Source organism: Paraburkholderia steynii (genome assembly GCF_900100565.1).
GTDB classification, from domain to species: Bacteria; Pseudomonadota; Gammaproteobacteria; order Burkholderiales; family Burkholderiaceae; genus Paraburkholderia; species Paraburkholderia terrae.
The window spans coordinates 129,372-178,738 of the sequence record NZ_FNDI01000021.1 but is presented as its reverse complement, the minus strand read 5'-3'; the positions used below and the strand labels follow the sequence as shown (position 1 = coordinate 178,738).

The 49,367-nt window shown below is 61.7% G+C and carries 51 protein-coding genes (1 of these 51 only partly in view); 25 read left to right on the top strand and 26 right to left on the bottom strand.

Going from position 1 to position 49,367, the window contains the following annotated elements:
* A partial coding sequence (locus tag BLT65_RS31535; protein WP_167306584.1) for a TolC family protein occupies positions 1-540 on the top strand: 540 nt, incomplete at its 5' end.
* Between the two features lie 52 nt (positions 541-592).
* Positions 593-2,194, top strand: a complete 1,602-nt coding sequence (locus BLT65_RS31530) for a PqiB family protein (RefSeq protein ID WP_091785314.1) — start codon at positions 593-595, stop codon at positions 2,192-2,194.
* Positions 2,195-2,259: 65 nt separating this feature from the next.
* Here BLT65_RS31530 and ppk2 read toward each other — a convergent pair whose 3' ends face one another.
* The 4 genes from ppk2 to BLT65_RS31510 form a co-directional block, all read right to left on the bottom strand.
* Positions 2,260-3,111: a polyphosphate kinase 2 gene (ppk2, locus tag BLT65_RS31525; protein WP_042309376.1), complete on the bottom strand. Its 852-nt coding sequence runs from the start codon at positions 3,109-3,111 to the stop codon at positions 2,260-2,262.
* 68 nt (positions 3,112-3,179) lie between these two features.
* Complete coding sequence (locus tag BLT65_RS31520) at positions 3,180-3,437, bottom strand: RNA-binding protein (RefSeq protein ID WP_042309390.1); 258 nt, start codon at positions 3,435-3,437, stop codon at positions 3,180-3,182.
* 213 nt (positions 3,438-3,650) lie between these two features.
* Complete coding sequence (locus BLT65_RS31515; RefSeq protein WP_244186778.1) at positions 3,651-3,872, bottom strand: hypothetical protein; 222 nt, start codon at positions 3,870-3,872, stop codon at positions 3,651-3,653.
* Positions 3,873-3,928: 56 nt separating this feature from the next.
* Positions 3,929-4,942 (bottom strand): hypothetical protein, encoded by a 1,014-nt coding sequence (locus BLT65_RS31510; RefSeq protein WP_091785309.1) that lies wholly within the window; start codon positions 4,940-4,942, stop codon positions 3,929-3,931.
* Between the two features lie 408 nt (positions 4,943-5,350).
* Here BLT65_RS31510 and pstS point away from each other — a divergent pair, with 408 nt between their 5' ends.
* From pstS to BLT65_RS31495, 3 genes are all read left to right on the top strand, one after another.
* Positions 5,351-6,382, top strand: a complete 1,032-nt coding sequence (pstS, locus tag BLT65_RS31505; RefSeq protein WP_042309386.1) for a phosphate ABC transporter substrate-binding protein PstS — start codon at positions 5,351-5,353, stop codon at positions 6,380-6,382.
* Between the two features lie 266 nt (positions 6,383-6,648).
* Positions 6,649-7,704 carry an extracellular catalytic domain type 2 short-chain-length polyhydroxyalkanoate depolymerase gene (locus BLT65_RS31500; RefSeq protein WP_091785306.1) on the top strand — a complete coding sequence of 352 codons (1,056 nt, stop codon included), beginning with the start codon at positions 6,649-6,651 and terminating at the stop codon, positions 7,702-7,704.
* A 27-nt stretch (positions 7,705-7,731) separates the two neighbouring features.
* Positions 7,732-8,292 carry a hypothetical protein gene (locus BLT65_RS31495; protein ID WP_091785303.1) on the top strand — a complete coding sequence of 187 codons (561 nt, stop codon included), beginning with the start codon at positions 7,732-7,734 and terminating at the stop codon, positions 8,290-8,292.
* On the opposite strand, the gene BLT65_RS31490 is transcribed toward BLT65_RS31495, so the two are convergent.
* A complete protein-coding gene (locus BLT65_RS31490) occupies positions 8,223-9,074 on the bottom strand; it encodes an NAD(P)H-binding protein (RefSeq protein ID WP_091785300.1) in 852 nt (283 codons plus the stop codon). The genes BLT65_RS31495 and BLT65_RS31490 overlap by 70 nt on opposite strands.
* 150 nt (positions 9,075-9,224) lie before the next feature.
* Here BLT65_RS31490 and BLT65_RS31485 point away from each other — a divergent pair, with 150 nt between their 5' ends.
* On the top strand, positions 9,225-10,205 hold the full coding sequence (locus BLT65_RS31485; RefSeq protein ID WP_091785297.1) for an AraC family transcriptional regulator: 981 nt from the start codon (positions 9,225-9,227) through the stop codon (positions 10,203-10,205).
* A gap of 5 nt (positions 10,206-10,210) precedes the next feature.
* On the opposite strand, the gene yjfF is transcribed toward BLT65_RS31485, so the two are convergent.
* The 6 genes from yjfF to BLT65_RS31455 form a co-directional block, all read right to left on the bottom strand.
* Complete coding sequence (gene yjfF, locus BLT65_RS31480; protein ID WP_079501318.1) at positions 10,211-11,308, bottom strand: galactofuranose ABC transporter, permease protein YjfF; 1,098 nt, start codon at positions 11,306-11,308, stop codon at positions 10,211-10,213.
* On the bottom strand, positions 11,305-12,342 hold the full coding sequence (locus BLT65_RS31475; protein WP_091785294.1) for an ABC transporter permease: 1,038 nt from the start codon (positions 12,340-12,342) through the stop codon (positions 11,305-11,307). Before BLT65_RS31475 ends, yjfF begins: the two co-directional genes overlap by 4 nt.
* The gene (locus BLT65_RS31470) at positions 12,339-13,853 is read right to left on the bottom strand and encodes a sugar ABC transporter ATP-binding protein (protein ID WP_042309368.1); all 1,515 of its coding nucleotides are present in this window, start codon (positions 13,851-13,853) and stop codon (positions 12,339-12,341) included. Before BLT65_RS31470 ends, BLT65_RS31475 begins: the two co-directional genes overlap by 4 nt.
* Before the next feature lie 93 nt (positions 13,854-13,946).
* The gene (locus BLT65_RS31465; protein WP_042309367.1) at positions 13,947-14,912 is read right to left on the bottom strand and encodes an ABC transporter substrate-binding protein; all 966 of its coding nucleotides are present in this window, start codon (positions 14,910-14,912) and stop codon (positions 13,947-13,949) included.
* Positions 14,913-15,470: 558 nt separating this feature from the next.
* Positions 15,471-15,791 carry a TFIIB-type zinc ribbon-containing protein gene (locus tag BLT65_RS31460; protein WP_091785291.1) on the bottom strand — a complete coding sequence of 107 codons (321 nt, stop codon included), beginning with the start codon at positions 15,789-15,791 and terminating at the stop codon, positions 15,471-15,473.
* Between the two features lie 149 nt (positions 15,792-15,940).
* Positions 15,941-16,723 (bottom strand): TerC family protein, encoded by a 783-nt coding sequence (locus BLT65_RS31455; protein WP_091785288.1) that lies wholly within the window; start codon positions 16,721-16,723, stop codon positions 15,941-15,943.
* A gap of 143 nt (positions 16,724-16,866) precedes the next feature.
* Here BLT65_RS31455 and BLT65_RS31450 point away from each other — a divergent pair, with 143 nt between their 5' ends.
* Both BLT65_RS31450 and BLT65_RS31445 read left to right on the top strand, forming a co-directional pair.
* Positions 16,867-17,751 carry a LysR family transcriptional regulator gene (locus tag BLT65_RS31450; protein WP_042309364.1) on the top strand — a complete coding sequence of 295 codons (885 nt, stop codon included), beginning with the start codon at positions 16,867-16,869 and terminating at the stop codon, positions 17,749-17,751.
* Between the two features lie 120 nt (positions 17,752-17,871).
* A complete protein-coding gene (locus tag BLT65_RS31445) occupies positions 17,872-18,228 on the top strand; it encodes a hypothetical protein (RefSeq protein ID WP_091785285.1) in 357 nt (118 codons plus the stop codon).
* 52 nt (positions 18,229-18,280) lie between these two features.
* Here BLT65_RS31445 and BLT65_RS31440 read toward each other — a convergent pair whose 3' ends face one another.
* Entirely contained in the window at positions 18,281-19,102 is an 822-nt protein-coding gene (locus BLT65_RS31440; protein WP_091785282.1) for an SIR2 family NAD-dependent protein deacylase, read from the bottom strand.
* 146 nt (positions 19,103-19,248) lie between these two features.
* Here BLT65_RS31440 and BLT65_RS31435 point away from each other — a divergent pair, with 146 nt between their 5' ends.
* Positions 19,249-20,016 carry a bestrophin-like domain gene (locus BLT65_RS31435; RefSeq protein ID WP_091785279.1) on the top strand — a complete coding sequence of 256 codons (768 nt, stop codon included), beginning with the start codon at positions 19,249-19,251 and terminating at the stop codon, positions 20,014-20,016.
* A 116-nt stretch (positions 20,017-20,132) separates the two neighbouring features.
* Positions 20,133-20,771, top strand: a complete 639-nt coding sequence (locus BLT65_RS31430; protein ID WP_091785276.1) for a LysE family translocator — start codon at positions 20,133-20,135, stop codon at positions 20,769-20,771.
* A 104-nt stretch (positions 20,772-20,875) separates the two neighbouring features.
* Here the strand turns inward: BLT65_RS31430 and BLT65_RS48500 are convergent, their stop codons facing one another.
* Positions 20,876-21,004: a hypothetical protein gene (locus BLT65_RS48500; protein ID WP_007749609.1), complete on the bottom strand. Its 129-nt coding sequence runs from the start codon at positions 21,002-21,004 to the stop codon at positions 20,876-20,878.
* Between the two features lie 476 nt (positions 21,005-21,480).
* On the opposite strand from BLT65_RS48500, the gene BLT65_RS31425 reads away from it, so the two are divergent.
* From BLT65_RS31425 to BLT65_RS31415, 3 genes are read left to right on the top strand one after another with little or no spacing between them, the layout of a single operon-like run.
* Complete coding sequence (locus BLT65_RS31425; RefSeq protein ID WP_091785273.1) at positions 21,481-22,290, top strand: acetoacetate decarboxylase; 810 nt, start codon at positions 21,481-21,483, stop codon at positions 22,288-22,290.
* 30 nt (positions 22,291-22,320) lie between these two features.
* Entirely contained in the window at positions 22,321-23,103 is a 783-nt protein-coding gene (locus BLT65_RS31420; RefSeq protein ID WP_007589814.1) for a 3-hydroxybutyrate dehydrogenase, read from the top strand.
* Positions 23,104-23,112: 9 nt separating this feature from the next.
* Entirely contained in the window at positions 23,113-24,366 is a 1,254-nt protein-coding gene (locus BLT65_RS31415; protein WP_042309357.1) for a DUF3734 domain-containing protein, read from the top strand.
* Positions 24,367-24,465: 99 nt separating this feature from the next.
* Here BLT65_RS31415 and BLT65_RS31410 read toward each other — a convergent pair whose 3' ends face one another.
* Positions 24,466-25,947, bottom strand: coding sequence for an alkaline phosphatase family protein (locus tag BLT65_RS31410; protein ID WP_042309356.1), 1,482 nt, complete (start codon positions 25,945-25,947; stop codon positions 24,466-24,468).
* 382 nt (positions 25,948-26,329) lie between these two features.
* Between BLT65_RS31410 and BLT65_RS31405 the strand changes: the two genes are divergently transcribed.
* Positions 26,330-26,815, top strand: coding sequence for a helix-turn-helix domain-containing protein (locus BLT65_RS31405; protein ID WP_042309355.1), 486 nt, complete (start codon positions 26,330-26,332; stop codon positions 26,813-26,815).
* 2 nt (positions 26,816-26,817) lie between these two features.
* Positions 26,818-28,149 (top strand): type II toxin-antitoxin system HipA family toxin, encoded by a 1,332-nt coding sequence (locus tag BLT65_RS31400; protein WP_091785270.1) that lies wholly within the window; start codon positions 26,818-26,820, stop codon positions 28,147-28,149.
* Positions 28,150-28,202: 53 nt separating this feature from the next.
* Here the strand turns inward: BLT65_RS31400 and BLT65_RS31395 are convergent, their stop codons facing one another.
* Entirely contained in the window at positions 28,203-30,452 is a 2,250-nt protein-coding gene (locus BLT65_RS31395; RefSeq protein WP_091785345.1) for a phospholipase C/P1 nuclease family protein, read from the bottom strand.
* A gap of 299 nt (positions 30,453-30,751) precedes the next feature.
* Here BLT65_RS31395 and BLT65_RS31390 point away from each other — a divergent pair, with 299 nt between their 5' ends.
* On the top strand, positions 30,752-31,225 hold the full coding sequence (locus BLT65_RS31390; protein ID WP_091785267.1) for an NUDIX hydrolase: 474 nt from the start codon (positions 30,752-30,754) through the stop codon (positions 31,223-31,225).
* Positions 31,226-31,345: 120 nt separating this feature from the next.
* Here BLT65_RS31390 and BLT65_RS31385 read toward each other — a convergent pair whose 3' ends face one another.
* Together BLT65_RS31385 and BLT65_RS31380 are read right to left on the bottom strand one after the other, a co-directional pair.
* Positions 31,346-31,654: a superinfection immunity protein gene (locus BLT65_RS31385; RefSeq protein WP_007589796.1), complete on the bottom strand. Its 309-nt coding sequence runs from the start codon at positions 31,652-31,654 to the stop codon at positions 31,346-31,348.
* Between the two features lie 56 nt (positions 31,655-31,710).
* On the bottom strand, positions 31,711-31,989 hold the full coding sequence (locus BLT65_RS31380) for a hypothetical protein (RefSeq protein ID WP_042309352.1): 279 nt from the start codon (positions 31,987-31,989) through the stop codon (positions 31,711-31,713).
* 479 nt (positions 31,990-32,468) lie between these two features.
* On the opposite strand from BLT65_RS31380, the gene BLT65_RS31375 reads away from it, so the two are divergent.
* A complete protein-coding gene (locus BLT65_RS31375; protein ID WP_042309351.1) occupies positions 32,469-33,023 on the top strand; it encodes a fasciclin domain-containing protein in 555 nt (184 codons plus the stop codon).
* Between the two features lie 125 nt (positions 33,024-33,148).
* Here BLT65_RS31375 and BLT65_RS31370 read toward each other — a convergent pair whose 3' ends face one another.
* The 4 genes from BLT65_RS31370 to BLT65_RS31355 form a co-directional block, all read right to left on the bottom strand.
* Positions 33,149-33,865: a helix-turn-helix transcriptional regulator gene (locus tag BLT65_RS31370; protein WP_208545832.1), complete on the bottom strand. Its 717-nt coding sequence runs from the start codon at positions 33,863-33,865 to the stop codon at positions 33,149-33,151.
* A gap of 146 nt (positions 33,866-34,011) precedes the next feature.
* Positions 34,012-34,830: an MBL fold metallo-hydrolase gene (locus BLT65_RS31365; RefSeq protein WP_244186777.1), complete on the bottom strand. Its 819-nt coding sequence runs from the start codon at positions 34,828-34,830 to the stop codon at positions 34,012-34,014.
* 350 nt (positions 34,831-35,180) lie between these two features.
* Positions 35,181-36,170, bottom strand: a complete 990-nt coding sequence (locus BLT65_RS31360) for a zinc-dependent alcohol dehydrogenase family protein (RefSeq protein ID WP_091785258.1) — start codon at positions 36,168-36,170, stop codon at positions 35,181-35,183.
* A gap of 189 nt (positions 36,171-36,359) precedes the next feature.
* Positions 36,360-37,274, bottom strand: coding sequence for a LysR family transcriptional regulator (locus BLT65_RS31355; RefSeq protein ID WP_091785255.1), 915 nt, complete (start codon positions 37,272-37,274; stop codon positions 36,360-36,362).
* Positions 37,275-37,716: 442 nt separating this feature from the next.
* On the opposite strand from BLT65_RS31355, the gene BLT65_RS31350 reads away from it, so the two are divergent.
* Positions 37,717-38,238 (top strand): hypothetical protein, encoded by a 522-nt coding sequence (locus BLT65_RS31350; RefSeq protein WP_091785252.1) that lies wholly within the window; start codon positions 37,717-37,719, stop codon positions 38,236-38,238.
* Between the two features lie 245 nt (positions 38,239-38,483).
* Here BLT65_RS31350 and BLT65_RS31345 read toward each other — a convergent pair whose 3' ends face one another.
* On the bottom strand, positions 38,484-38,900 hold the full coding sequence (locus tag BLT65_RS31345) for a MarR family winged helix-turn-helix transcriptional regulator (RefSeq protein ID WP_229515391.1): 417 nt from the start codon (positions 38,898-38,900) through the stop codon (positions 38,484-38,486).
* Positions 38,901-39,047: 147 nt separating this feature from the next.
* Between BLT65_RS31345 and BLT65_RS31340 the strand changes: the two genes are divergently transcribed.
* Together BLT65_RS31340 and BLT65_RS31335 are read left to right on the top strand one after the other, a co-directional pair.
* A complete protein-coding gene (locus BLT65_RS31340) occupies positions 39,048-39,413 on the top strand; it encodes an antibiotic biosynthesis monooxygenase family protein (protein WP_091785247.1) in 366 nt (121 codons plus the stop codon).
* A 389-nt stretch (positions 39,414-39,802) separates the two neighbouring features.
* Positions 39,803-41,110 carry a tryptophan leader peptide gene (locus tag BLT65_RS31335; protein ID WP_091785244.1) on the top strand — a complete coding sequence of 436 codons (1,308 nt, stop codon included), beginning with the start codon at positions 39,803-39,805 and terminating at the stop codon, positions 41,108-41,110.
* Between the two features lie 75 nt (positions 41,111-41,185).
* On the opposite strand, the gene BLT65_RS46695 is transcribed toward BLT65_RS31335, so the two are convergent.
* The gene (locus BLT65_RS46695) at positions 41,186-41,410 is read right to left on the bottom strand and encodes a GntR family transcriptional regulator (RefSeq protein ID WP_208545831.1); all 225 of its coding nucleotides are present in this window, start codon (positions 41,408-41,410) and stop codon (positions 41,186-41,188) included.
* Between the two features lie 163 nt (positions 41,411-41,573).
* On the opposite strand from BLT65_RS46695, the gene BLT65_RS31325 reads away from it, so the two are divergent.
* The gene (locus tag BLT65_RS31325) at positions 41,574-42,866 is read left to right on the top strand and encodes a D-amino acid dehydrogenase (RefSeq protein WP_091785239.1); all 1,293 of its coding nucleotides are present in this window, start codon (positions 41,574-41,576) and stop codon (positions 42,864-42,866) included.
* A gap of 99 nt (positions 42,867-42,965) precedes the next feature.
* Positions 42,966-44,033: an alanine racemase gene (gene alr / locus BLT65_RS31320; protein WP_091785343.1), complete on the top strand. Its 1,068-nt coding sequence runs from the start codon at positions 42,966-42,968 to the stop codon at positions 44,031-44,033.
* Positions 44,034-44,223: 190 nt separating this feature from the next.
* Here the strand turns inward: alr and BLT65_RS31315 are convergent, their stop codons facing one another.
* Positions 44,224-44,538, bottom strand: a complete 315-nt coding sequence (locus BLT65_RS31315) for a virulence RhuM family protein (RefSeq protein WP_091785236.1) — start codon at positions 44,536-44,538, stop codon at positions 44,224-44,226.
* A 543-nt stretch (positions 44,539-45,081) separates the two neighbouring features.
* On the opposite strand from BLT65_RS31315, the gene BLT65_RS31310 reads away from it, so the two are divergent.
* A complete protein-coding gene (locus BLT65_RS31310) occupies positions 45,082-46,023 on the top strand; it encodes an LLM class oxidoreductase (RefSeq protein WP_091785233.1) in 942 nt (313 codons plus the stop codon).
* A gap of 28 nt (positions 46,024-46,051) precedes the next feature.
* Here BLT65_RS31310 and xth read toward each other — a convergent pair whose 3' ends face one another.
* A complete protein-coding gene (gene xth, locus BLT65_RS31305; RefSeq protein WP_091785231.1) occupies positions 46,052-46,930 on the bottom strand; it encodes an exodeoxyribonuclease III in 879 nt (292 codons plus the stop codon).
* Between the two features lie 68 nt (positions 46,931-46,998).
* Entirely contained in the window at positions 46,999-47,391 is a 393-nt protein-coding gene (locus BLT65_RS31300; RefSeq protein WP_091785228.1) for a DUF3597 domain-containing protein, read from the bottom strand.
* A gap of 408 nt (positions 47,392-47,799) precedes the next feature.
* On the opposite strand from BLT65_RS31300, the gene BLT65_RS31295 reads away from it, so the two are divergent.
* Positions 47,800-48,378, top strand: coding sequence for a DUF2760 domain-containing protein (locus tag BLT65_RS31295; protein WP_091785225.1), 579 nt, complete (start codon positions 47,800-47,802; stop codon positions 48,376-48,378).
* A protein-coding gene (locus BLT65_RS31290) for an Hsp70 family protein (protein WP_091785222.1) crosses the window boundary here: on the top strand, positions 48,375-49,367 show its 5' portion. Its footprint extends 867 nt past the window's final position; 993 of the gene's 1,860 nt are visible here — the first part of the coding sequence; its start codon is at positions 48,375-48,377; the stop codon falls past the right edge of the window. Before BLT65_RS31295 ends, BLT65_RS31290 begins: the two co-directional genes overlap by 4 nt.

The window sequence follows — 49,367 nt, the reverse complement described above, 5'->3', positions numbered from 1 at the left end:
TATTTCCCGCAGATTTCGCTGACGGGGCTGCTGGGCACGCAAAGCGGGCAGTTCTCGAAGCTCTTTACGGGGCCGGCGCGCGTGTGGTCGTTTGCCGGTTCGATCGCGCAGCCGATCTTCGAAGGCGGCGCGATCGTCGGTCAGGTCAAGCAGGCCGAGGCGGTGCAGCAGCAGGCGCTGTACTCATACCGCAAGGCAATCCAGGTCGCGTTCCAGGAAGTCGACGATGCACTGATCTCGTCGCAGAAGGTGCGCGAACAGTTCGACGTGCAGGTACGGCAGGTCGAGGCGCTGGCGACCTATGCGCATCTTGCACGGCTGCGGTACGAAGGCGGCTACACGAGCTATATCGAGGTGCTCGATGCCGAGCGAAGTCTCTTCAACGCGCAGCTGAACCAGACGCAGACCCAGGCGGGCGTGCTGGTGTCGTATGTGAACCTGTACAAGGCGATGGGCGGCGGCTGGGTCATCACGGCCGAAGGGCTGACGACCCAGGCAGCGCAGCACAGCGGCGATGCGGCCGCGCAGAGCGCGAAATGAGCGACTTCGCCCTCCCCTGTAAACCGCTCACCCGCAACACGAGGCGACCGTCATGAGCCGCCCGCCCGAGCAACCTGAAGCCGTCACCGTGCCGCGCAAGCGCTGGCGGATCCAGTGGATCTGGCTCGTGCCCATCGTGGCCGTGCTGGTCGGCATCTGGCTTGCGGTGCAGGCGGTGATGTCGCAGGGTCCGACGATCACGATCAGCTTCAGAACGGGCGAAGGACTCGAAGCGGGCAAGACCAAGATCAAGTTCAAGGACGTCGATATCGGCGTCGTGAAGAAAGTCGCGCTGTCGAAAGACTATAAAAACGTCATCGCGACCGCCGAACTCACGCGCGACGCCACCGACATGCTCGTCGACGACACCCGCTTCTGGGTTGTGAGGCCGCGCATCGCCGGCGGCACCGTGTCGGGCATCAGTACGCTGCTGTCGGGCGCGTTCATCGGCATGGATATCGGCCACGCGAAGCAGGAGCGGCGCGACTACTCAGGGCTCGAGATTCCGCCCGTATTCGCGAGCGACGTGCCGGGGCGCGAGTTCGTGCTGAAAGCAGCCGACCTCGGCTCGGTCGATGTCGGCACGCCCATCTATTTCAGGCGCCTGCAGGTCGGACAGGTGACGTCGTTCGATCTCGACAAGGACGGCGGCGGCGTCACGCTGCACGTGTTCATCAACGCGCCGTACGACCGCTATGTGAACAGCGATTCACGCTTCTGGCAGGCAGGCGGCATCGACGTGACGCTCGGCACGGAAGGCGTGCAGGTCAATACGCAGTCGGTGGTGTCGATCCTCGTCGGCGGCCTCGCGTTCGAGACGCCGACCGCCTCGCTTGATCGCCCCGAAGCGGACGCGAAAGCGCTGTTCCCGCTCTTCGCCACGCGCGCCGATGCGATGAAGCAGCACGACCGGATCGTCGAGACCTACGTGTTCAATTTCCAGGGTTCGGTGCGCGGCCTCGTGGTCGGCGCGCCCGTCGATTTTCGCGGCATCACGGTCGGCGAAGTGTCGGCGATCTACACGCGCTTCGATCCCGCCACGAGGCAGATCAGCATTCCCGTCGAGGTCAAGCTCTATCCTGAGCGCTTCACGTCGCGTTATGTGTCGGAGCCGAGAGGCGGCCGTCTCGGGGACAACCCAAGAGCGCTGGCCGATTTCCTCGTCGAACGCGGCTTGCGCGGGCAACTCAAGACGGGCAGCCTGATCACAGGCCAGTTGTATATCGCGCTCGACTTCTTCCCGAGCGCGCCGAAAGCCTCTATCGACTGGAACCGCACGCCACCCGAACTGCCGACCACGCCGAGCGGCCTGCAATCGCTGCAGGAGTCGCTCAACCGGATCGTGGCGCGTCTCGACAGCCTGCCGCTCGAACAGATCGGCAAGAACGCGCAACAGACGCTCGCCAACACCGCGCAGCTGATGCGCAACCTCAACACGCAAGTGGTGCCGCAAGCGAAGAGCGCGCTGACGGCAGCGCAGGCGACGCTCGATACCGCGAACACCGCGCTGCAGCCCGATTCGGCATTGCAACAGGACACGAGCGACGCGGTTCGCGAGCTTGCGCGCACGGCCGCGTCCTTCCGCGCGCTGTCGGACTATTTGCAGCGACACCCCGAAGCGCTGCTGCGCGGCAAAGCCGAGGACGCCAAATGAAATCGCGCGAGAGCCGATTGCTCTCGCGCGACGAATGGGTGCGCTACGCGATGCGCCGATAGCCTTTAGAACTTCTCCCGCACATAACGGATTGGCCGGTCGCTCGGGCGATATCCCTCCGCCTTTTTCCGCTTCGGCAGCTTGATCTTCGGGCGCGGCATCGTCTCGTACGGAATGCTGTCGAGCAGATGCGTGATCAGGTTCAGACGCGCGCGTTTCTTGTCGTCGGAGCGCACCACGTGCCACGGCGTCTGGTCGGAATCGGTCGCCGCGAACATATCGTCCCGCGCGCGCGAGTAGTCGTACCAGCGGCTATACGACAGCAGATCCATCGGCGACAGTTTCCAGATCTTCCGCTCGTCGGTAATGCGCGCTTCGAGACGGCGAGTCTGCTCTTCCTCGCTGACTTCGAGCCAGTACTTCAGCAGAATGATGCCCGACTGAATGATGGCGTGCTCGATCAGCGGGACGGCCTTGAAAAAATTCTGCACCTGCTCTTCCGTACAGAATCCCATCACCCGTTCGACGCCCGCGCGGTTATACCAGCTTCTGTCGAACAGAATGATCTCGCCCGCGGCAGGCAGATGCGGAAGATAGCGCTGGATGTACATCTGCGATTTCTCGCGGTCCGTCGGCGCCGGCAGCGCGACGACCCGAAAAATGCGTGGGCTGACGCGTTCCGTGATCGCCTTGATCGTGCCGCCCTTGCCTGCGCCATCGCGTCCTTCGAAGATCACGCAGACCTTCGCGCCCGTTTGCACGACCCATTCCTGCAGTTTCACCAGTTCGATATGAAGCGACTTGAGTTCTTTTTCATACTCCTTGTTCTTCAATTGTCCCGGCGCTTTAGTACGCTCACGCGCGCCATTCGACTGTCCGCCGCGTACGCTGTTCTTTTCGTTCTTCAATTCAGGCATCGCTCGTCTCCTGTGACCGTCGTGTCGGTTCGGCTAGCGGCCCATGCCGAGCATGGACCGCACCGGCTTCAGGACTCGTCCCGCGTGGGCACGACCTGGACCGTCAGCGTGCGGCTTTTCCAGAACATGTTGTGAACGCGCGGCTGCAGACTCTGCAACACGTGCGCGCCGACGTCATTGAACTCGAGCACGACAGCGGGACGTTCGCCCGTTCCTTCGACGCGCCGGATCGAATCGAACGGCGGAAACCCGTAGTGGCACAGGAAGGTTTTGATTTCCTCGTCGGTCGTGTTGTCTTCGATATTGGCAACCCAAAGCTCAGCCATAACGACGTTCTCCTCATCGAAAGTCAGTCCATCGTACAAAGCACACAAGGTTGAAAAAGCCGGTGACAACTTCTGCGGGTCCCTCAACAGCAGTTCGGTGTATGCGAACAGTTTATGACTTTCCACGCGCGATGTCGGGTTTCCGCAAGCGTCGCAACGATGCGAATTGCACAACGCTGAACGTGACCACCGCAAAAACTGAAACGGCGCCCATCAAGGTGATGATGCCGGCTTCGCGCCTTCCTGCTTTTGCGCTTCGTCAGGGGCTTGAGCCCGCTCGTCCTCCTTCTTTGCCTCGCGCGCCTTTTGCTCGGCCTTGCGTTGCGCGTCCTGCATCGGCTTCAAGGCCGACGGTTGCGCGACAGCCTGTTGCAACGGCGCCAGAGAAACGGCAACGCATGCGGCTGCGGCCAATGAAACCAGATAGCCCTTCATTATTGGATTCCTCCGCTTCGCTGAAGACCGCTAAAGACCGCGACATCCTGTCGATCTTAAAGCGCGCGCATGGCGGCGTCGATATGCAATCCCCCAGGCGGCAATTCGGAGCGCCGAAAGCGAACCAGCGCAAACGCGCGCATCTGCGGCGTGACGCCGGGAACACGAACGAAGTGAAACTCGATATCGCTGCCCCCTTTCGTCTCGCCTTCCTGAACCACGTTCATCATATCGATGCGGATGTGCCGGCTCTTGATGTAGACGTAATCCGCCGGCTTGCCGAACACCTCGCAAATGCCTTCGAGTTCGTGTTCGATGACATCGGTCGGCACTCTGAGCGCGGCGAGGCTCTCGGCGTTCTGCGCGATCTGCGTCTGCACATGCGCGAGTTCGCTCGCTTCGACAGCGGCGCCGCCGCCCGCGACAGAAGCCAACCCCGTGCCGCCGCGATGCAGCAGCGCAACGCGCTCCTGCATCAGCTCGCGCCCGCGCGCGAGCCGCGCGGCGCGCGTGGCCGCCAGCATCGACAGCCCTTCGAGCGCCAGTTGATCGATCAGTCTGCGCTCGATTTCTTCGCGAAGCGATGTTTCCGTGCGCCCGCAGACCCTCACGCGGTGGTCGCTGAAACTCAGCGTGGTTTGCGCGACGTCGTGATGCAGCGTGTCGCCGTCCAGCGCGACGCCCAGCACGTGCCGCTCGTTCAAGGCCATGCCGAGCGTGCCATGCACATCGACGGCGTCGGGATTCGATTCGAAGAAAGCGCGTACCTCCTGCGAGCGGCCGAAGGTATCGGCGATATCGTCGGGGGTCGCGAAGAATGCGCGCAGGCTCGGATTGCCGGCCCACGCGTCGGCGCTCGCATCGAGCGTGGCGGGCAGCGACGCCATCAGTTCGTCCGCATAGTCGAGCGTGGCGGCAATCGGTTCTTTTAGCCGATGCCGATAGCGGCTCGCGACGGCGATGCGCGGATGAATCGTGAGAATGCGCCCGATCGCCTCGTCGATGCGCGCGGCTGCCATCGGCGGCACGGATGAGCAATCGCGATGAAACAGCCGGCTCAGCAAGCCCATAGCCACAATCTCCGGGAAATGAGGCACAGGTCAACGCATTGTTGATCGCGAATCAGCATACCGCATGAAAAATCCGCTGCGTGAGCGCGTCGAGCCTGACGCGGCGAACGGACGCGGGAGCAGCGCCGTAATGCGACCGCTAGCCGCATGCAATTCGCCTGAAAACATCAACGCGCGGCACCCGTTCGCCCACTCGACGCTGCTCTCCTCTGACCATTGCCAACTGCCGCAGACCAAACCTGCATGCGGGTTTGCGATAGGCCGATTCAATTTGCATCACGCACACCGCCGTCCTCTAATCAGATGCACGGCAATGCCACTCGTCGACATCAATCCTTCACAGTCGACAACGCGCGGCTGGACCGGCCATCACCCAACGATCCGAACACCAACGACCGTGAGGCTATCGTGAGAACCATCCCAACGTGGATTGCCCTGCTTGCCACCTTCGTGACGATCAACGCTCACGCCGCCGATATCACGGGCGCAGGCAGCACCTTCGCCGCGCCGATCTACACCGCATGGGCGGACGGCTACAAGAAATCCGGCGGCGGCAGCGTTCATTATCGAGGCGTCGGATCGACGGAAGGCGTCAAGCAGATACTCGCGAAGCAGGTGGACTTCGCCGGTTCCGATGCGCCGTTGACCGAGAGCGAATTGAGCAGGAGCGGTCTCGTCCAGTTTCCGACCGTGATAGGCGGCGTGGTGCCCGTCGTCAATATTCCGGGCATCAAGCCTGGCGAGTTGACGCTGTCGGGCCAGGTGCTCGGCGACATCTACCTCGGCAAGATCACGAACTGGAAGGACCCGGCCATCGTCGCGCTGAATCCGAAAGCGACGCTGCCCGATCTCGCCATCGCCGTGATCCGTCGCGCCGACGGCTCGGGCACGACGCTCATCTGGACGCACTATCTGTCGCAGGTCAGCCCCGAATGGAAAACCAAGGTCGGCGAAGGCACGTCCGTTCGCTGGCCGCGCGGCATTGGCGGCAAGGGCAACGAAGGCGTCGCCACTTACGTGCGCTATCTGCCCGGCTCGATCGGCTATGTCGCGTGGGACTTCACGAAGCAGAACCATATTGCGTACACCGCGATGAAAAACGCGTCGGGCGCGTCGGTGCAGCCAGGACCCGAGGCGTTCAACGCGGCTGCGCTCGGCGCTGACTGGTCGACCTCGCTGGTCAGCATTCTCACGAACGAGCCGGGCAAGGACGCATGGCCCGTGATGGGCGCGACCTTCGTGCTGATACCCGTGACGCAGGACAAGCCCGATCACACGAAGGAAGCACTCAGCTTTTTCGAATGGGCGTTTACGAATGGACATCAAACGGCGCAGGAACTCGACTACATTCCGTTGCCCGCGCCCGTCATCGAGGAAATCCGCACGCAGTTGCATACGCGCGTCAAGGATGCGTTGGGCAAGCCTGTCGCTGCTCAGTAGTGAACGTGGGTGCTAAAGCATGATGCGCTACGCGTCGATCGAATGCACGCAGCATGGGTTTTTATGCCGCCAGGCTAAGCCGGATATCGTCGCGCAATCTTCATAAAAAAGCGCTTGCTGCACTGCGCAACGTCGCCTATACCAATAGAACTTCGATTTCGAAGTACCGCATCGAGCGGTCGATAAGGCGACTTCTGCGTGTCACACACCTGACCGGTTGCGATGGGCATCATCGCGGCTGCGCTATTCGTACGGGGGACTATTCAATGGCGAACGACATCGTTCAACTGCGCAATTACAACGTCAAGAAAGGCGAAAGCTCCATTTCCGGTTTGTCTTCAGGCGCATTCATGACGGTGCAACTGCACCTCGCGCATTCCGCGAGCTTTGCGGGCGTCGGCGTGATTGCGGGCGGACCGTTTCGCTGCTCCGAATCGTTTCGCGGCGCGGCGCCGCTGGCCGAAGACGCCAATGTTCAAAGCGCCGAATACATCTGCATGAGCCCGCTCACGCCGCAGACGGGACCAAGCGCGCCGCGCCTCGCGCAACTCGCGCACGACACCGCGCAGGCGGGTGCAATCGACCCGCTGTCGAATCTCAAAGGCGACCGCGTCTATCTCTTCACGGGTTCGCGCGATACCGTCGTGTATTCCGAGGTCGTGAAGTGTACGCACCGTTTCTACGAGTTGCTCGGCGTCGCGTCCGACGACATCCTGTTCGACGACACGGTGCCCGCCGGCCACTCGATCGTCACCGACAATCCCGAAGATTCGTTACTCGACACCAACCAGCCGCCCTATATCAACCAGGGCGGCTTCATGCAGTCGCATCGAATCCTGCATCACATCTACGACGGCCTGAAGGCGCCCGCGCCACAAACGAGCGGCCGTCTGCTGCGCTTCGATCAAACCGAATTCTTCGGCGGCGAAGCGCGCGCGAGCATGGGCGAGTTCGGCTATGCGTACGTGCCGCGCGCCGTCGAGGAAGGCGCGCCGGCGCGCGTGCATGTCGTGCTGCACGGCTGCAAGCAGGGCTACAGCTACGTGAACTACGTATTCGGACGCGCCGACGTGACGAACCAGGCGCCCTACGGCAACCGCTACATCACGACGACGGGCTACAACGAACTCGCCGACAGCAACGACATCATCGTGCTGTATCCGCAGGCGACGGGCGCCGACGGCGGTGGACTGCAAAACCCGGACGGCTGCTGGGACTGGTGGGGCTACACGAGCGACGACCCCGAACAGCCCGACTACTATTCGCGCGATGCAATCCAGATCAAGGCGCTGCACAGCATGCTGAGCCGGCTTGGCGGCTGACCCTTCCTCTTACCTGACGAGCCTGCCATGAACGAAATGACCCTCATGCCCGCGCCTGCGGAGCAAACGTCTACATCGAGAGCCACGGCTGTCGCTAGCGCGGCCGTGACCGCCGCGGAAGCGGTGCAGAAAACCGCGCCCGCCGCGCGCGCCGCCGCCGTCCAGGACACGCTGAAGATGCCCGTGCTGTTGGGCGGGTGGGCCGCCCGTTCGGCGACCAACAGCATCGACACCGCGCGGCTGCTCGCCTTCGGCATGGACCTGCACACCTGGGGCGAACTGGTCCAGATGCAGCAGGCCGTCGTCGAGCGTCTGACGCTGCAACAGCAAGCCTGGATGCAAGGCTGGGCCGCATGGAACCGCGAGCGCGCCGAGATTCGCGGCGCCAACACGGTGACGAAACTGGTCGAGCAGGAGTTCAACCTGGTCGCGCAGATCGGGCAACTGCTGATCGATCAGACCACGAACCTGATCGCGCTTCAGGAAAACATCGAGGTGTCGTACGCGTACTGGCTCAATCAGAAGCTAGGCGCGCTGTCTTCGACACCTGGCGTCCAGACGCCCGTCGTCGCTGTCGCACGCACGTAGTCGCCGAACTCGCGAGGACGCCGCCCGAGCGCGCGAAGCACGCCGTCCTGCACGGAAGCGTTGCGCCCGTCGAGCACTTCCGTGAACAGATAGCGGATCAGGCCGATCATGTCGGGCGGCAGTTGTGCTTCTTCGAGCGCAGCGACGTACTCGGGCATCGTCACGCGCGTGAAGCGGATCGGCCGTCCGGTGGCGCTGGCGATCTGTGCGATTGCGTCGGCGAAGCTCCACAAGCGCGGGCCCGTTAGTTCGTATAGCTGGCCCGCGTGGCCTTCGTCCGTAAGCGCGGCGACGGCGACTTCGGCGATATCGTCGGCATCCACGAACGGTTCGCCGATATCGCCGACAGGCAACGCCAGTTCGCCCGCGAGTATCGGCTCCAGAAAATGCGCCTCGCTGAAGTTCTGCGCGAACCAGCTCGCGCGCAGCAACGTCCATTGAACACCCGACTCGCGCACGATATCTTCGCAGCGTTGGGCTTCCGTCTCGCCGCGTCCCGACAGCAGCACGAGGCGGCGCACGCCGCTTTGCACGGCGAGATGGGTGAACGCCTGGATGTCGTCGGCAGCGCCGTCGACGGCCAAGTCCGGGAAGTAACTGATGTAGACGGCCTTCACGCCTTTCAGCGACGGCGCCCAAGTCGCGCGGTCCGCCCAGTCGAAAGGCGGCGTGCCGGAGCGCGAACCGTGCCGTACGTCGGCGCCGCGCGCCGTGAGCCGTTCCACCACGCGGCGGCCTGTCTTGCCCGTGCTGCCCAGCACGAGAATCGCGTCTGCTTTCATGGATCACCTCCGTCTGAAGGCCGCAACGTGCGGCGACCGTGAATCCAGAATAGCGACGCGCTTCTGGACGGACAATGATCCGATATCCTCCATTCTTGATCATTCGTCCAAACGCTTGGACGAACATCCTCTGCCGCCTAGACTGCCTGCATGAACGAACTGCCCGAATCCGGTGATCCACTCGGCGAAGCGCTGCACTTTCTGCGCATGAGTGGCACCTTCTATTGCCGCTCGGAGTTCACGGCGCCCTGGGCGCTCGAACTGCCGCCGTTCGAGCGCTCGATGATGTTCCATGTGGTGACGTCAGGCGAATGTCTGCTCGAAGTGGACGGCGCCGAGCGTTGCGTGCTGCGCCCCGGCGATCTCGCGCTCGTGCCGCACGGCGCGGGGCATCGGCTGATGAGCGCAGCGGGCGTCCCCGCCGGCAAGCTGTTCGATCTGCCGCGCGAAGCCGTCAGCAACCGCTACGAAATTCTTCGTCATGGCGAAGGCGGCGCGCCGACCACGATGATCTGCGCGCTCGTGCGCTTCGATCACCCTGCCGCGCAACGGTTGATCGGCCTGCTGCCGGCGCTGATTCGCGTCGACACGTGGCAGTCGCCTGAAATGGAATGGATACAGAGCACGTTGCGTTTCATCGCAGCCGAAGCGCAGCAACTGAACGCGGGCGGCGAAACGGTCATCACGCGGCTCGCCGACATCCTCGTGATTCAGGCCGTGCGGGCGTGGATCGCGCATGCGCCCGCCGCGCAGACGGGCTGGCTCGGCGCGTTGCGCGACCGGCAGATCGGCCGTGCGATCGCGATGATTCATCGCGATCCGTCGAGCAACTGGACGGTGGCGGCACTGGCCGACAGCGTCGGCATGTCGCGCTCGGCGTTTTCCGCGCGCTTCACGCAACTGGTCGGCGAACCCGCGATGCGCTATGCGGTGCGCTGGAAAATGCAGGCAGCACTCACGCAATTGCAGGAAACGGATGCATCGCTGCTGGAGCTTGCGCTGCGCCTGGGCTACGACTCCGACGCCGCGTTCAGCCGCGCGTTCAAGCGCATCGTCGGCGTGACGCCGGGCGCGGCGCGGCGCCATGCGCGTACGCAGATCGACGACGCAGCGTTGCCGTCAGTCAGCTGATACGCTCACGACTGCTTCAACGTCGTCGGAGTCATCTTCGCCAGATCGATCGTGTTTGTACCGTGTGTCGGCGCGGTCTTGTCGGTGGACTTCGTTACGTTGGCGCCGAGGCCCGTGCCGTCCGATTTGCGCCGCGCCGCATGCCGCTCAATGATCCGTTGAAGCAGGCAGAACGCGCACAGCAGCGCGCCGATCACGATACGCGTCCACCATGAACTGAGCGTGCCGTCGAAGGTAATCAGCGTCTGGATCGTGCCCAGAATGCCGACGCCGAACACCGAGCCGATCACATAGCCGACGCCGCCCGTCAACAGCGTTCCGCCGATCACGGTCGCGGCAATGGCATCGAGTTCCATGCCCTGCGCCTGCAAGCCGTAACCCGACAGCACGTACAGCGTGAACACGAAGCCGCCGAGCGCCGAACAGAAACCGCTCAACGCATACACGCCGATGCGCGTGCGCGCGACGGGCAAGCCCATCAGCAGCGCCGAACGTTCGTTGCCGCCGAGCGCGTACACGTTGCGTCCAAAGCGCGTGAAGTGCGCGACGAAGATCGCCACCGCTAGCGTCAGCAACGCGATCAATGCGCCCGAGGTCAGCGAGCCGCCGCCGATAGGCACGCTGAAGCCCGCCATCGCATGGAAGGTCGACTCGTTGATCGTGATCGACTGCGTGGTGATCAGAAAGCACGCGCCGCGCGCGAGGAACATGCCCGCCAGCGTGACGATGAACGGCTGCAGACGGAAGAAGTGGATCAGCGCGCCCATCGCCGCGCCGTACAGCGCGCCGAACGCGAGCACCAGCGGCGCAATGACCCACACGGGCCAGTGCAGGCGCTCCGCGCAGATCGCGCAGAGGATCGTCGTCAGCGCGACGACGGAGCCGACGGACAGATCGATGCCGCCCGACACGATCACGAACGTCATGCCGATCGCGACGATCAGCAGAAACGCGTTGTCGACGAGCAGCCCGAGCAACACCTGCAACGAGAAAAAGCCCGTGTACATCACCGAGCCGAAGCCGAACAGCACGGCAAACAGCACGACGGTGACGACGATGGGCAGCGTGCGCGGATCGAGCAGACGGCCGAGCATGTTGTTCATTGGGGCGTTCCCGTAAGCGGTTTCGTCTTCACGAATGCGAATGCGCGCAGCAACTGTCGAACGAGCATCGCGCGCGCGACGCTCGACTGGATCACGCTGACGAACAGCACGACGATGGCCTTTACGACGAGCGTCGCTTCGGGCGGCACGCCGATCGAGTACGTGGTGTACGTGAGCGTCTGGATGATGAGCGCGCCGAGCACGGTGCCCGCGAGACTGAACCGTCCGCCGAGCAGCGACGTGCCGCCGAGCGTCACGGCCAGAATCGCATCGAGTTCGAGCAGCAGGCCCGCGTTGTTGCCGTCCGCGCTGCGCACGTTCGAACTGGCGAGAATGCCGGCGATGGCCGCCGTCAGGCCCGAGAACACATACACGCTGAACACGATCGCGCCCGAGCGCAGACCGACCAGCCGCGTCGCGACGGGATTGACGCCGATCGCGCGGATAAAGAGACCGAGCGCCGTGCGATTGACAAGCAGCGCCGTCGCGGCTGTCACGCCGAGCGCGATCCATACCGAGCAAGGCACGGTCGCCAGATAGCCGCCACCGAACACCAGATAGCCCGGCGCGCCGATCGGGATGATCTGCCCGCCCGTCAGCAGTTGCGCGACGCCGCGCCCCGCCACCATCAGGATCAGCGTCGCGATGATCGGCTGCATGCCGACGAACGCGACCAGCATGCCGTTCCAGATACCCGCCAGCACGCCGACGGCGAGCGCCGCGCCGAGCGCGGTGCCGATGCGCGTCGGATCGTCGGCGAGCACGACGGCGGCTGCCGCGCCTGCAATCGCGACGATCGCGCCGACGGAAATGTCGATGCCGCGCGTCGCGATCACGAGCGTCATGCCGAGCGACACGATCACGAGCGGCGCGGCGCGATTGAGAATGTCGATGGGCGCGCCGAACAGATGGCCGTCGAGCAGCGCGATCGACAGGAAATTCGCGCGGTGCGCGACGTCGATGGCGAATAGCGCGATCAGCGTCAACGCGGGCCACACCAGCTGATGCCTGAGCACCGCCTGAATCTGCTTCATTCACTTCCCCCTGCGATCAGCCGGTAGACCTGATCTTCCGATACGGCACTGCCCGTCACGTCGGCGATCTTGCGCCGGTCGCGCAGCACCGCGATGCGATGGCTCACGCGCACCACCTCGCCCACTTCGGACGAAATGAACAGGATCGCCAGACCTCTTGCGCATAACGCGAGCACGCGGTCCATGATCTCGAATTTCGCGGCGACGTCGATGCCGCGTGTGGGTTCGTCGAGAATCAGCATCTTCGGTTCGGTGGCGAGCCAGCGCGCGAGCACCACCTTTTGCTGATTGCCGCCCGACAGCAGGCCGATCGGCTGCTCGGCGTCGTGCGCCTTGATGCCGAGCCGCTCGATATACGTGTCGGCGATTTCGCGCTGCTTCTTGCGGCTAATCATGCGCAGCCAGCCACGCCGCGCCTGTAGCGCGAGGATGATGTTCTCGCGGATCGACAGCGCGGCGACGATGCCCTCCTTCTTACGGTCTTCCGGGCAATAGCCGATGCCGTGCCGCACCGCATCGTGCGGCGAACTGAGCTTCACGTTCTTGCCGTCGACGTTGATCGTGCCCGCGTCCGCCTTGTCGACGCCGAACACCAACCGCGCGGTTTCCGTCCGGCCCGAACCGAGCAATCCCGCGAGCCCGAGTATTTGCCCAGGCTGCACGTCGAGATCGATGGGATTCATCACGCCGCGCCGCGCGACGCCTTGCATCGACAGAAATGGCGCCGCGCCCGCGCGCTGCTGCGGCGTATCGGGCGCGCCACCTTTGAGGCGCTCCGTCATCCGGTTATGGCCGACCATCTTCGCGACAAGCTGTTCGACGGGCAGATCTTTCGCGAGATATTCGCCCTCGCGCTCGCCGTTGCGCATCACGGTGATGCGGTCGGAAATCGCGTACGTCTGTTCGAGAAAGTGCGTGACGAACAGGATCGCGATGCCCGCTTGCCGGATGTTGCGCAGCACGTCGAAAAGCCGCGCGACTTCGCCGTCGTCGAGACTCGAGGTCGGCTCGTCGAGAATCAGCACGCGCGCCTTCACTGACATCGCGCGCGCAATCGCGACCATCTGCTGCACGGCGATCGGATACGCATCGAGCGACTTCGTGACATCGAGCGATACGTTCAGTTCGGCAAGCGCCTCCTCGGCACGCAGGTGGATCGCTTTCCAGTCGATCGCGCCGCGCCGCTTCGGTTGCCGGCCCGCGAAGATATTCTCCGCCACGGAGAGATTCGGACAGAGATTGATTTCCTGATACAGCGTCTGGATACCCGCGGCTTCGGCTTCGAGCGGCGTGGCGAAACGCACGGTTTCGCCCGCGAGGCGGATTTCGCCCGCGTCCTGCTCGTGTACGCCCGTGAGCACATTGATGAGCGTGGATTTACCCGCGCCGTTCTGGCCCATCAACGAATGGATTTCGCCGGGGAAAAGCCGGAAGTCGACGCCCGACAACGCCTTCACGCCGGGAAACGTCTTGCTGATGCCGATGGTTTCGAATAGCGGTTGTGCGGCCATATGAGTGACACAGGCACCGTCAGGCAATCAAGTTATGGAAATCCGGCGCACCTCTTGTCGAGGCACGCCGGATCTGGACAGCGACTCAGCCGCTCAATACTTGCGCTGCGGCAGAATCTGCGCGGCGACGTTCATCGGGAACACGGTCTCGTCGGTCACGATGCGTTTGGGCAACTGCTTGCCCGCGACCACGTCCTTCACGGCCGTCATCAGTTGCGGCCCGAGCAGCGGGCTGCATTCGACGTCGACATTGATCTTGCCCGCGATCATCGCTTCGAAGCCGCCCTTGGTCGCGTCGAACGACACCACGCTCACGTCCTTGCCGGGCTTGATGCCCGCTTCTTCCATCGCCTGGATCGCGCCGAGGGCCATATCGTCGTTATGCGCGTAGACCACGTTGATCTGCTTGCCGTAGGTCTTGGCAAACGCTTCCATCACCTGCTTGCCGCCGGCGAGCGTGAAGTCGCCGCTTTGCGACGCGATGATCTTGAACTTCGGATCGTTCTTGATCACTTCGATCAGGCCCGCGTGCCGGTCGTTTGCGGGCGCCGAGCCGACCGTGCCTTGCAGTTCGGCGATGTTGATCGGGCCTTTATCGTCCTTGTAACGCTCTTCGAGCCATTTACCCGCGCGGCGGCCTTCTTCGAGGAAATCCGAGCCGATCATCGTCACGTAAAGCGACTTGTCTTTCACGTCGATCGAACGGTCAGTGAGAATCACGGGGATTTTCGCGTTCTTCGCTTCCGTTAGTACGGGTTCCCAACCGGACTCGACCACGGGCGAGAACGCGATCACGTCCACTTTCTGCGCGATGAACGAGCGGATCGCCTTGATCTGGTTCTCCTGCTTCTGCTGCGCGTCCGAGAACTTCAGGTTGATGCCGGCGTCCTTTGCCGACGTTTTCACGGACACGGTATTCGCAGTGCGCCATGCGCTTTCGGCGCCGACCTGCGAGAAACCCAAGGTGATCTGCTTGTCCCCGGCGAAGCTGACGCTCGCTGCAACGGTGAGCGCCGCTCCAACAAGCATGCCGGCGATCAGACGCGTGGCGACTTTCATGTGTTGTCTCCGATGTGGTTGTTTTCCAGGCGCTGCTTTTTCGTGTGCGCGACGACAGCCATGACGCGACAACGAACGCTTTGCGCCAACTCTTGCTGCAAACCTGCAACTGACGGTCAATCTGGAAATCACAGTCCGGACGGCTTCCGGCACAGATGCGCGCTCGTGGCGAACATCCTGCGCGCCGCGTATGCCCCGGAGCATCGGCGGGGTCGCATTTCGCGCGTCTGACTTTTACTTATAGCCAAACTATATGTTTGACGCCGCGCGCTTTCGATTAGCGTTTTCCCGACGTTCGTGTCGATAAACGTAAGGCCGCTGGCGACGGAATCTTCGTGCCGATCCCGCGCTGTCCCACGTTTTAGGCAGATACGAAAAAACGGATCGGGGTGTCGCGGGGCGCTTGCTTACGCGGTGCGACGATGGGGTGCAACCGGATCGCTGTCTATTATAGTAATACTATAAAGCGTCCGATCGACGTTTGGATCGCGGCGCAGCCGCTCGGGCATCGTGTCGTTGAACGTGGCCCGCGCGGCGCGCGCTCAGGATGCATGCAGGTCAATCGAAGTCGAACATATCGAACAGTGACTTCTTCTTGCGGCGCGGATCGTAGTGCTTGCGCTGATCGCCGTGGTAAGAATCGTTGCGCCGCCCCCACTGCTGGTCATGATGGCCGTCGCGGTCGCCGTGGCGCCCATCGCGCTCGACCTGATTGCTTCTGTTGTCCGGTTCGGGCGTGTCCTGCATCTGGTTTGCCACCAGCTTGTCCAACTCGCCGCGATCGAGCCATACGCCACGGCATGTCGGGCAATAGTCGATCTCGATGTTCTGACGTTCGGTCATCAGCAGATCGGGGGTCTTGCAAACGGGGCACTTCATTGCGTTGCTCCTTTCGTAACGTTCATACCTTTGTATGCTGCCGTTCGGGGCGGCGTTCAACCGCCCCGATACTTCTGTCAGTCCGCTTCAGTCCGCTTCGGTTCAGTTCGAGAAAGCCGAACCGTTCGTCCGCGCCTTTCAGACCTTGTTTAGGAGCCGGCTTCACGCTCCGCTGCCAAAACAGCCGCCTTGTGCTCGCGCTTGTCCTTTCTGCGCCGCGCCATCATGTTCATGCCTTCGACAAAACCTGCGAACGCCATGGCCGTGTAGATGTAGCCCTTCGGCACGTGCGAACCAAAACCTTCTGCAATCAGCGTCATCGCGATCACCAGCAGGAAGCTCAGCGCAAGCGTGATGATGGTCGGATTACGCTCGATGAACTTCGACAGCGGGCGAGCCGCGAACAACATCGCCGTGACAGCAGCGATCACTGCAATGAACATGATGGGCAGGTGATCCGTCATGCCGACCGCGGTAATGATGCTGTCGACGGAGAACACGAGGTCGAGCAGCAGGATCTGGCCGATGGCAGCCGTCACCGTCAGGCCGCCGACGCCCATCGCAGCATTCGTGTGCGTGTCGGCGTCGTGGCTGACGTGATGGTGCATTTCACGCGTGGCCTTCCACACCAGGAACAGACCGCCCGCGAGCAGAATCAGGTCGCGCCACGAAAACGCGTGATCGAACACGGAAAACACCGGCTGAGTGAGCTGCGCGATCCACGCGACGGTGCCCAGCAGGCCAAGCCGCATCACCAGCGCCAGCATGATGCCGATACGCTGCGTGCGCGCGCGTTGCGCTTCGGGGAGCTTGTTGCTCAGAATCGAAATGAAGATCAGGTTGTCGATGCCAAGCACGATCTCCATTACGACGAGCGTCACGAGTGCAGCCCACGCAGCGGGATCGGCGGCCAGGGTCAGTAAGGATTCCATTTGCGAGCGTCGTTGTCCGGTTGAGATGAAAACGGCTGATTACTGGGTCACAGCCTGTGGAAAGTATAGTCGCCTGGATTAACGATCGAAAAAACCAGTGATAAGCTGACAGTTGGTTCGGTTTTTCCGAAATGAGGCCACGCATGCTCAATTACCGGCACTTGCACTATTTCTGGGTCGTCGTGAAGGAAGGCGGGTTCGCACGCGCCGCCGAGCGGCTCGACATGGCGGTGCAAACCATCAGCGCGCAGGTGCGCGAGCTCGAAAAATCGCTCGGACATCAACTGCTGAAGCCCGCGGGACGCGGCGTCGCGATGACGGAAGCAGGACAGGCGGCGTATGCGCGCGCGGAAGAAATCTTCCAGATCGGACGCGCGTTGCATGACGAAGTGCGCGAAGCGGCGAGCGGGACTGTCGCACGCTTTGCGGTGGGCTTGACGGACGGCATTTCGAAGCTCGCCGTTCATGCCATTCTTGCTGGCGTGCTGGACACACCTTCGCTACGGCTGCTCTGTCACGAAGGCGAAGCGGAAGACCTGCTGGCGGAACTGGCGCATCACCATCTGGATCTCGTGCTGTCCAGCCAGCCCGCGCCGCACAACTCGAACCTGCGTCTATCCAGCGAGCGCCTGATCGCTTCGCCGATCGACTGGTACGGGCCGGCCGCCGTGGTACGTAAAACGCATGTCGATCATTTTCCGCAATGCCTCGCGTCGCTCCCCGTCCTGCTGCCGACGGGGCATTCGTCGCTGCGCTCGCGCCTCGACCGCTGGTTCGAAGCGGAAGGCATCCGGCCACGCGTCGCGGGCGAGTTTGAAGACAGCGCATTGATGGCGCTGTTCGCGTCGCGCGGCATGGGCGTGTTTCCGCTCGCGGCGTTTGGCGCCGAGCGCAACGATCCCATGCATCGCGGCTTGCGCTGGCTCGGCCGTTCGCCGGAAGTGAAGGAGGAAATACACGCAATCATGTCGCGGCGCGGGCGGCATCATCCGTTGACGCAAAAGGTGTTGAGCGCGGCACATGCATGATCGCGTTCGCCCTCACGAAAGATAGTTCGGTTTTTCCGAAGCTGACGTTCCGTTATTTCTGCTTTTTCCTTGCCGCCTCCTCACCGTACTCTTGAGCCGTACCCACGAAGGAGGTGTCTCATGCAAGTCCTGTTCAAGTCCCGCGACCGTGAAGCCGTCCGTCTGCGCAGCTTCGCGCGCCAACGCATCCGGTTCGTGTTTCGCCGCATGGACTGGCTGATTTCGAAGGCGACCGTCAGCATGTCCGACATCAACGGCCCGCGCGGCGGACTCGACAAACGCTGCCAGGTGCAGGTGCAGACGCCCGATGCGACGCCTGTCGTCGTGACGTCCATTGCAAGAGACTGGCGCGGCGCGCTCGATCTCGCGCTGGCCCGCGCGGCGCGTTCGATTATCCGCAGGCAGCAGGCGCACATTGCGACACGGCGCATCAGTCAGCGCGAACCGACGTGGACCACACAACCTGATGCCGTGTAAGCCGTGCGGCATATAGGAGCACACGCGACGGCGCCCGTTACAGCGCCGTCCGCTATGCCTTCATTGACCGATCGAGCAATTCAAGCCCGTCGATTGCACCTCGTGCAAGCCCAATCCCATGGTGCGGCGCGATGCCGAAATCGCGTGGATTGATGCGGATCACGCGCGGCCCGTTTTGCTCGCTGAAGTAACGCACGGTCGGTATCGCCTTGCCCGCGCCGATTTCGATCACGACGAGGCGCTCGACCTTCGACAACCACGCCTGTAGCCGCGCCTCCTGCCGCTCGGTGCGCAACGCAATCCAGTCATAGTCGCCGAACATCAGGATATTGGGCCGCGCAACAGCGCCGCACTTCGGACAGCGCGGCAACTCGCTCACGAGTTCGCAAGTCGATTCGTCGACCACGGGCTGCACGTCGGCGGCCGGCCATAGCCCATCGTGGCAGACTTCCGAGCATTGCAACATGTGAATGGAGCCGTGACACTCGGCAATGGCCGCGGCGTCGAAACCCGCCGCCTGAAACTGCCCGTCGACGTTGCTGGTGAACACAGCAAGGCCGCGCGGCAGCGCCTCTGCCCAACGAAGCAGAATATCGAAACCCCGATGCGGCACCGTGCGCCGATACAGGTCGAGCCGGTGCCCATAGAAGCCCCAGCAAAGCCGCGGATGCAGCGCCATTACGCGCGGATTCGCCATGTCCTGAAAGGTCAGCCGATGCTGCTTCAACGCGGGATACGCGCGCCAGAAACCCTCTGCGCCGCGATAATCGGGCAGGCCTGAATCGACGCCCATCCCCGCCCCGGCCGTCACCAGCATGCCATCGGCCTCGCGCAGCCACGACACGGCGTGCCTGATTCGTTCGTTTTCGTCCATCGCGCCACTCTAGCAATTTGCCCGACGATCGTCTTGTGAGCGATGCGGCGCTATTGGACAATAGCGTCGCAATGGCGCGTTCATGCACCCACGTTTTGGCCGTTCCCTTCCGTTTTGCCGACCGCAATCGAACCGGAGACGTGCAGATGCCTTCCCTGATGAGCCACCCGCTGTTTCTGTTCATCTTGTCGTTCGTGGCCATGTCGATTGGCGCGTTTGCCGGCGCGATGCTGGCGCACCGGCATCGCAAGCTCGCTGACGAGATCCGCGACGACTTCAACGTGGTGCAGGCCGCGACGCTCACACTGCTCGCGCTGATGATCGGTTTTACCTTCTCGATGGCCGTGAGCCGCTACGACCAGCGCAAGAACTACGAGGAAGAAGAAGCCAACGCGATCGGCACCGAATACCTGCGCGCCGGACTGCTGCCCGATACCGATGCGCAGCGCGTGCAGACCTTGCTGCGCCGTTACCTCGATCAGCGCGTCCGCTACTATCTGGCGCACGACGACGACAGCGTCGCGCGGATCAACGCGGCGACGAACCAGCTAGAAAACGATCTATGGACGGCCGTGCGCAACGTCGCCGTAGAAAAGCAGACGCCCGTGATCGCGCTCGCCGTGTCCGGCATGAACGACGTGATCAATACGCAGGGCTATACGCAGGCATCGTGGTGGAATCACATTCCGTTGGCCGCGTGGTCGTTGATGCTGGGAATCGGCCTGTTCTGCAACCTGCTGATCGGCTATGGCACGCGTGGACAGATCAGGCGCAATGGCGTGCTGCTGATCTTGCCCATCGTGGTCGCGCTTTCGTTCGCGCTGATCGCGGATATCGATAGTCCACGCGGCGGGATGATCCGGCTCGCGCCCGTCAATCTGATCGCGCTGTCGCAGTCGCTCGGGCCGAACTGAACGGCGCGCGCCAGGCAGGCGCGTTGCAGAGGTTGCGCGTTGCATCTATTCTTTCGGCACGCACACGTTCCTGGCCAGGCGCTCGCGCCGAAAGCCGCGCTCAAGGAGACCGTTCGATGTCCGCATCCGCCGCTGTATTCGCCATTCTCGTCGCGTTGTTGCTGGGCGCGATGATTCCCGGCCCGAGTTTCGTTCTCGTCGCGCGAAATTCGATCAGCCTGTCTCGCGGCGACGGGCTGTCGACCGCGCTGGGCATGGGCATCGGCGGGATTTTCTTTGGCGGCCTTGCGCTCGCCGGCCTTTATACGCTGCTGGTCGCCGTCGAATGGCTGTATATCGGATTGAAAGTGGCGGGCGGTTTGTATCTGGTCTACATCGCGTGGAAAATCTGGCGCGGCGCGGCTCGCCCGATTACGATGGACAACACCGGCGCAGCGCACAGCCGCAGCGCGAAGAAGTCGTTCTGGATTGGATTGACGACGCAGCTCAGCAACCCAAAGACGGCGATCTGGTACGGCAGTATTTTTGCCGCGCTGTTGCCGCAGCATCCGCCCGTCTGGTGCTACGTGGTGCTGCCGCCACTGGTGTTCGCGGTGGAGTTCGGGTGGTACACGGTCGTCGCGCTGTGCTTTTCGAGCCGGGGCCCGCGCGAGGTTTATCTGCGCGCGAAAACGTGGATTGACCGGATCGCGGCGGGCGCCATCGCGGCGCTTGGACTGCGGCTGATCTTCGCGGCTCGAAAAGCCGGTATCTGACTGGCGACAGCGTCGTCAACCGCCGCGCGCCATAACGTGACGCGGCGACGCGCTGATGAACAAAGGGGAGTTCAAGCTGAACTCCCCTTTTTTATGCCAAATGCTTAGCGGCGATACGCTTCAGCGAGAACCGCGCAGTGCTGCAGGTGCAAGTCGACGGCGCGGATAGCGAGTTCGCGCAGACGCGAAAGCCAGCTCGTGGACGGGACAGCGGCGGTCGTAGCTTGTTGCATGGCGGACTCCTTGTGCGGGTAACACCCTAGGTAATAACCCTAGTATATCCCTGCACATGCCGCGCTGCAACAAAATCAAAAACTTTTCTCCAACGTTTGGTTGCGGCCGCCTGCGTGCCGAGGGCTGAACAAAGCCATTCGGCCGCCCCCCTTTCGCGTGAGTCGATTGGTTAGCTCACGAATCAATCTCATCAGATTATCTACAACACAAATCATCAGATTACCGATATATCTGACTTGCCAGCAATCAAATACATGACATCCGTATTTCGTTTTCGCGTCATCGATATTTCGCTCACGAAAACAGGTTATGCCGATTTTCACAATGATTGACGGTTTAACGTCCATGCCTGACGGGCCGCGTCACTGTTGCGTGCAGACCAACGGTGTATTGGGGAAATTAATGTGATCCCGAAAAAACTTTTGCTCTAAGATTCGCGGTGCTCCAACAACGCCCAATGCCTAAGAGGAAGTTCATGGACATCAAATCGATCCGGCAATCCGCATTTGCGATGCCCGTTCACAATCCCGCCTACCCTCGCCCGCCGTTCCGTTTTCTCAATCGCGAGTACTTCATCATTTCGTACGAAACCGATATGGATGCGCTACGCGCCGTGGTGCCGGAGCCGCTGAAGCCTGAAAACGCGCTGGTCCATTACGAGTTCATTCGCATGCCTGATTCGTCGGGTTTTGGCGACTACACGGAAAGTGGCCAGGTGATTTCGGTGCGCGACATGGAAGGGCGTCTCGCGAACTACACGCATTCGATGTACCTCGACGACGAAGGCCCGATTGCCGGCGGCCGCGAAATCTGGGGCTTCCCGAAGAAGCTCGCGCGTCCCACATTGGGCGTCGACGGCAACGACACGCTGCTCGGCACGCTCGATTACGGCACGCAACGCATCGCGACGGGCACGATGGGCTACAAGCATCGCATGATCGATATCGAAGCCGAGCGCGCCAAGCTCGCCGACACGCCCAACTATCTGCTGAAGGTGATTCCACATGTCGACGGCACGGCGCGCATCTGCGAACTCGTGCGCTTCTATCTGCGCGACGTGACGGTGCTGGGCGCGTGGACCGGTCCGGCCGCGCTCGAACTGCATCCGCATGCACTCGCGCCGATCGCCGATCTGCCCGTGAAGCGCGTGGTCGGTGCGCGGCATGTGATCGCCAATCTCACGCTCGATATCGGCGAAGTCGCCTTCGACTATCTCGCGCCTGCGCAAACTGAAACGCAGAGCGCAAAGAAGTCGAATGACGACGCGCTCGAACTCGCGGTTTAACGCTCTCCACATTTTTCAAGGGAACACACAATGTCACTGCAAAACAAAGTCGCGCTCGTGACGGGTGCAGCAAGCGGTATCGGCGAACAATGCGCTCGCAAGCTCGCCAGCCTCGGCGCCGCCGTCGTGATTGCGGATCTGAATCTGGAGAATGCGCAGAAGGTCGCGTCGAGCATCGTCGAAGGCGGCGGCAAGGCGATCGCCGTATCGATGGACGTGACGAATGAAGAAGCCGTCAACGCGGGTATCGAGCGCGCAGTGAAGGAACTCGGCAGCATCGACGTGCTCGTGTCGAACGCGGGCATTCAGATCGTTGCGCCGATCGAGGAATACGCCTTCTCCGACTGGAAGAAGATGCTCGCCATCCATCTGGACGGCGCGTTTCTCACCACCAAAGCCGCCATCAAGCACATGTACGACAGCAAGCGCGGCGGCTCGATCGTCTATATGGGCTCGGTACACTCGCATGAAGCATCGAAGCTGAAGTCGGCCTATGTCACCGCGAAGCACGGTCTTCTCGGCCTCGCGCGCGTGGTCGCGAAGGAAGGCGGTCCGCGCGGCGTGCGTGCCAACGTGGTGTGCCCGGGCTTCGTGCGCACACCGCTCGTCGACAAGCAGATTCCTGAGCAGGCCAAGGCGCTCGGCATCAGCGAAGAGGAAGTCGTGAAGAACGTGATGCTGAAGGAAACGGTGGACGGCGAATTCACGACGGTTGAAGACGTCGCGAATACAGTCGCTTTCCTCGCGGGCTTCGAATCGTCGGCACTGACGGGACAATCGGTAATCGTCAGCCACGGCTGGTCGATGAAATAAGGAGAACGTATGCGCAGCGACACAAAGAACATCATCCCGCAGCCGGAACCGTTTGTGTTGCCGCGCTACGACGAAATCGCGCTCGTGCTGCAAGGCGGCGGTGCGCTCGGCTCCTATCAGGCGGGTGTCATCGAAGGACTCGCCGAGGCGAAGGTCGAACCGCACTGGATCGCAGGCGTGTCGATCGGCGCGCTCAACACGGCGATCATCGCGGGCAACGCGCCGGAAAATCGCGTAGCAGCATTGCGCGGCTTCTGGAATGCGATCTGTCATCCGCTCGACTGGGTGGGCAGCGTGAGCGCCTGGACGCTGCCTGGCCTGGGCTTGCATGACCTGTCGCGCAAGTGGGCCAGCATGTGGGCAGCAGGCCGCGCGCTGACGGAAGGTCAACCCGGCTTTTTCGCGCCGCGCTTTCCGTTGCCCATGGCGGGTCTCGGCAAGCTGGACCCGAGCCGCGTCAGCTACTACGACACGGCCGCGCTCCGCGCAACGCTGCTGCAATACGCCGACTTCGACCGCATCAACGATGGCGCCATTCGCGTGTCCGTGGGCGCGGTGAATGTGCGCACGGGTAATCTCACGTACTTCGACAACCGCAAGATGCGCCTTGAACCGGAGCATTTCATGGCGTCGGGTGCGTTGCCGCCAGGTTTCCCGGCTGTCGAGATCGACGGCGAATACTACTGGGACGGCGGACTCGTTTCGAATACGCCGCTCACGGAAGTGCTGCGCGATTCGGATCACAAGGACACGCTGGTCTTTCAGGTCGATCTGTGGAGCGCGCGCGGCAATGCGCCGGGCGACTTCCCCGACATTTCCGAGCGAGCCAAGGACATCCAGTATTCGAGCCGCACGCGCGCGATCACGAACATGCTCGCCGAGCGGCAGAAGCACGCGCGCTTCATCAAGGAACTGCTCGAACATGTGCCGACGTCGGTGCTGAAGGCGGACCCGCTGTTCCGTCTTGCCCAGCAGGCAGCGGACGGCAGCGCGATCAACGTCGTGCATCTGATCTACAAGAACAAGCCGTACGAAGGCCACTACAAGGACTACGAGTTCAGCATGGACACGATGCTCGAACATTGGCAAAGCGGCCTCGACGATATCCGCGACTCGTTCTCGCATCGCGAGTGGTTCGACGTGCCGAGCCGCGAACTGGGTTTCGTCACGCACGACGTCCACCGCCCTGCTGGGTCCGTGCCCGAGTCCGACAAGCAGCCTGTCGAAACCGAACTCGGCAAGCGACGCAAGGCAGCGGCTTGAGCGCTGCTGCTGAGACCCGGCGTACGTCATGAATTGCGGCTCTGCGACACACATCGCAGAGCCGCAATGCCATCGAGCCGTGCAAACGCCGCGCAGAATTTACATGCCGCCAGGGAATCCTAGCGCGGTCGCTTTCGCGCGCAAGTCGGCAAAGCGTCCGCCGGGCGCGTTGGCTACGGCAGGCTGAGATGCTGCCTGAGATGCCGAGGTGGACGGCACCTGCTGGCTGTGATCGACGCCGCCAAGCCCCGGAATGATCCCCGCTGTCGAGCACGCGACACCGAACGTGCCTTGTGTCACCGCAATCGCGGGCGCGTCGGTTCGCGGGGCGTCGGTGAAGTCGAGCGCATACGCCATGTTGAAGGTGCTCGCATCGCTCGCGCGCACACCCAGCGGATCGAGACCGAAGCGCCACGCAATCAGTTGATGAATCGAACTGGGATCGAACGGATAGCGCGACACCATGTTCGCCCGCACGCGTGGCCCGAACAGCATGCACGGCACGCGGAATCCGAGCCGGCCATCGTTGCCGACCCCCTGCTCCGCCGTCGATACGGGCTTGATGGGCGGCACCGCGTGCTCCATGAAGCCGCCCCATTCGTCATACACGAGAATCATCAGCGTCGTGCTCCAGTTCGGACTGGTGCGCAGCGCGTCGTAGATCTGGCCGAGCAGCACCTGACCGTTGCGCACGTCGGCATGCGGGTGATCGTCGTTCGACGTGCCTTGCACCTCGCCCGCGAAACTCGGATCGACCATGCAGAACGACGGCAGATTGCCGGAGGCCGCATCCGAGAGAAATTCCGCGAACAGTTTCGAGCGGCCGACGTAGCGCGTGCCATACAGCGCCGTGAACGGGACGTCGTGGAAGTAATACGTCGATGAGACGCTCTTCGCGTCGAGCCGATCCCAGATGGTCGGCAGCGACGACGTATCGACGCTGTCGTCGAGGCGATCGGTCTCGCCGCTATGCAGATAGAGACGGTTCGGAAACGTGGCCGACAGAATGCCGCTCATGTAGTAGTCGCAGACCGTGTACTGCGTGACGGCGCCGCGGTAGAAGTCGAGATCCGCCGCGCCGAAATAGCCGATGGGCAGCAGGTCGCCGCGCAAGAGGCTCGTGCCCGGCGTAAGCAGAAAGCCATTCATCGCACCGTTCGCAAGATGCGTGCGCCCTGCGCTGTACAGATGGTTCGGATCGGAGAAACTGCACGCCTGGAACCCGTACGCGGCATTCGACGTCAACGCGAACGACGATTGCGTCTGACCGAATGCGTCGGTGAACTGGCGGGCCTGCTGATGCTCCGCGTTGGGCACCCAGCCTAATATATGGTCGAATGAACGGTTCTCCATCGTGACGAGCACGATATGATCGATGCCCGACGTGGCGGGCGCCGGCAACGCTGGCCGTGGAAGGCTCGCGCGATCGGGCGGAATACCGTTCGTCGAACCGGTACTGCCCGACGATCCGCCGCCACCTCCCCCGCCACACGCCGACAACGCGACACTGCCCGCGAGCGCCGCCAGGATCATGCGGCGCGTGGGATCGGGCGGATTCGAAGAGTGTGAATCGCTGCTCATGGCCTCACCTCCGTTGTTGTGAATATCGGTCGGGTCGCCGTTGCCTGATCGCGCGGCGAGATCAGCCTTTATCAGCACTTCACGTACCCGCGGGTGACGGAATGCTTGCGCTGCGGCGCGGCGAGCATTGCATGCTGGGGTAAGCGCTTCTCGGCCATCCCTGAGCGCTGTCGCGCACGGCCAGCTTGCTAACCATTCTCAACCGAGGTGCCCGTCCGTCACACATATACAGGCTTTAGGCTGTATTTATTATTTACAGTTTATAGACTGTATCTTGCCAATACAGCCCTTGGTCTGTATTCTGTATCGACCGGGCAGTGTGTGCGGCACGTGCGCCGCACCGAAGTTCTACCCGCATCAACCCGTCTCCTCGAGGCCAGCCGTGGACTATTCCGTCAAGACGCTCAGCCAGTTGCGCCCCGTTCTGCGCGGCTTTCGCAAAGCCGCAGGACTCACGCAGGCCATGATCGCCGAGCGGCTCGGCATCACGCAGCAAAGCTATGCGCAGTTCGAGGCAGACCCCGCCGCCGCCGGGGTCGAGCGGCTCTTCAAGGTCTTGCGGCTGTTGAACGCCGGAATCACGCTCAGTCAGGACGAGCCTTCGCCCGCAAACGCGACGCCGGTGGCAAAGATGGCGTCGCCGAACCGCGTGACCGCAACGCGCCGCAACGCGCCGAAAGCAGCGCCGCGCAAGCCCGCAGCCGAGCGTTCCGCGCCCGCTCTCAAAGCGGATAAACGCGCGCCAACAGGCGCGGCCGCGCAAGGCGCCCGAAAAGCGCCGCGCAAGCCCGCGGCCACGCCGGATGCGCGAGCCGCGGCACGAGCCCCGCGCACGGCAGGCGCGCCGAAGAAACGGGAGCAGTGGTAAGCATGGGGCGCCGTTTACAGACTCAACGCCTCGACCTGTGGATGAACGGCCTCGCCGTCGGCTACTGGGAAAAATCCAGCGGCGGCGAGCGTCTTGTCTACTTCGACGACTGGATCGCCGACGAACAGGGCCGTCCGCTGTCGCTGTCCCTGCCGTTCACGCCAGGCAATCAGCCGTATCGCGGTGCCGTCGTGTCGGCGTTCTTCGACAACCTGCTGCCCGACAGCGAACCCATCCGGCGCCGAATGGCGCAGCGCTACAAGACGGGCAGCACGGCGCCGTTCGATCTGCTCGCCGCGCTCGGGCGCGATTGCGTCGGCGCGATCCAGATGCTGCCGCCGGGTGAAACGCCGGCCCACCTCTACCGTATCGGCGGCGACACGCTGACGGCCGATGACATCGCCCGGCTGCTGCGCGACACGACTGCGGCGGCGCCGCTCGGCCAGCGCGACGAGGCGGCCGATTTGCGCCTCTCCATCGCCGGCGCGCAGGAAAAGACGGCACTGCTGCGTCACAAAGGCCGCTGGGTGCTGCCCGCGGGCAGCACGCCGACTACGCATATCCTGAAGCTGCCGTTGGGATTGGTCGGCAACATGCGGGCCGACATGCGCACGTCGGTGGAAAACGAATGGCTGTGCTCGAAGATCGTCGCCGCCTACGGCCTGCCCATCGCCGCGTGCGAGATCGCGCAGTTCGGCGATCAGAAAGCGCTCGTCGTCGAGCGCTTCGACCGCAGGCTGTCGAGCGACGCAACGTGGATCGTGCGTCTGCCGCAAGAGGACATGTGTCAGGCGACGGGCACGCCGCCCATTGCCAAGTATCAGGCCGACGGCGGGCCGGGCATCGACGCCGTGATGCACATCCTCGCCGGTTCGGACGATGCCGCCGAAGACAGCGCGCGCTTCTTCACGACGCAACTGATCTTCTGGCTGCTCGCCGCCACCGACGGTCACGCGAAAAACTTCAGCATCGCGCATCTGCCGGGCAACCGATATCGCGCGACGCCGCTCTACGACGTGCTGTCCGCGCATCCCATCATCGGGCGCGGCGCGAACCGCATTCCGATGCAGAAGGCAAAGCTGGCGATGGCCGTGCGCGGCACGAGCAATCATTATCTGATTGGTCAGATACTACGGCGGCACTGGATCGCGCAAGGTCAGCAGGTCGGCTTGCCGCCCGATGCCGTCGACGAAATGATCGCCTCGGTCACGCACGCCACGCAGCACGTGATCGATACCGTCGCCGCGCAGCTTCCGGCGGACTTTCCGGAAGATCTGGCGTCGGCGATCTTCGACGGCATGTTGAAGCAGAGCAAAAAGCTCGCGGCCGCCTGATCCGGAAGCGGCGCGCGCACCCACATAGACGCGCGCCGCCTGAGCCCAATCCATCAACCGATCACCGGCCCGATCTTGTCTAGCGTCAGCGAAGGCAGGAACGCCTTGTCCTGATACACCTTCGCAAGCGCTTGCTCGCTGATCTCCCGCGCACCGGCCGGCAGCGACGTATCGGCGGCGGCATACGCGGCTTCCCACATCGCGGCAAGATAGCGCGCGCCTGCGCCCATCAGCTTCGCCGTGTCGGCGCCGAACGCATCCCACAGACCATCGACGACACGCGCCGAACTGCCGCCGCCCAGCCGGATGTACTCGTCGATCAGCGTGGATGGCGGAAGAATCGTCGCCGCCTCGGCCATCAGCGTGACAGTTGCGAACGCGACGTCGCGCCCGTCGTCGATTTTTGGAATCTCGCCCTCGAACGCCTTCGCCTGAGGCCCGATCTGCGGCAAAAGCTCGCCCGAATGACGGTCGACCATCTTGTCTTCGTAGGCCGCATGCACGCCCTTGCCCGGCCACTTCTTCGGCGTCGCGCCGGGCGCGTCCTTGTAGCCGTCCGCGTGATACGAGCCGTGCAAAGGCTGGCATGCGTCGCCGACGTAATGCGCAAGCACGCCCGCCGCGCACAGGAACTTCGTGTCGTTACGCGCCTTCAGTTGCCTGACCATCTCGTCGAAAATCTGCCATACGCGAAACGGCAACAGACCTTCGTAGCGCGCATCGTTTTCGCCTTCATCCGCATACCACTTCGACCACACCGCGACGCTCATGTTAGCAATATTGCCGAGCGTCACGTCGCGCAGCGTCTTGCCGTCGCCGTCGGGCTGATCGATGTCCGCGTAGTGATTCGGATGCTCGGGGCCCGCGTTCTGCGCGTAGTCGCGTCCGCCCGGCACGCGGCTGGGCGTCTTCTTCCACACGAGGTCGGGCACATCGGCGAGTTCGACGAAATCGCCGCGCGTGAGCTTGTCGCGAATCTGCTCCGGCGTGAGTTCGTCCGGACGAAAGCTGATCCGCTCGACATTCGCGTCGAGAAAATCGTGCAGCGGGCCCGGCTTCACCGACTGGATTGCCGCCGTCGCGATGCTGTAATGGCCCGTTTGTCCCCAGTACGGATTCGCGCCGACGTTGTGTGCGCGCACGAGGTCCACGTCGAGCAGCTGGCACGCCGTGCTCAGGCCTGTCGCGAGCGCGTAGTTCAGACGCTCGCCGTCGTCGCTCGCAAGCGACTGTCCGCCCCATTCGATCGCGAGCGGAGTGAGATGGCGCTCGCCGTCGCCGGTTGTGCTCGCAGGCGACGTCAAATACCACAACGTCCCCGAGTCGCCGGTTTGCGTCTGCGGACTGCCGTTCGCAGGCGCGATCAGAAACTGCGAAACGTAGTCGTAGCCCGCAAGCGACTTGTGCCGGTAGAACAGCGCCTTGATCGTGCCGTCAAGCGCGCCCGATGCGCTGCCGAATGCCGTCACGGGCTGATCGATCAGTTGCAGGCTCAGACTCAGCTCGTTGATATCCGCGACATTGCCGATGCTGCCTTCGATGCCGAACGGCTGGCTCGACCAGTCATTCGCGTTGTGTACTTCGACGAGTCCGATATCGAGCGTGAGGAAGCTGCGACTGCCCGCAAACTCGGGAAATACGGCGGTGAACGGTTCACGTGTGAGCTGCCGGTCCGATGCAATGCCGACTTCGGCTACCGCGCCGCGCAACAGCGCCTTCACGGGCGAGCCGGGCTCGCCGCATACATGGCGATTGCTGAGTGCGTATGTCGTGTGGCCGTCCGTCACGAGGCAGCCGACGCTCGCCGTGCGCTCGATGCCCTGCGCATCCGCGATCAACGGACAGCCGCCGCCGATATACGTCGACGGCCAGCGTGCATCCGCCGGCGCGGTCGTAACGGGCACCGTCGGCTCGACGGCGACCACGCAGACGGGCACCGCGCGGCCGTCGGGCATGTACAGCGTGCGCGGCACCATATGATCGGGGTCGACTTTGCCATGACCGAACTCGGTCGCGTCGATCCAATCGCGCACCAGTACGATCACGGCGGGCCACGAATACGGACGCACTTCGGAGTTGTCGAACGTGCGGATGCCCTTCGCTTTCACGCCTGATTCTGCGTCACCGTTCGCGCCGCGCCGCTGATCCGGCCACGGTTCGTCGTTTCGAATCAGATACAAACCAACGGCCGTACCGACGACATTGGCCTTGTTCGACAGATGCCAGTGATACAGATCGCGCGCTTCGAGCAGATCCTTCAACGACAGGCTCTGGAAATTGTGCTGCGTGGACAGTGGATTCATCGATTCACCTCGACGCTCGCCGGTCGTATCGACCGGCCGTTGCAGGCACGCCGCCGTGTCGCACGGTGAAACGCATGCTGCGTGCATGGTATGCGGCGGCGGCGCGTGGTCACGTTCAAGGTTCTCCGATGCATATGACAGCGTTGGGTCATTTTTTGGTGAGCGCTGTCATCAAGATGTCACGTCCCATACTCAAGATCGGCGGACAATATGGGCGAATGGCGGCTGAGAGCGCCATCGCATCGCGCGGCATGGGGCGTGCTTGCCCTGCTTTCGCGTCCCTACATGGAAGAGACACTGTGAAGCAACGTGCGACTGTCGTGTGCCTGACGGGCACGCGCATTTTGCTGGTCGGCAAGGCCAACTCGCGCTGGTCGCTGCCAGGCGGCAAACCCGACGCCGGCGAGACGTTCGAAGCCGCCGCCGTGCGCGAACTGATGGAAGAAACGTGCCTTCAGGCTAAGGGCATGCAATATCTGTTCGAGTTCGCGGGCGCGCGCACCTGTCATCACGTGTTCGCCGCGCATGTCGACGAACATCAAACCCCCGTGCCCAGCAACGAGATCATGCGCTGCACATGGGCCAAGGTCACCGATATTTCCGATCTGGATACGAGCGTCTCGACGCGCGGCATCGTCGATGTGCTCGCGTTGAACCGCACTTACGATCCACGCGTGCAAAGCCGCTATCAGCGCACCGATGCGTTCGTGCAGAATCTGCGCGAGGCCCTGCACGATGTGCGACTGCGAGGATGGACGCCGGCGCTGTGGTAAGTCCGCCTGGCATGCGCCTTTTGTAATTTATTTCGGCTTCCATACTAATTACACGCGGACATGTCAAAACAAAACCGCCGGCCTGACACAGACCGGCGGTTTCATCGATTCAACCTCTTCTTACGCGGATAGCGTCGACTGACGCCGCGCCGCACGCGCCCGGCGTGAGCGCGCTACGATCTTCGCGATCGTCACGCGGCCCAACGACCGACGCGTGTTCGATGCGAGATTCGCGAGCCGCTTGTCGCTCACGCGATGACGCGCCCACACGAACGCCGCAATCCAGCCAATCACGGTCCAGCCGAACAGCACGTTGAAGATCGTCAGCGCGAATGCATCTTCACGTTCGCGCGCATCGGCGACGATGGCGGGCAGAAAATACACGACGACTGCCGCCAGCAACACCAGTCCTTCGAAGAATGCTCTCATGGGATCACCTCCTGCTTCTCTTCTGCGCGGCAAGCGTTGCCCGCCGCGCGCAGCGATCAATGACCCTTGAACACGTTGACGTCGTTAGCGGCTTGCGCCGGCTGACGGCTGCCCGATTCCGACGATGCGCCCGTCACGCCGCCAACGGCGTCGTTTGCAGCCGTAGCCTGGTTGCGTTCGGCGGCGAAAGTCTGAGCGCTGACACCGCGTTGCGAAGCGGGTGCGCCAACGGACGGACGATAAAACGGCGCCGGACCATAACCCGACGCGAAAGCGGGAGCGGCGACAGCGGCGGAGACGGCGACCAGCAAGGCTGCGATAAGGCGGGTTTTCATGACGTAACTCCAGAGAATGTTGAATCAGGGAGGCGTCGCAACCGGATGGATTTGGCGCGGCGTCGATTGAGAGTGAGTTTAGTCGAGCCCTATCGAATTTCTATGCTCATAGATTGAAATCACAGTTCCCAAATTCTGAACAATGGATGGCACGTACGGTCGTGCGGTGGTGGCTTGCCTGACCCGTATGGCCAGCAAATCGGCTGGCATGGGTGGTGCCACGTCGAGCACGAGCGCAGGTTGCTATCGATAAACCTGTGGTTGACTGGTCGGGGAACGGTGGGAACCCGGTGTTGGCGACGCGAGTTGATTGCGTATCCGTGGCTGGCAAGCACGAACAACGAACGTTCCACTGCTTCTTCGCCACGTCAACGCGGCATTGCTTTCATCGTCCAGGCTGACTTGAATCCAGGCGCCGGTGCCGCCCGTATATACGGTCACGGCAGCGTAATCGGGCGTTGCTGTTTCAGGAGACGAACATGAAACGCGCAGTATTCTTTGCGGTTGTGGCACTGACGATGTCAACGTCGAACGCATTTGCAGCAGGTGAAACTGTCATGGTGGGCGGACAGGCGATGTATCCCAGCAAGGACATCGTAGACAACGCTGTCAACTCAGCGGACCACACTACGCTCGTCGCCGCAGTCAAAGCGGCCGGGCTCGTCGATACCTTGAAAAGCGCTGGCCCGTTCACCGTCTTTGCCCCGACCAATGAAGCGTTTGCGGCATTGCCTCCGGGCACCGTAGAGACGCTCGTGAAGCCGGAAAACAAGGCTGCGCTGACCAGCATCCTGACCTACCACGTTGTCCCCGGCCGATACGACTTCCGGAAACTGGACACGGCTATCAAGGCAGGCGGTGGCAAGACAGCGCTGAAGACCGTCAACGGAGAGATGCTCACGTTTTCGGAAAACGGACCTCACAACATTGTCGTTGCAGATGCCGCCGGGCACACCGCCGACATTTCGACCTATGACGTGGTCCAGAGCAACGGCGTCATCATGGTAGTCGACAAGGTGCTGATGCCGAAATAGAGGCCGCCTCGATGAGTGGTCGTTTCGGTCGCCAATCAGCTGGCCGCGTTACGTTGAGAAATGCCGAATCTCCAATAACAGTGCCGTCCACCAGCGCGCTACCGGTGAACGGCACGCAGCGGACTTCACCTGAATTGGGACGGCTCAGTACCATAACGCTCTGCGAACTGCCGACTAAAGCTCGCGACTGAGTTGTAGCCAACGCGCGCGGCCACCGTCTTTATGGGAAGGTGTGACGTCATCAGGAGGCGCAGGGCCTCGGAGGTTCGCGCATCGGCAATCACCGACCGAAGCGTCGTTGACTCCTCCGCCATCCGACGGCGCAAGGTTGGCCCACTCAAACCCGTCAGGCCTTCTATTTCCGTCGAATTCCAGTTGTGCGCTGGGTCTTGCGTCACCAACCTACGGATTCTCATTGCCAGACTGGGAGCTTGCGGATGGAGAAAGCCTGAGTGTCCGCTCTCAACAAGCCGCAGGACCACTTCCACCATCGCGTGCAATGAGAGAGGGCGATTTCCCTCATGCATGGCGCGGGTCCAACGGGTAAGTGGTTCAAGAAAGTTCTCGACCGGCACGGCTGCGATACCGCCCGTCTCAGCCGGCGGGGGAACCGAAAGCAGCAATCGGGCAGCCTCGAGTTGCTCCTCGGCGAGAACCACGCTGAGCGCGACGAATTCACGGTGCTCCCGGTCGGGGATGTACTCGATATCGATACTCCGCGCGTTAGGAACGATCAGAATATCTCCTGCGCACACACGCAGCCAGCCACCCTGGTCCCTGCACCTGAAATGTCCCAGCAGAGGGAAAGAAAGCGTCGCGCCGTCGACTTCGTACTTCTTCACTTGATGCGCTTGAACGGAGCGCAAGCAATCACATGGCAGAGAATCCCGGGACCTTGCCAGGCTCAACAAGTCCTCAAGCAACTCACTCGACGATTTCTTTGACGCACTTCCTGTCCGCATGCAGCGCCCCCACGTTACCGAGTACTTCAGACAGCAGGCGACCACATGTCATAGTTCAGGATGTAAGCACTGCCGTCACGCTGAACCGAGGCGGTTGTCGGCAAATTGAAGTGCATGCCACTGATTGACAGCTTGTCGGTTACTACTCTGTCGAGCAGTTTCCCGCGTATATGCGCGGCCAGCGCCGGGTCGCTGTCGAAAGCAATCGTGACATCAGGCCGCGCTAGTTGAATGTGTGGAAAATGGACGATATCTCCCCATATCAGCAACGCGTCTGAACTGTCTCCCAATAGATATCCCGTATGCCCGGGAGTATGTCCGAAAAGCGGAACCGTCTGGATACCTGGCAATATCGCTTCTTGATGGAACGGCACCAGCTTCTCGGCGTAAGCGTTGAATGCGTTTCGTGCGACATCGAAGAACGGGCGGAAACCGTCAGGTGCGCTCGTGTAGATTCCTTCATCGCGCCAGAATGCCAATTCCTTCTCATGGACAAACAGCTGTCGCACGTTCCTGAACACAGGGGTCTGCAGCGGCCCGGCAAGTCCGCCGATGTGGTCCGGGTGTGCATGCGTCAATAGAATCGTATCGATCTGGAGCGGGTCGATGCCGGCAGCCGCGAGCGCGACCTGGAGTCGTCCGCCCCACCCGTTGATGCCGCCCGCACCGCTGTCGATCAGGATTGTTCGGTCCGCAGTTTCCACAACGTAGACATTGATGTTCATCCGAGGCAATGGAGAAGCGCCGCGTTGCTCAAGCAACGCTTCAGCCTTGGCTGCATCGATGCCGTCAAGCAATTCAAACGATACATCGAGATAGCCGTCACTCAACATGGTGACAGTCATGTCCCCAACCGTCTTTCGGTTAATGGCGGGTGCCTGGAATTTAGCTCGAGAACTCATGAATACCTCTAAACCTGATGGGAAATGTAGTCTGCGAGCACTCGTGGCTCACACCCGAGCAGCTTAATTACAGTTCCCCGCCCGAATCGCTCAACTTGCTTCGTCAACTGCTCAAGACCGTTCAGGTCGGAGGAAGGTGCGAGGCTTCGACTGAAGGTGCCTTCGTCGAACAAGAGTCTTTGACGATTACCTCACTGTCGCGCTGGAACGAAAAGCTCGGACGGCATGTACCGCGCCTTCGCTTTCCTCGAAGTCATCGGCCGAGCGTGACTTCGTGGAAGGTCGCGTGGCAACTACAGCGTAACGACAATCTTGCCAACCTGATTGCCGGCTTCCATGTACCGATGAGCCTCGGCAATCTCCTCGAAGCGGAATACCCGGTCGATGACAGGACGGAGCGCCCTGGAGGACAGGCCTTCAGAGATGAACGCCTTGGCCTGCTCCAGTTTCTGAGCATCCTGGGTAATCTCGAACAACTCGTAACCTTGAAGGACCAGGTGCTTCGTCAGAATGTCCATCACCGGCACCGGAATATCGCGGGAGTCCAGAGCGCCATACTGATAGTAGATTCCACCGTGCGACATTGCGCGCAAGATGTTTCGGGCGTTCGGCCCACCGACTGGGTCAAAGACGATGCGAGCACCTTTTCCGCCGGTGACGCTCATAATGTATTCCGTCAGGTCCGGCATATCCGACAGCAGAACGTGGTCGGCACCGCACGCTCGTAAAGTTCCTTCCTTTTCTGCGCTTCGTGTCAATGCAACGGTCTTCGCTCCGACCATCTTCGCGATCTGGATGGCAGCAAGCCCGACGCTACTGGTCGCCGCGCCGATGATGACGGTGTCCGCACTGGTCAGCTTGCCGTAATTAATCAGCGCGCCGTATGCGGTGACAAACATCATCCAGGTGGCTGCCGCCTCCTCGTGAGTTACGTTCGCCGGATTCTTCACTACGGCGTGCCCCGGTGCGTTCACGACTTCGCCATACATGCCGTACTCGGCGAACGAGAACGCGGGGATAACGCTGACCAGGTCGCCGGTCGCAAAGCCGGTCACGTTCGCGCCGACGGCAACGACTTCGCCGGAAGCCTCATAACCGAGCTTCGCCGGAAACTGAGGGTCGATGACGTACTTGCCCGTGCGGTACATAACTTCTGCGCGATTGATACCGAGAGCCTTGACGCGAATCTGAACCTCGCCAGACTGAGGCGATGCTACCTGGACGTCGTCAAACTGAAGTACCTCCGGACCGCCGGTTTGATGAAAGCGAACTGCTCTTGTCATGACTTGACCTCGAAATGTCGTGGATGCCGGCTGCTGAAATGATCGCAGCCGGCAGATGCATGACACTGTAGGAGGACGACGGGAATCGATAAACGAAACGGTGGGCAATTGACTGTTGCTTCTGTGAGCAACAATCCAGGACTAGTTGTCGTGGTGGTAACTTTTGTGGCCCGACTTCGAACCGCGACCTTACGGTACGAGCCAGGTTTGATTGAAAGTAGCAAGCTCGTCAGAAAGCCACTGCGTGAAGACCTTCACGCGTGACGCCACGTGGGCTCGGCTCGGATAGAGCAACGATACTGGCCACGGTGCCGGTCTATATGAGACCAGGACTTCAACAAGTTGCCCCGACGCCAGATGTTCCTCAACCAGTATCCCCGGAGCCTGTATCAACCCGAATCCAGCGACGCCGCAGTGAACGTAGGCGTTCGACTCGTTCACGCTGATGCTGGAGTGAAAGGTGGCCGAAGTTTCCTCGCCGTTGTCGCAGAAGCGCCAGGTCAATGGGCGGTTGTCGTGGCCCGATAGAAAATTGACCCGTCGATGCGCTGGGAGGTCAGAAAGGCTCAGCGGAGCGCCGTGTTCCTCCAGATATCCGGGTGACGCACACGTCAGCATGACGGCCGCTCCCATCCGCCGTCCTACAAGGCTCGAGTCGGGAAGCTCCCCGATTCGCAATGCACAATCGACTCCCTCGGCGACCAGGTCAACGGCCCGGTCGGTCACGCCGAGTACAAGCTCGAGGCCCGGGTACAGGCGGTTGAATTCGCGCAGCCGGTCCAGAAACCTTTGTTGGGAAAACGCGGCTGGCAGATCAATACGCAGCCGGCCCCGCACTGTCTCGCCGGACTGATTGAACATCGAGGTTGCATCGTTGACGCTGGCAAGAATGTCTTCTGTTCGCGCAAAGAACTGCTCGCCCTCAGCCGTCAGCTTCACGCTCCGCGTCGTGCGTTGGAACAGCCTGACCCCGAGGGCTGCCTCCAGTTCCTGGATGGAGCGCGTGACATGAGGCCGTCCGACCTGAAGCACTTCAGCAGCATGTGTGAAGCTACCCAATTCAGCGACTGCGCTGAAGACTTTCATTGCCTGCAGAAATTCCATGAATGCCTCTGAGCCGTGTCCAGTTCGGCAGACTGATATCAGCATTGTTCGCCTGAAAGGCAACAATTCATTCAATCCTAGCTTATTTATCGCGGCGGAGGAGAGGCGAACAATCACACGAACAGCGGCTGGGTTTCTCCAGCACATAACCGAAACATCACACTCTTCAGTCGTTCAACATGCTCACCGACCGCCATCCAGATGTTCAATCCAAGGGGGCCGCGTCTCGCACGCACTCGGGATTTTCGAGGACATTTCAGCCGGCAAGCTGACGCTCGGCTTCATTGCTCCGCTTGACGGGTACCCGAACAGCGCGAGCCCGACGTTGAAAGACCACGAACACCGCGCTCGTGCGGTAGACGCGCGTAACGCGCTCGACGCCCCGTCAACCGTGAGACCGGCTACTATCATTCATAGGGGCACAATGAACGGAGATACTGCGATGGATGACCGATTCGATAGACGGGAACTGCTGCTTCACCTCGGGGACATGCTCGAAGCCTTGAACTGTTTGACCAGGGCGGCTCGCCCGGATGCGCTGGTGGCCCGACTTGCTAAGGAACAGGATGCGTTGCAGGACTTCGGTTACCTCCGTGCCCTTGCCCCGCAGATGACGGTTGCCGAGTTCGGCGCACGCGTCGCGAGCGCGTTCTTCCTGTGGCCAAAGGAACTGCTCGAGTCGGAACTCAATCGCAATGCGCTGGCGTCAACCGTTCAGCATGACCTCTTTGATGGCAACCCAAACGGATGGAAGGAATACGTTGTCCATATCCAGAAGAAGGTGAAATGGTTTGGGTCCGGCCTTCCCGAAATGAAACTGGGCGCCTCGAATGACCCGGCGCACGATGCCGCTGAGGAGGCGAGTCCGGTCGAAGTGTCGGTTGAGGCTGCACCGCTTGCTGAGTGGGATGCGCCCGACGAAAAGAAGGGGTGGCCTTGGCCACAGCCGGGGTCGACGTCCTGACATTGCAATTGCTCAAGGTATCTGACTCGGACCCCGCCTTGCCGAGCGCCCGACCTTCGTATCACCGACTACACGGTCATCGAGAAAGGCCTGACAATCAATTTTCGGAAGGCACTCTACCAACCCCGTCACGCTTCCACGGACGCTCGCCTCTCGGGCTATTTCCGCAGCAACACAGGTCACCGGGCTGATGGTCTCGGCGCTGCTGATGAGTTCGGGCCGAACCCCGAACTCATCAGCTCTGGCTATTCGTCATCGCCTTCAAGTTTTCGAAGTACCTCGGTGATGACCTTGTGTGTCGTCTCCACGTGCCGCACCTGAAGCTCTTCCGCAAGATTATTGACCCATGGTATCTGCAGGTGCATCGCATCCTCGAATGCCTGCATCCCTTTGTCCGTCAAGACGACAAGGGCCGCCCGTCTGTGGTGCGGATTGGGTTCAAAAGAAACGAGGCCCTCAGCTTCCAGCTCGTTGACGATGCGCTGTACGTTCTGGCGGTGCGCGCCGATATCGCGGGCGAGCCACGCGACCGGCTGCGGCCGGTCACCGGCTGCGATGGTGCCAAGAATCTGCCAGCGGGCACTCGTCAAGCCAACCTCGGCGACCAGACGGTCTCCCGCCGACAGTAGCCGGTTGTTGAGGCGAAACAGGTCGAGAATCATACTGGACAAGGCTGTTCCAGCAGGCGTTCGCTTAGATTTATTCATCTGTCACCATACTCTGAATATGGTGTAACGATTCCACATTGACATCATAATGTCAATGTGGAATCGTTACACCATCACAACCGTAGATTGGAGGAGTTCACCATGTTTATTCGCCCGCTTGACCCTGCCTTTCCAATAGAACGTCAGGTCGCAATCGATGCCTCTCCCGTGGTTTTGATGAACGTCTTTACGCTGGAGAAGGCGGACGAGTCGTCGTTTCTCAAAGTATGGCAAGACGACGCAGAATTTATGAAGCGTCAGCCGGGCTTCATCTCCACCCAACTGCATCGTGCGCTTGGCGAGAGTCCGACCTATCTAAATTATGCTGTCTGGGAATCCACCGCCCATTTCCGGGCTGCGTTTGCAAATCCTGAATTCAGGGCCAAAGTCTCGGCCTATCCGTCGTCGGCCGCGGCTACCCCGCATCTGTTCCAGAAAGTTGCGGTACCAGGCATCTGCGTCGCGTAACTGAACGAGAGCTTGCAGGAAGCGGGTATGCGGATAGTTAGCGCGTCCGCGGTTACACGAAATACGAACGGCACACCGTAACCCGCCTGAGCGTATGCTTGCGACGGTCGGGCCCGGACGCTGCGTGTCAACGCTATAGCGGGAACGCTCCAGTTTGGCAAGCGCAGCACACGCTGCCCCAGCGTCGTCATGCACGGTCGTGCTTAACGGTTGCGTTCAACCTGGGCGCCATCTCTCCCCAAAGTAAGGGGCGTCGCTAACGGCATGGCCTTTCGACTGGTGACACTGCGGGCGACGAAGGACAGCCCCGATTTACGCCCTCGGCAGAGTGTGCAAGTATCCTTCGCAGCGCGTAGCACGGATACGCTTGCTCTCTTGCGAGGTTCAGAATGGACTGGAGGTTCTGGAAGACCGAGAAACGCCTCGAGGAGGCGCGCGACTGGCCCACCGATACGCATGAATCGATACGGCAGCTCCTGGGGATGTATCAGGGCGCCGGAACACCGCCGTTCGCGAGCTGGGCCGCGCCCGGTATTGCGTTCGCACCCGACGTCGAACCCATCGCCCGAAACGGTGTCAAGGGCTACCAGCTTGCCCTCTGGTTCTGGCTCTTTGCTGAGAAGCACGGCACTATCGCGGCGAGGATGGCACGCGAAACTTTCTGCCTGCTTGCCGACGCGGCGCAACCCTCGTCGGGAGACACCATTGATACCCTCCTCGACCTGGAAAACCGCCTGGCGCATTCTGTCGAGGCGATTTCCACTGAACAGCGCACCTTCAGGCAGGAAGGCCTGTCCGTGGAACTGCCGATGGAATTCTTTCTGGCCACAGGCACGCTCAGGCTCACGCCCGACTCACCGTATGCGAGGAATGCGGACGCCCCCCTGCAAGGCAATGACTACAAGGTGGCAGACTGCTTTCGCCATGCCACAGAGGAAGCGCTGGCTGTTTTCCGGCCGATGATACAGGCAGTCGAATTTGACGCGAAATCGCTGCCCAACTGGAAATGGAGCGCGCGGCCGGGCGCGGCCGAGCGACATCTACAGCGGCGCGACAGCAATCCACTCTTCCCTCTGCACCGACAGATGGTGACGGCCCACGACGTACACGAAGCGCGTCTTGCCGACTACCAGGCCCTTCAGGATATTCGCAACGAACTCAATGAGGTAAGCCACGCGTTCTTTGAAAAGACGGAGCTACCGTTGAACTGGCTACCGTACCTCGAAAGCTATCGGGACCACATCGACAGACTTGATGAACGTCGTCTTGTAGCGGCTGGGCAGAACGCGTCGCTCGGTGACGCGATAGCGGCGCTGCGAGCCGACATACTGGCGGCGTGGCGCTCTGAGATTCAGAAGAACCGGCATAGCCTCGACACGCTCGAGCAGGACGAAGCGCGAAAGGCCGAACGACGTGCGCTTCTGTACGGATGTGACTGGACCGCTCAGTTGTTAAGTCACGGCTCCCTGATACCGCCGGACGAAGTTGTTCCCGCCCTGCTAAGCGAATCTCCACCTGAACTTGAGAAAGCGGTGACCGGCCTGCAGACAGAGCCGCGCCTGCATGCGACGCTCGCACACTGCAAGGCAGCTGCACATCGGCTTGTGAGCGACGTTCGAGCGGCAGGTCACAACTTACCCGACATGAGCGACAAACTCCGCATCCTGGACGGGCCCGCGGGGCAGGTGCCGGCCTGACGTTTCTCATCGCATACGTTATCCGACTGGTTCTCTTGCGGGACTATGACAGTCACGCAAGACACCTCGCGCGGGTTACAGAAGCGCCATCGATTCCGTCATGTTCTGTCGCATGTAATCGAGGAATCGCTTCTGGAACAGCATCGTATGCTCGTGCGCGAGTTTTTCAGCGGCATCAGCATCCTTGCGCGCAATCGCATCAATCATGTCTGCATGGCGTGTCTCCGCACGCTGGATGACGTCCAGCGCCGACACATACTTCGGGAATTCGTAGCCACGACGGAGCCTGCGGACTCTCACTCGACACACCGCGAAGGCAAACCAGGTGATTCAGCCAAAAATTGCCGATTAAACAATAGAAAAACCCAAGAGCTTGCAGCTAGCATCCGGTCATCAACTGACATGTGCTGCATCTGTAGTTTTTGCTAACTGTTTATGGCCTTTTGGCTGTGGAGTCTGTCGAATGCGAGTCGTCGTGCTGGGCAGCGGAGTCGTCGGTGTAACGAGCGCGTTCTATCTCGCGCGGGCAGGCCATGAAGTCACGGTCATCGACCGGGAGCAGGGTCCCGCTCTCGAAACGAGCTTTGCCAACGCAGGCCAGATTTCCCCTGGCTACGCGGCGCCTTGGGCTGCCCCCGGCGTACCGCTCAAGGCTGTGAAGTGGATGTTCCAGAAACACGCCCCGCTTGCAATCAGACCGGACGACGCGGACAAGCAGTTCCAACTGCAATGGATGTGGCAGATGCTGCAGAACTGCACCGCCGAACGCTACGCGATTAACAAGAACCGCATGGTGAGACTCGCGGAATATAGTCGCGACTGTCTGAAGGCTTTACGAGCCGAGACGGGCATTCAGTACGAGGGACGTGCTGGAGGCACTCTGCAAGTGTTCAGGACGCAGCAGCAGTTCGATGGCGCGGCGAAGGACATCGCGGTACTTAAAGAGGCCAACATCCCGTACGAGTTACTGACAGGCAATGAGCTCGCCCGGGTTGAACCTGCCCTTGCTGCCACCTCACATAAGCTGACGGGTGGATTGCGCTTGCCTGGCGACGAAACCGGTGACTGCCAGTTGTTCACCACCCGGCTCGCCTCAATGGCTGAGAAAGCGGGCGTCACCTTCCGCTACAACACCCAGGTCGATGGTCTGGTCGTCGAGGGTGGACGGGTCGCCGGCGTTCGGCATGGTGCGAAACTCATCCATGCAGATGCGTTCATCGTCGCGTTTGGGTCGTATTCGACGAACTTCCTGTCTGGACTGGTCAAGATTCCCGTCTATCCACTCAAAGGATATTCCATCACCGCGCCAATCGCCGACGAGTCACGTGCGCCAGTCTCAACGGTTCTCGACGAGACGTACAAGATTGCCATCACGCGGTTCGATAAGCGCATCCGTGTCGGCGGGATGGCGGAAATCGTCGGGTTTGACAAGCGTCTCCGCGAAGCGCGTCGCGAGACGCTGGAAATGTGCGTGAATGACCTCTTCCCAGGTGGCGGCGATACATCGCGCGCCACGTTCTGGACCGGACTTCGCCCGATGACGCCAGACGGCACGCCTATCGTAGGTCGTACGTCCGTGCCCAACCTCTACCTGAACACAGGCCATGGCACGCTCGGCTGGACCATGTCGTGTGGCTCAGCTCAGCTTCTCGCCGACCTGATATCTGGAAAACAGCCCGCCATTCGATACGACGACCTCAACGTCTTTCGTTACGAAAAAGAACCGCAGGTGCCGGCCGATTTCGAGCTGGACTAGGAATCGGGCCGTGCGATGGACGTTCCGCCGCACGACCTCAGAAGTCCTGACAGCAACGCTCCGAAGTGTCGTTTGAACTTTGTCCTGAAGAGGAAGGTTATGCCACGCCCCATCCACGCACGTATTCATCCTGGTGCCGTTCAACACAATCTCGAAGTCGTCCGGCAGCGAGCTCCAGACTCACGTGTGTGGGCGGTAGTGAAAGCGAATGCCTACGGGCATGGAATTGAACACATCTACCCTGCTCTCCAGGCGGCGGACGGTATTGCGTTACTTGACCTCGACGAGGCAGTACGGGTCCGGCAGCTGGGTTGGAAGAAGCCTGTCCTTTTACTCGAGGGAATCTTTAACCACGCCGACGCGAAAACTGCAGACGAGTTCGGCTTGACCGTGGCCGTCCACTGCGACGAACAACTTCAACTCATTGAAGCCGCAAGGCCGAGACGGCCGATTGATATCTATCTGAAGATGAACTCCGGGATGAATCGGCTCGGGTTCCTGCCCGACGCCTACCGTCAAGCGTGGGAGCGCGCATCGGCCTCGGCTGGGGTCGGCACAGTCTCTCTCATGAGTCACTTTGCCAATGCAGATGAGGGTGCATTAGATTGGCAGTTGAACCGCTTCGATGAAGCAACGCGTGGCATTCCCGGCCAGCGCAGCCTTTCGAATTCCGCCGCCGTGCTGTGGCACAAGCGCGCTCATCGCGATTGGGTACGACCAGGCGTTGTGCTTTATGGAGCTTCGCCGTCTGGTCGTGCCACTGACATCGCAGACGTTCCCCTTCGCGCATCGATGTCGCTGACCAGTGCGATTATCGGAACGCAAACGCTGCAAGCCGGAGAGACCGTTGGCTACGCCCGCTCTTATAAAGCTGAACGCAAAATGCGCATCGGAGTCGTTGCCTGCGGATACGCGGATGGTTACCCTCGACATGCGCCTGGCGGCACACCCATCTCGGTAGACGGCATCTTGACGCGTACTGTTGGCAGGGTCTCCATGGACATGATTACGGTGGACCTAACCCCCTGTTCTGAGGCGCGAATAGGGTCCCAAGTCGAACTGTGGGGCAACCAGGTGAAGATTGATGATGTCGCTTATGCATCCAGCACCATCGGTTATGAATTGATGTGCGGCCTGGCGCGTCGAGTGCCTGTAACCGTTGCCTGAAGCCCTAGAGCCCGGTGAATCGGCTTCGCACCACCGACACGCGAGCGTTACTCATTGAAAACGTCGGCCACAGACGATGGCTGTGAATAGAAGCATTGCCTGGCACTGACGGTCCCAGCCCACGCATCCCAGCCGTGCGACTGGGCACGTGTTCGACGGGATTTATCGAAGAACTGTCAGCAAAGGAGATTCAACGGAACGGAACAGTCAGGCCCGAGGCGCACCAGTGACGGAAAGCGGTTGCCCGACCATAGTTGACCTGGTATCCGACCGCGACGACTGCCCGGTGACTCAACAGGCATTTGCAGCGGTCGGACGACCTGACATCTTTTTCAGGCTCAATGTCGCCGGTCGTGCCCGCTTGCCAGAGTATCTTGGCTGCCTGTTCGAGACTCATGCCGAACAGATGGGCAACCTGGTGAAATTCGAACCAGGCAGTGTTCTCGTCAAGCCTGCCATCGACTTTCCTGCTGCTCGACGCGCAAACATACTGTACGGACCTCATCGTGCATGTTCCTCTTAGTCGTTGCATCATCAGCAGAATCGCTCGGCGCGTTGTCATCCAGTTGTGATTCTTACCACCGTACCTCTATTCAACAGGACCCGCACATCCTTCCGATAGAACAAATACGCCCATGAAAGAGAACTATGCCGCCAACGCGCTGGATATCCGATAGCCGTACGCTCGGACATTGCTCCCGAGCTCTCGGGATCGGTCCAGCCCCGTTTCGGAGCCATTCTCGTCCGTTCGGAATCGGGTTCTTGTTGAACTGCATCCACGTCCCGTCGATACGTCTATCGAGGCGCCGCATTTCTCGACGCGCCTTCCCTCCCGCTCGGGCCGCGTTCGATTCGGTTTACACATACGCTGCTTCCGGCACAGTTGGAGACAAATTACCAAAGGCTCAAGTGGGTTGTTGTGTCCGGCGCTGTCCCGTCGTTGTCCATTGCCAGGTGGGATTTGCGGCGCGATGCTAGGATCGGCTTCCGTTGAATCGCGCCGCCATTGCAGGACATTCGATGACGGCGGCAAGGCAGGCAACCATCGATGAGCACAGCCAGATCCACAATCGATCACAGGGTATTTTCCGAAGGCCATCTGTCGATCGGGCTGACGCTGCCCTTGTTGCGCGCGGGCCAGATCGTCGCGGACTTTCACGAGCAGATCGAGCTTGCGGCGCTGGCCGACACGCTTGGTTTTCGCGCGCTCTGGGTGCGCGACGTGCCGTTGAACAGCGCCGACTATCCCGATCCCGTTGGGCACCTCGATCCGTGGGTGCTGCTCGGGGCGCTCGCCTCGCGTACAACGCAAATCGCGCTCGCGAGCGGCGCGATCGTGCTGACCTTGCGCCATCCGCTGCATATCGCGAAGGGCGCGGGATCCGTGCAGACGCTGTCGAATGGCCGTTTCATACTCGGCCTCGGCTCAGGCGACAGGCCGCCCGAGTACGCCGCGTTCGGGCGCGATGCCGAAGAGCGGCGCGAACTGTATCGAACGCACTGGGAGACGGTCGCGGCTGCACTCGGCGAAACGCAGCGCGTGATACCCGATCTGCGGCCGGAAAATGCACCCGAGTTCATGCTGCTGCCGCAGCCGCCGTTGGCTGTGCCCTTGCTCGCGGTCGGCTCGGGCGGACAGAGCGTCGACTGGATAGCGCGGCATTCGATCGGCTGGATGACCTATCACCGCGAGCCAGAGACGCAGCGCGCACGGCACAGCATGTGGCGCGCTGCCGTCGATCGTCTGCCGGCTCCTTCGTTCCGCGCGTTTGGAGTCGCGATGCGGCTCGATCTGAGCGATAACCCGCACGAACCGGCGACGCCGCTATCGCTGGGATATCGCGCGGGACGGCACGCGTTGCTGGCTGTGCTGGACGAGATGCGCGAGAACGGCACGCATCATGTGACGCTGAATCTGACTTCCGACCGGCCTGTGCGCGACGTGATGGAGGAAGTCGCGGCGGACGTGTTGCCAAAGTTTCACGGGTGACGCCCTTGTCGATTCGGGTAACGTAAAGTTATTTTCCGGTCTTCTTTGACGCGGCTGCTGGTGTCGTTCGTACCGCGCTTCGTCTGGCAGCAGTTTTCTTCACTGCAGTTTTCTTCACATTAACCACGCGCCCGTCGAGATCGAGCACAACCCACGTAGGCGCGTGATCGCTCGCATGCGGCTCGCCCCTCACCCACCGGTCGACGCCCGCATCGCGCATCATCGCGGCGACAGGCTTGTTCAACAGCAAATGGTCGATGCGCAAGCCTGAATTGCGTTGCCAGTGTTGCCGGAAGTAATCCCAGAACGTGAAGACCTGTTCATCCGGAAAGCGCGTGCGCAACGCGTCCGTCCATCCCTGCTTCAGCAGCCGCGCATAACACTCGCGGCTTTCCGGTTGCAGCAGCGCGTCCTTGAGCCACGAGCGCGGGTTGTAGATATCGAAGTCGGTCGGCACGACGTTATAGTCGCCCGCCAGCACGACGGGGTGTCCGGAATCGAGCAGCTTCTTCGCGTAGACGATCAGCCGCTCGAACCACGCGAGCTTGTAGTCGAACTTCGGACCCGGCTGCGGATTGCCGTTCGGCAGGTACAGACAGCCGATCAGCAAGCCATCGACGGCGGCTTCGATATAACGGCTATGCGTATCGTCGGGATCGCCGGGCAGACCACGGCGGGTTTCGACAGGCTGGGCGTCCTTCGCGAGAATCGCGACGCCGTTCCACGACGTCTGTCCATGCCAGATCGCGCCATAACCGGCGCGATTGATCTCAGCTTCGGGGAAGCCCGCGTCGGGCGCCTTCAGTTCCTGAAGGCACACGACATCGGGCGCTTCCCGTTCCAGCCATGCGAGTAACGCAGGCAAACGCGAGCGAATGCCATTGATGTTGAACGTGGCGAGCTTCATGATCCACGCGCCGTCGCAAGTCGCATACCCGTGACAGAACGCTCACGCACTTCGCCCGCCCGAACCGCTCAGTTCTTCAGATCGTCCGGCACCTTGCCGCCGTTTTCGGCGAGCTTCGTCATCACCTGCTTGTGCAGCCAGATATTCATCGATGCCGAATCGTTCGTGTCGCCGCTGTAATCCAGTTCCTCTGCGAGCTGCTTGCGCGCGCCGAGGCTGCTGTCCAGCGAAAGCAGCTTCATCAGATCGACGATCGACGTGCGCCAGTTCAACTTCTCCGAATTCTGCTCGGCGAGCGCGCTGAGAATCGCTTCGACATCGACGGGCTCCGCCGGTGCGGCGGCGGGAGCCGAAGCGGGCGCGGCATCCGCCGCTGGCGCCGCGTCCGGCGCGGCTGCAGCCTGCACGGCCGGATGGCTCGACGGGAAGATCTTGCTAAGGATCGTGCTGAAAATGCTCATGGCTTGCCTCCGAAAAACGGTTGAACGCAATAGCGCGCACGGGCCATGTGGCCGTGAAGACCCGCCGCGTCCTGGCAATACGCGAACCGCTGGCGACATAGCCAACGAACGCACGTCCGGGCCGCATTGCACGTACCCGGACGCCCCCTATCCTCGCTGTAAAAAATGACAGGACGATGCCGCTTATTGTTACGCGAGGACGTAAAATCCGGCCGCCAAACTTGCGCAGGAATCAGACTTAGAACCGGCGACGGCTCACAACAAGGCAAAATACGGGTTTTGACGCGGACGTATCGAGCGCGCGTCCGCCCGTTTGCGGCGGCCCGCCGCCGTCCGCCCCGAATTCCACGCCGCCGCGCGACAGCCGCGCGGCGCGACCGAATCCCCAAGAATCAGGAGCGATCTTTCATGACCGAACCGAACGTTTCGTTGCTGGGCAGGCTGTCGCTTGCCTTCGGAACATTTTTTAGCATTCTGGGCGATCGCGACTTCGCTGCCAGCGTGTTGCGCCTGCGCAGCGGCGCAGCGCCCACGCCAGCACCGGCTCCGGCCGCAGCGCCCGTCGCTAAGCCCGCCCCGGCCCCGGCGCCCGTCGTCATCAAGGAAGCCACGCCCGAGGCCGCGCTCCAGTTGCTCGGCCTGCTCCAGCGCGATGCACGCTTCATCGATTTCGTCGAGGAAGACATCGCGAAGTATTCGGACGCCGATATCGGCGCGGCCGCGCGCCTCGTCCATGACGGCTGCCGCGCGACGCTGCGCGAGCATTTCACGATCCAACCGGTGCGCGACGAAGCCGAAGGCAGCCGCGTGACGATCAACGAAGGCTTCGACGCGACGGCCATCCGACTGACGGGCAACGTCGTCGGCAAGGCACCGTTTTCGGGCAGCATCAGCCATCGCGGCTGGCGCGCCGCCGACGTGCGTCTGCCGAAGCTCACGCAAAGCCACGACGCGACCGTGCTCGCCCCTGCCGAGGTGGAACTATGAGCGATCCCCGCTATTCGATCGGCATCGATCTGGGCACCACGCACTGCGCGCTGTCATACGTCGATCTCGCCGCAAGCGACGGCGAAAAGACCGAGCAGCAGGTGATGCCCGTCACCCAGTTGACCGCGCCCGGCGCGATCGAAGACCTCGATCTGCTGCCGTCGTTTCTCTATCTGCCGCACGAAAGCGAGCTGACACCCGGCGATCTCGCGTTGCCGTGGACGGGCGAGCGCACCTTCGCCGTCGGAGAAATGGCGCGTAGCCGGGGCGCAGGCACGCCGATCCGCCTCGTGTCGAGCGCGAAAAGCTGGCTGTGCCATCCGGGCGTCGACCGCCGCGCGGCTATTCTGCCGAGCGACGCGCCGCCTGAAGTCACGCGCGTGTCGCCGCTCGAAAGTTCGGTGCGCTATCTGACGCATCTGCGCGAGGCGTGGAACCACGCGCATCCCGATGCACCGTTCGACCAGCAGGAAATCACGGTGACGATTCCCGCGTCGTTCGATCCCGCCGCGCGCGAGCTGACGGCGGAAGCCGCCAACGCCGCCGGCTACGGCCAGATGACGCTGCTCGAAGAACCGCAGGCCGCGCTCTATAGCTGGATCCAGAAGAGCACAGGCGGATGGCGCAAGCAGGTCAAGCTCGGCGACATCATCCTTGTCGTCGACGTCGGCGGCGGAACGACCGACCTGTCGCTGATCGCCGTGATCGAACGCGAAGGCAATCTCGAACTGCATCGCGTCGCCGTCGGCGATCACATTCTGCTCGGCGGTGACAACATGGACCTCGCGCTTGCGCACGTGGTTGCGCGCAAGCTCGCGTCGCAAGGCACGCAGGCCGATCCGTGGCAACTGCGCGCCCTCACCTACGCATGCCGTGGCGCGAAGGAAACCCTGCTGTCCGATCCGTCGACGGATACCGTGCCGCTCGTCGTGCCTAGCCGGGGCTCGAAGCTGATCGGCGGCTCGATCCGCACCGAACTCACGCGCGAC

Excerpts from the sequence above, each read along its gene's own strand:
- BLT65_RS31470 (WP_042309368.1), bottom strand. The coding sequence starts at position 13,853 with ATGGCCGCACAACCGCTATTCGAAACCATCGGCATCAGCAAGACGTTT.
- BLT65_RS31415 (WP_042309357.1), top strand. The coding sequence starts at position 23,113 with ATGCGCAGCGACACAAAGAACATCATCCCGCAGCCGGAACCGTTTGTG.
- BLT65_RS31380 (WP_042309352.1), bottom strand. The coding sequence starts at position 31,989 with ATGAAAACCCGCCTTATCGCAGCCTTGCTGGTCGCCGTCTCCGCCGCT.
- BLT65_RS31450 (WP_042309364.1), top strand. The coding sequence starts at position 16,867 with ATGCTCAATTACCGGCACTTGCACTATTTCTGGGTCGTCGTGAAGGAA.
- yjfF (WP_079501318.1), bottom strand. The coding sequence starts at position 11,308 with ATGAACAACATGCTCGGCCGTCTGCTCGATCCGCGCACGCTGCCCATC.
- BLT65_RS31475 (WP_091785294.1), bottom strand. The coding sequence starts at position 12,342 with ATGAAGCAGATTCAGGCGGTGCTCAGGCATCAGCTGGTGTGGCCCGCG.
- BLT65_RS31360 (WP_091785258.1), bottom strand. The coding sequence starts at position 36,170 with ATGACAAGAGCAGTTCGCTTTCATCAAACCGGCGGTCCGGAGGTACTT.
- BLT65_RS31445 (WP_091785285.1), top strand. The coding sequence starts at position 17,872 with ATGCAAGTCCTGTTCAAGTCCCGCGACCGTGAAGCCGTCCGTCTGCGC.
- BLT65_RS31310 (WP_091785233.1), top strand. The coding sequence starts at position 45,082 with ATGAGCACAGCCAGATCCACAATCGATCACAGGGTATTTTCCGAAGGC.
- BLT65_RS31400 (WP_091785270.1), top strand. The coding sequence starts at position 26,818 with ATGGGGCGCCGTTTACAGACTCAACGCCTCGACCTGTGGATGAACGGC.
- BLT65_RS31325 (WP_091785239.1), top strand. The coding sequence starts at position 41,574 with ATGCGAGTCGTCGTGCTGGGCAGCGGAGTCGTCGGTGTAACGAGCGCG.
- BLT65_RS31355 (WP_091785255.1), bottom strand. The coding sequence starts at position 37,274 with ATGGAATTTCTGCAGGCAATGAAAGTCTTCAGCGCAGTCGCTGAATTG.
- ppk2 (WP_042309376.1), bottom strand. The coding sequence starts at position 3,111 with ATGCCTGAATTGAAGAACGAAAAGAACAGCGTACGCGGCGGACAGTCG.
- BLT65_RS31510 (WP_091785309.1), bottom strand. The coding sequence starts at position 4,942 with ATGGGCTTGCTGAGCCGGCTGTTTCATCGCGATTGCTCATCCGTGCCG.
- alr (WP_091785343.1), top strand. The coding sequence starts at position 42,966 with ATGCCACGCCCCATCCACGCACGTATTCATCCTGGTGCCGTTCAACAC.
- BLT65_RS31375 (WP_042309351.1), top strand. The coding sequence starts at position 32,469 with ATGAAACGCGCAGTATTCTTTGCGGTTGTGGCACTGACGATGTCAACG.
- BLT65_RS31420 (WP_007589814.1), top strand. The coding sequence starts at position 22,321 with ATGTCACTGCAAAACAAAGTCGCGCTCGTGACGGGTGCAGCAAGCGGT.
- BLT65_RS31395 (WP_091785345.1), bottom strand. The coding sequence starts at position 30,452 with ATGAATCCACTGTCCACGCAGCACAATTTCCAGAGCCTGTCGTTGAAG.
- BLT65_RS31335 (WP_091785244.1), top strand. The coding sequence starts at position 39,803 with ATGGACTGGAGGTTCTGGAAGACCGAGAAACGCCTCGAGGAGGCGCGC.
- BLT65_RS31340 (WP_091785247.1), top strand. The coding sequence starts at position 39,048 with ATGTTTATTCGCCCGCTTGACCCTGCCTTTCCAATAGAACGTCAGGTC.
- BLT65_RS31315 (WP_091785236.1), bottom strand. The coding sequence starts at position 44,538 with ATGAGGTCCGTACAGTATGTTTGCGCGTCGAGCAGCAGGAAAGTCGAT.
- BLT65_RS31300 (WP_091785228.1), bottom strand. The coding sequence starts at position 47,391 with ATGAGCATTTTCAGCACGATCCTTAGCAAGATCTTCCCGTCGAGCCAT.
- BLT65_RS31485 (WP_091785297.1), top strand. The coding sequence starts at position 9,225 with ATGAACGAACTGCCCGAATCCGGTGATCCACTCGGCGAAGCGCTGCAC.
- BLT65_RS31490 (WP_091785300.1), bottom strand. The coding sequence starts at position 9,074 with ATGAAAGCAGACGCGATTCTCGTGCTGGGCAGCACGGGCAAGACAGGC.
- BLT65_RS31435 (WP_091785279.1), top strand. The coding sequence starts at position 19,249 with ATGCCTTCCCTGATGAGCCACCCGCTGTTTCTGTTCATCTTGTCGTTC.
- BLT65_RS31430 (WP_091785276.1), top strand. The coding sequence starts at position 20,133 with ATGTCCGCATCCGCCGCTGTATTCGCCATTCTCGTCGCGTTGTTGCTG.
- BLT65_RS31295 (WP_091785225.1), top strand. The coding sequence starts at position 47,800 with ATGACCGAACCGAACGTTTCGTTGCTGGGCAGGCTGTCGCTTGCCTTC.
- BLT65_RS31515 (WP_244186778.1), bottom strand. The coding sequence starts at position 3,872 with ATGAAGGGCTATCTGGTTTCATTGGCCGCAGCCGCATGCGTTGCCGTT.
- BLT65_RS31455 (WP_091785288.1), bottom strand. The coding sequence starts at position 16,723 with ATGGAATCCTTACTGACCCTGGCCGCCGATCCCGCTGCGTGGGCTGCA.
- BLT65_RS31440 (WP_091785282.1), bottom strand. The coding sequence starts at position 19,102 with ATGGACGAAAACGAACGAATCAGGCACGCCGTGTCGTGGCTGCGCGAG.
- BLT65_RS48500 (WP_007749609.1), bottom strand. The coding sequence starts at position 21,004 with ATGCAACAAGCTACGACCGCCGCTGTCCCGTCCACGAGCTGGCTTTCG.
- BLT65_RS31520 (WP_042309390.1), bottom strand. The coding sequence starts at position 3,437 with ATGGCTGAGCTTTGGGTTGCCAATATCGAAGACAACACGACCGACGAG.
- BLT65_RS31410 (WP_042309356.1), bottom strand. The coding sequence starts at position 25,947 with ATGAGCAGCGATTCACACTCTTCGAATCCGCCCGATCCCACGCGCCGC.
- BLT65_RS31530 (WP_091785314.1), top strand. The coding sequence starts at position 593 with ATGAGCCGCCCGCCCGAGCAACCTGAAGCCGTCACCGTGCCGCGCAAG.
- BLT65_RS31500 (WP_091785306.1), top strand. The coding sequence starts at position 6,649 with ATGGCGAACGACATCGTTCAACTGCGCAATTACAACGTCAAGAAAGGC.
- BLT65_RS31495 (WP_091785303.1), top strand. The coding sequence starts at position 7,732 with ATGAACGAAATGACCCTCATGCCCGCGCCTGCGGAGCAAACGTCTACA.
- BLT65_RS31365 (WP_244186777.1), bottom strand. The coding sequence starts at position 34,830 with ATGACTGTCACCATGTTGAGTGACGGCTATCTCGATGTATCGTTTGAA.
- BLT65_RS31345 (WP_229515391.1), bottom strand. The coding sequence starts at position 38,900 with ATGATTCTCGACCTGTTTCGCCTCAACAACCGGCTACTGTCGGCGGGA.
- xth (WP_091785231.1), bottom strand. The coding sequence starts at position 46,930 with ATGAAGCTCGCCACGTTCAACATCAATGGCATTCGCTCGCGTTTGCCT.
- BLT65_RS31350 (WP_091785252.1), top strand. The coding sequence starts at position 37,717 with ATGGATGACCGATTCGATAGACGGGAACTGCTGCTTCACCTCGGGGAC.
- BLT65_RS31425 (WP_091785273.1), top strand. The coding sequence starts at position 21,481 with ATGGACATCAAATCGATCCGGCAATCCGCATTTGCGATGCCCGTTCAC.
- BLT65_RS31385 (WP_007589796.1), bottom strand. The coding sequence starts at position 31,654 with ATGAGAGCATTCTTCGAAGGACTGGTGTTGCTGGCGGCAGTCGTCGTG.
- BLT65_RS31465 (WP_042309367.1), bottom strand. The coding sequence starts at position 14,912 with ATGAAAGTCGCCACGCGTCTGATCGCCGGCATGCTTGTTGGAGCGGCG.
- BLT65_RS31460 (WP_091785291.1), bottom strand. The coding sequence starts at position 15,791 with ATGAAGTGCCCCGTTTGCAAGACCCCCGATCTGCTGATGACCGAACGT.